The 57,671-nt window shown below is 62.7% G+C and carries 48 protein-coding genes, 1 tRNA gene and 1 pseudogene (2 of these 50 only partly in view); 20 read left to right on the top strand and 30 right to left on the bottom strand.

The window, feature by feature from the left end; all coding sequences use genetic code 11:
• A protein-coding gene (locus tag AC07U1_RS13435) for an alkaline phosphatase D family protein (protein WP_056347991.1) crosses the window boundary here: on the top strand, window positions 1-1,036 show its 3' portion. 530 nt of this gene lie to the left of the window's left edge; 1,036 of the gene's 1,566 nt are visible here — the last part of the coding sequence; the start codon falls outside the window, past its left edge; it ends in the stop codon at window positions 1,034-1,036.
• 6 nt (window positions 1,037-1,042) lie between these two features.
• On the opposite strand, the gene AC07U1_RS13430 is transcribed toward AC07U1_RS13435, so the two are convergent.
• Window positions 1,043-1,522: a hypothetical protein gene (locus AC07U1_RS13430; protein ID WP_495176152.1), complete on the bottom strand. Its 480-nt coding sequence runs from the start codon at window positions 1,520-1,522 to the stop codon at window positions 1,043-1,045.
• 69 nt (window positions 1,523-1,591) lie between these two features.
• Window positions 1,592-3,412 (bottom strand): DNA mismatch repair endonuclease MutL, encoded by a 1,821-nt coding sequence (mutL, locus tag AC07U1_RS13425; RefSeq protein ID WP_495176153.1) that lies wholly within the window; start codon window positions 3,410-3,412, stop codon window positions 1,592-1,594.
• A gap of 186 nt (window positions 3,413-3,598) precedes the next feature.
• Between mutL and AC07U1_RS13420 the strand changes: the two genes are divergently transcribed.
• From AC07U1_RS13420 to AC07U1_RS13395, 6 genes are all read left to right on the top strand, one after another.
• Window positions 3,599-4,645 carry a rod shape-determining protein gene (locus AC07U1_RS13420; protein ID WP_056347999.1) on the top strand — a complete coding sequence of 349 codons (1,047 nt, stop codon included), beginning with the start codon at window positions 3,599-3,601 and terminating at the stop codon, window positions 4,643-4,645.
• A 17-nt stretch (window positions 4,646-4,662) separates the two neighbouring features.
• Window positions 4,663-5,550: a rod shape-determining protein MreC gene (gene mreC / locus AC07U1_RS13415; RefSeq protein WP_187142213.1), complete on the top strand. Its 888-nt coding sequence runs from the start codon at window positions 4,663-4,665 to the stop codon at window positions 5,548-5,550.
• Entirely contained in the window at window positions 5,547-6,071 is a 525-nt protein-coding gene (locus AC07U1_RS13410) for a rod shape-determining protein MreD (RefSeq protein ID WP_187142214.1), read from the top strand. The genes mreC and AC07U1_RS13410 overlap by 4 nt, the downstream gene beginning before the upstream one ends.
• Before the next feature lie 54 nt (window positions 6,072-6,125).
• Complete coding sequence (gene mrdA / locus AC07U1_RS13405; RefSeq protein WP_495176154.1) at window positions 6,126-7,988, top strand: penicillin-binding protein 2; 1,863 nt, start codon at window positions 6,126-6,128, stop codon at window positions 7,986-7,988.
• Window positions 7,985-9,091: a rod shape-determining protein RodA gene (gene rodA, locus AC07U1_RS13400; protein WP_056348005.1), complete on the top strand. Its 1,107-nt coding sequence runs from the start codon at window positions 7,985-7,987 to the stop codon at window positions 9,089-9,091. Before mrdA ends, rodA begins: the two co-directional genes overlap by 4 nt.
• Before the next feature lie 123 nt (window positions 9,092-9,214).
• A tRNA-Lys gene (locus tag AC07U1_RS13395) sits at window positions 9,215-9,290 on the top strand.
• Window positions 9,291-9,451: 161 nt separating this feature from the next.
• On the opposite strand, the gene AC07U1_RS13390 is transcribed toward AC07U1_RS13395, so the two are convergent.
• The 11 genes and pseudogenes from AC07U1_RS13390 to AC07U1_RS13340 form a co-directional block, all read right to left on the bottom strand.
• Entirely contained in the window at window positions 9,452-10,669 is a 1,218-nt protein-coding gene (locus AC07U1_RS13390) for a tyrosine-type recombinase/integrase (RefSeq protein ID WP_495176155.1), read from the bottom strand.
• A 232-nt stretch (window positions 10,670-10,901) separates the two neighbouring features.
• Window positions 10,902-11,507: pseudogene (locus AC07U1_RS13385) on the bottom strand (tyrosine-type recombinase/integrase).
• Window positions 11,508-11,665: 158 nt separating this feature from the next.
• Window positions 11,666-12,898, bottom strand: coding sequence for an NAD(P)/FAD-dependent oxidoreductase (locus tag AC07U1_RS13380; RefSeq protein ID WP_495176156.1), 1,233 nt, complete (start codon window positions 12,896-12,898; stop codon window positions 11,666-11,668).
• Window positions 12,899-12,910: 12 nt separating this feature from the next.
• Window positions 12,911-15,058, bottom strand: coding sequence for a catalase (locus tag AC07U1_RS13375; RefSeq protein WP_495176157.1), 2,148 nt, complete (start codon window positions 15,056-15,058; stop codon window positions 12,911-12,913).
• 81 nt (window positions 15,059-15,139) lie between these two features.
• Window positions 15,140-16,102: an NAD(P)/FAD-dependent oxidoreductase gene (locus AC07U1_RS13370; protein ID WP_495176158.1), complete on the bottom strand. Its 963-nt coding sequence runs from the start codon at window positions 16,100-16,102 to the stop codon at window positions 15,140-15,142.
• The gene (locus AC07U1_RS13365) at window positions 16,099-17,397 is read right to left on the bottom strand and encodes a glycoside hydrolase family 130 protein (RefSeq protein WP_495176159.1); all 1,299 of its coding nucleotides are present in this window, start codon (window positions 17,395-17,397) and stop codon (window positions 16,099-16,101) included. The genes AC07U1_RS13370 and AC07U1_RS13365 overlap by 4 nt, the downstream gene beginning before the upstream one ends.
• Window positions 17,398-17,409: 12 nt before the next feature.
• A complete protein-coding gene (locus AC07U1_RS13360; RefSeq protein WP_495176160.1) occupies window positions 17,410-19,680 on the bottom strand; it encodes a glycosyltransferase family 4 protein in 2,271 nt (756 codons plus the stop codon).
• 155 nt (window positions 19,681-19,835) lie between these two features.
• Entirely contained in the window at window positions 19,836-20,582 is a 747-nt protein-coding gene (locus AC07U1_RS13355) for an HAD-IIB family hydrolase (RefSeq protein ID WP_495176161.1), read from the bottom strand.
• Window positions 20,579-20,845 (bottom strand): hypothetical protein, encoded by a 267-nt coding sequence (locus tag AC07U1_RS13350; protein ID WP_495176162.1) that lies wholly within the window; start codon window positions 20,843-20,845, stop codon window positions 20,579-20,581. The genes AC07U1_RS13355 and AC07U1_RS13350 overlap by 4 nt, the downstream gene beginning before the upstream one ends.
• Before the next feature lie 127 nt (window positions 20,846-20,972).
• Window positions 20,973-22,979, bottom strand: a complete 2,007-nt coding sequence (locus AC07U1_RS13345; RefSeq protein ID WP_495176163.1) for a response regulator — start codon at window positions 22,977-22,979, stop codon at window positions 20,973-20,975.
• A complete protein-coding gene (locus AC07U1_RS13340; RefSeq protein WP_495176164.1) occupies window positions 22,976-24,472 on the bottom strand; it encodes an ATPase domain-containing protein in 1,497 nt (498 codons plus the stop codon). The genes AC07U1_RS13345 and AC07U1_RS13340 overlap by 4 nt, the downstream gene beginning before the upstream one ends.
• Before the next feature lie 57 nt (window positions 24,473-24,529).
• Here AC07U1_RS13340 and AC07U1_RS13335 point away from each other — a divergent pair, with 57 nt between their 5' ends.
• Window positions 24,530-24,979: a hypothetical protein gene (locus AC07U1_RS13335; protein WP_495176165.1), complete on the top strand. Its 450-nt coding sequence runs from the start codon at window positions 24,530-24,532 to the stop codon at window positions 24,977-24,979.
• Window positions 24,980-25,493: 514 nt separating this feature from the next.
• On the opposite strand, the gene AC07U1_RS13330 is transcribed toward AC07U1_RS13335, so the two are convergent.
• Window positions 25,494-26,651, bottom strand: coding sequence for a thiolase family protein (locus AC07U1_RS13330; RefSeq protein ID WP_495176166.1), 1,158 nt, complete (start codon window positions 26,649-26,651; stop codon window positions 25,494-25,496).
• Window positions 26,652-26,757: 106 nt separating this feature from the next.
• Entirely contained in the window at window positions 26,758-28,197 is a 1,440-nt protein-coding gene (locus AC07U1_RS13325) for an efflux transporter outer membrane subunit (protein WP_495176167.1), read from the bottom strand.
• A gap of 94 nt (window positions 28,198-28,291) precedes the next feature.
• On the opposite strand from AC07U1_RS13325, the gene AC07U1_RS13320 reads away from it, so the two are divergent.
• The 5 genes from AC07U1_RS13320 (at window position 28,292) to AC07U1_RS13300 (ending at window position 33,831) form a co-directional block, all read left to right on the top strand.
• Window positions 28,292-28,912: a TetR/AcrR family transcriptional regulator gene (locus AC07U1_RS13320; RefSeq protein ID WP_495176168.1), complete on the top strand. Its 621-nt coding sequence runs from the start codon at window positions 28,292-28,294 to the stop codon at window positions 28,910-28,912.
• Window positions 28,913-28,979: 67 nt separating this feature from the next.
• Window positions 28,980-30,050 (top strand): efflux RND transporter periplasmic adaptor subunit, encoded by a 1,071-nt coding sequence (locus tag AC07U1_RS13315; RefSeq protein WP_495176169.1) that lies wholly within the window; start codon window positions 28,980-28,982, stop codon window positions 30,048-30,050.
• Window positions 30,047-33,217: an efflux RND transporter permease subunit gene (locus AC07U1_RS13310; protein ID WP_495176170.1), complete on the top strand. Its 3,171-nt coding sequence runs from the start codon at window positions 30,047-30,049 to the stop codon at window positions 33,215-33,217. Before AC07U1_RS13315 ends, AC07U1_RS13310 begins: the two co-directional genes overlap by 4 nt.
• Window positions 33,214-33,429: a hypothetical protein gene (locus tag AC07U1_RS13305; protein ID WP_495176171.1), complete on the top strand. Its 216-nt coding sequence runs from the start codon at window positions 33,214-33,216 to the stop codon at window positions 33,427-33,429. The genes AC07U1_RS13310 and AC07U1_RS13305 overlap by 4 nt, the downstream gene beginning before the upstream one ends.
• A 105-nt stretch (window positions 33,430-33,534) precedes the next feature.
• Entirely contained in the window at window positions 33,535-33,831 is a 297-nt protein-coding gene (locus AC07U1_RS13300; RefSeq protein ID WP_495176172.1) for a YciI family protein, read from the top strand.
• Between the two features lie 115 nt (window positions 33,832-33,946).
• Here AC07U1_RS13300 and AC07U1_RS13295 read toward each other — a convergent pair whose 3' ends face one another.
• From AC07U1_RS13295 to AC07U1_RS13280, 4 genes are all read right to left on the bottom strand, one after another.
• Window positions 33,947-34,822 carry a fatty acid desaturase gene (locus AC07U1_RS13295; RefSeq protein WP_495177453.1) on the bottom strand — a complete coding sequence of 292 codons (876 nt, stop codon included), beginning with the start codon at window positions 34,820-34,822 and terminating at the stop codon, window positions 33,947-33,949.
• On the bottom strand, window positions 34,819-35,040 hold the full coding sequence (locus tag AC07U1_RS13290) for a hypothetical protein (RefSeq protein WP_495176173.1): 222 nt from the start codon (window positions 35,038-35,040) through the stop codon (window positions 34,819-34,821). Before AC07U1_RS13290 ends, AC07U1_RS13295 begins: the two co-directional genes overlap by 4 nt.
• A complete protein-coding gene (locus tag AC07U1_RS13285; RefSeq protein ID WP_495176174.1) occupies window positions 35,037-35,714 on the bottom strand; it encodes a TetR/AcrR family transcriptional regulator in 678 nt (225 codons plus the stop codon). Before AC07U1_RS13285 ends, AC07U1_RS13290 begins: the two co-directional genes overlap by 4 nt.
• Window positions 35,715-35,988: 274 nt before the next feature.
• The gene (locus tag AC07U1_RS13280) at window positions 35,989-36,351 is read right to left on the bottom strand and encodes a winged helix-turn-helix transcriptional regulator (protein WP_495176175.1); all 363 of its coding nucleotides are present in this window, start codon (window positions 36,349-36,351) and stop codon (window positions 35,989-35,991) included.
• Window positions 36,352-36,480: 129 nt separating this feature from the next.
• On the opposite strand from AC07U1_RS13280, the gene AC07U1_RS13275 reads away from it, so the two are divergent.
• Window positions 36,481-36,870 (top strand): DoxX family protein, encoded by a 390-nt coding sequence (locus tag AC07U1_RS13275; RefSeq protein WP_495176176.1) that lies wholly within the window; start codon window positions 36,481-36,483, stop codon window positions 36,868-36,870.
• A gap of 43 nt (window positions 36,871-36,913) precedes the next feature.
• Entirely contained in the window at window positions 36,914-37,660 is a 747-nt protein-coding gene (locus AC07U1_RS13270) for an SDR family NAD(P)-dependent oxidoreductase (protein WP_495176177.1), read from the top strand.
• Window positions 37,661-37,852: 192 nt separating this feature from the next.
• Here AC07U1_RS13270 and AC07U1_RS13265 read toward each other — a convergent pair whose 3' ends face one another.
• Window positions 37,853-38,746 carry a LysR family transcriptional regulator gene (locus tag AC07U1_RS13265; protein ID WP_495176178.1) on the bottom strand — a complete coding sequence of 298 codons (894 nt, stop codon included), beginning with the start codon at window positions 38,744-38,746 and terminating at the stop codon, window positions 37,853-37,855.
• A 130-nt stretch (window positions 38,747-38,876) separates the two neighbouring features.
• Here AC07U1_RS13265 and AC07U1_RS13260 point away from each other — a divergent pair, with 130 nt between their 5' ends.
• From AC07U1_RS13260 to AC07U1_RS13250, 3 genes are all read left to right on the top strand, one after another.
• Entirely contained in the window at window positions 38,877-40,070 is a 1,194-nt protein-coding gene (locus AC07U1_RS13260; protein ID WP_495176179.1) for an MFS transporter, read from the top strand.
• 56 nt (window positions 40,071-40,126) lie between these two features.
• Window positions 40,127-41,212 (top strand): alpha/beta hydrolase, encoded by a 1,086-nt coding sequence (locus AC07U1_RS13255; protein WP_495176180.1) that lies wholly within the window; start codon window positions 40,127-40,129, stop codon window positions 41,210-41,212.
• A gap of 863 nt (window positions 41,213-42,075) precedes the next feature.
• Window positions 42,076-42,342 (top strand): excalibur calcium-binding domain-containing protein, encoded by a 267-nt coding sequence (locus AC07U1_RS13250; protein WP_495197713.1) that lies wholly within the window; start codon window positions 42,076-42,078, stop codon window positions 42,340-42,342.
• 95 nt (window positions 42,343-42,437) lie between these two features.
• Here AC07U1_RS13250 and AC07U1_RS13245 read toward each other — a convergent pair whose 3' ends face one another.
• The 7 genes from AC07U1_RS13245 to AC07U1_RS13215 all read right to left on the bottom strand — a co-directional run bounded on the left by AC07U1_RS13245 (window position 42,438) and on the right by AC07U1_RS13215 (window position 52,221).
• Entirely contained in the window at window positions 42,438-43,934 is a 1,497-nt protein-coding gene (locus AC07U1_RS13245; protein WP_495176182.1) for a glycoside hydrolase family 32 protein, read from the bottom strand.
• A 36-nt stretch (window positions 43,935-43,970) separates the two neighbouring features.
• The gene (locus tag AC07U1_RS13240) at window positions 43,971-45,083 is read right to left on the bottom strand and encodes an ABC transporter ATP-binding protein (protein WP_495176183.1); all 1,113 of its coding nucleotides are present in this window, start codon (window positions 45,081-45,083) and stop codon (window positions 43,971-43,973) included.
• A 9-nt stretch (window positions 45,084-45,092) separates the two neighbouring features.
• Complete coding sequence (locus tag AC07U1_RS13235) at window positions 45,093-45,980, bottom strand: carbohydrate ABC transporter permease (protein WP_495176184.1); 888 nt, start codon at window positions 45,978-45,980, stop codon at window positions 45,093-45,095.
• A complete protein-coding gene (locus AC07U1_RS13230) occupies window positions 45,977-47,062 on the bottom strand; it encodes a carbohydrate ABC transporter permease (protein ID WP_495176185.1) in 1,086 nt (361 codons plus the stop codon). Before AC07U1_RS13230 ends, AC07U1_RS13235 begins: the two co-directional genes overlap by 4 nt.
• Window positions 47,059-48,255 carry an extracellular solute-binding protein gene (locus tag AC07U1_RS13225; RefSeq protein ID WP_495176186.1) on the bottom strand — a complete coding sequence of 399 codons (1,197 nt, stop codon included), beginning with the start codon at window positions 48,253-48,255 and terminating at the stop codon, window positions 47,059-47,061. Before AC07U1_RS13225 ends, AC07U1_RS13230 begins: the two co-directional genes overlap by 4 nt.
• An 85-nt stretch (window positions 48,256-48,340) precedes the next feature.
• On the bottom strand, window positions 48,341-49,249 hold the full coding sequence (locus tag AC07U1_RS13220) for an ROK family protein (RefSeq protein ID WP_495176187.1): 909 nt from the start codon (window positions 49,247-49,249) through the stop codon (window positions 48,341-48,343).
• 131 nt (window positions 49,250-49,380) lie between these two features.
• A complete protein-coding gene (locus AC07U1_RS13215; RefSeq protein WP_495176188.1) occupies window positions 49,381-52,221 on the bottom strand; it encodes a TonB-dependent receptor in 2,841 nt (946 codons plus the stop codon).
• A gap of 218 nt (window positions 52,222-52,439) precedes the next feature.
• On the opposite strand from AC07U1_RS13215, the gene AC07U1_RS13210 reads away from it, so the two are divergent.
• Window positions 52,440-53,456, top strand: coding sequence for a LacI family DNA-binding transcriptional regulator (locus AC07U1_RS13210; RefSeq protein WP_495176189.1), 1,017 nt, complete (start codon window positions 52,440-52,442; stop codon window positions 53,454-53,456).
• Window positions 53,457-53,460: 4 nt separating this feature from the next.
• On the opposite strand, the gene AC07U1_RS13205 is transcribed toward AC07U1_RS13210, so the two are convergent.
• Window positions 53,461-56,052, bottom strand: coding sequence for a GH32 C-terminal domain-containing protein (locus tag AC07U1_RS13205; protein ID WP_495197712.1), 2,592 nt, complete (start codon window positions 56,050-56,052; stop codon window positions 53,461-53,463).
• Between AC07U1_RS13205 and AC07U1_RS13200 the strand changes: the two genes are divergently transcribed.
• Entirely contained in the window at window positions 55,978-56,292 is a 315-nt protein-coding gene (locus AC07U1_RS13200; RefSeq protein ID WP_495197711.1) for a PRC-barrel domain-containing protein, read from the top strand. The two genes, AC07U1_RS13205 and AC07U1_RS13200, sit on opposite strands and share 75 nt — an antisense overlap.
• A 306-nt stretch (window positions 56,293-56,598) precedes the next feature.
• Here AC07U1_RS13200 and AC07U1_RS13195 read toward each other — a convergent pair whose 3' ends face one another.
• On the bottom strand, window positions 56,599-57,276 hold the full coding sequence (locus AC07U1_RS13195) for a B3/B4 domain-containing protein (protein ID WP_495176192.1): 678 nt from the start codon (window positions 57,274-57,276) through the stop codon (window positions 56,599-56,601).
• A protein-coding gene (locus tag AC07U1_RS13190) for an EamA family transporter (RefSeq protein WP_495176193.1) crosses the window boundary here: on the bottom strand, window positions 57,273-57,671 show its 3' portion. The gene runs 609 nt beyond the window's last position; 399 of the gene's 1,008 nt are visible here — the last part of the coding sequence; the start codon falls outside the window, past its right edge; it ends in the stop codon at window positions 57,273-57,275. The genes AC07U1_RS13195 and AC07U1_RS13190 overlap by 4 nt, the downstream gene beginning before the upstream one ends.

The following is a 57,671-nucleotide window of genomic DNA, read 5'->3' as shown; positions in this document are numbered from 1 at the left end:
CATTTACGAATATAGCGAGGAATATCTGTTCAACACCGGGCTGCCGACGCGCCCGGTGCGCAAGCATGCGTTTCGCGCGCTGGTCGACCTCGAAGATTTCCGTACGGCCTATAGCCAGCAACTCGGCGACATCGATTTGCAGGCGGCGCGGTCGGTCCACGCCTTTCTGTCGAGTTTCGATGATCACGAGATCCGCAACGACTGGGTGTCGGACATCGACAATTGGAAGATGGGCCTACCCGGCAACGACCCCGATGCCGCGCCGCCCGAAGTCTTCATGCTGAAGAAACAGGCGGCGATGCAGGCGTGGTACGAGCATATGCCGGTGCGCAGGGCGTTGCTGCCGCGCGGCGGCATGGTCGCGATGAACCGCGAGTTCCGTTATGGTGACCTGATGGCGATGCAGTTGCTCGACACGCGGCAATATCGCAGCGACCAGCCGTGCGGCGACGGGTTCAAGCCCGCCTGCCCCGAGGTGAACGGCAAGGACGCGCAAGTGCTCGGCAAGGCGCAGGAAGAATGGCTCGGGCGCAACCTGGCAAAGGGCGGCGCGACGTGGAACGCGCTGGCACAGCAGATCACGATGATGTCGCTCGACCGGCGCCGCAAACCCGACGAGCCGGCGAAAATCCTCAACCTCGACAGCTGGGCGGGATATGAGCAGCCGCGCGAGCGGGTGTTGTCCCGCATGGCGGGGCTGAAGAACTGCGTCGTGCTGACCGGCGACGAACATCAGAATTTCTGCGGCGACCTGGTGCTCAAGGACAAGGTCGTCGGCGGCGAGTTCGTCGGCACATCGATCACCAGCGGCGGCGACGGCAGCGACAAGCGCCAGGGCACCGACGAATGGCTGGCGCTCAACCCCGAGTTGAAATTCGCCAATGACCAGCGCGGTTATATGGTCTGCGACGTCAATCGCGAGGCGTGGCAGACGCATTTCATGGTGGTCGACAAGGTGACGACGCCGGTCAACACGCTGTCGAAGCGTGCGACCGGCGTGGTCGAAAACGGCGTCGCCGGGATCAAGATGAGCTGAAACGCCTCAGGCGTCGCAGCTCCAGTCACCCTCGAAGCTGGTCGGGCTGCCAAACGGGCGGCTCGCCGCAAGCTTGGCCTTCGTGCCGCCTTCCGACGGTTCGACGGTCAGGCTGAGACCCGGGCCCGAAAGGTCCATGCCCTTCTTCAACTCGTCGAAGCCGCCCGGGCCCGCGATACGCTGAACGCGGCTGCCGACCTTGACCGCACCCTGTGCGGTCGCGTTCGCGTCGACGTCGGTCTTGACGACGAGCGCGGGCGCATCCTGCCCGTCGATCGTGAAACGGCACGCGCGTTCGCCCTGCAGCGCGAGCAATTCGCCCTTGCCGATCGCGGCCAGTTCGATCGGCTTTTCGCTGCCGGTGTCGGGCACATCGGCCTTTTCCGCAACCGGAGCCGGCGCGGCCGCCTTTTCCGCCTGGGGTTCGCCCGAACAGGCCGCGAGGAGGAGGGCAACGCCAAGCGGCGCAGCAATCGTCAATTTCATTGATGGATACTCCATGGAGGGGAGCTCGCCCCCTAGCCCCGATTTCGTCCCAAAGCCGAGCAAAAAATTCTATTTCCGCCCGAAAAGCCTTTCAACATCGTCCATCGCGAGCTTTACCCAGGTCGGGCGACCATGATTGCACTGGCCCGAATGCGGGGTGATTTCCATCTGGCGGAGCAGCGCATTCATCTCGGCGACGCCCAGCGTGCGGCCGGCGCGGACCGAGCCGTGGCAGGCCATCGTGGCAGCGACGAGTTCGAGCTTTTCGTTGAGTCCCAGCGCGGCGTCATAACCCGCGAGATCGTCGGCGATGTCGGTGACGAGCTTGATGCAATCTATATTGCCGAGCATCGCGGGAGTCGCGCGGACCATCACCGCGGCGGGGCCGAAGCGTTCGAGTTCGACGCCGAGCGCCGCAAGTTCGCCCGCCGCCGCCTCGAGCCGGTCGCAGGCGGGCTCGTCGAGTTCGACCACCTCGGGGAGGAGCAGCCCTTGCGAGGGCACCGCGCGGCCCGTCATGCCGCCGCGCAGCTGTTCGAGCACCAGCCGTTCGTGCGCGGCATGCTGGTCGACGATGACGAGCCCGTCCTCGGCCTCGGCGACGATATAGGTTTTGGCGATCTGACCGCGCGCAATGCCGAGCGGATGGGCTTCGGCTTCGGGCACGGGGGCGACGGCAACCTCGGCGCGGCCGGCGAGCGGCGCGGGCGCCGAAGCGAAGGGCACAAGCCGGTCATAAACGCGCGCGACATCGGCGGCGGGCGGCGCGATATCGGCGCCGAACAGATGCACCGCGGGTTCGGTGCGCGGCGCGGCGCCGAAAAGGAAGCCGGTCGTCGGCGCCGGTGCCACCGGCTCCTGCTGCCAGGCGGCGAGCGCCGCCTCTGCCGGGCACTGGACGCTGCGAAAGCCATGTTCGTCAAGCGCGCGGCGTAGCCCGCCGACGATCATGCCGCGCACCAGTTGCGGGTCGCGAAAGCGCACCTCGGTCTTGGCGGGGTGGACGTTCACGTCGACCTCGCTGGTCGGCACGTCGAGGAACAGCGCGACGACGGGATGGCGATCCCGCGCGAGCAGGTCGGCATAAGCGCCGCGTAGCGCCCCGACGAGCAGCCGGTCCTTCACCGGTCGGCCGTTGACGAAGAGATATTGGTGGTCGGAAATACCGCGATTGTAGGTCGGCAGGCTGATCACCCCGCCCAGATGCACGTCGCCGCGGTCGAGATCGACCCCGATGCTGTTGCCGGCCAGGTCGCGGCTGGTCAGCGCCGCAACGCGCGCCAGCCGGTCCTGTCCAGCCTGCACGTCGAGTACCCGGCGTCCGTCATGCTCCAGTGTGAAACCGACCTCCGGATTGGCCATGGCGAGGCGCTTCACCACGTCGAGGCACGCGGCATATTCGCTGCGCCCGCTGCGCAGGAATTTGCGGCGCGCGGGGACGCGCGCGAACAGGTCCTCGACCAGCACGCGGGTGCCCTTGGCCAGCGCCGCGGGCCCTTCGTCCACCACCGCACCATTGTCGACGACCCGCCGCCAGCCGTCGGCGCCGGGCGTCCGGCTTTCGAGCGTCAGCCGCGCGACGCTGGCGATCGACGGCAGCGCCTCGCCGCGAAACCCGAGCGTCGTGACCGCCTCGATCGCGTCGTCGGGGAGCTTCGAGGTGGCATGGCGTTCGAGCGCCAGCGCCATGTCGGCGGGGGTCATGCCCGACCCGTCGTCCTCGACCTCGATTCGCGCGATTCCGCCATCGGCGATTCGCACCGAAATTCGGCACGAACCCGCGTCGATGGCGTTTTCAACCAGTTCTTTTAGCGCCGCAGCCGGTCTTTCGACCACTTCACCGGCTGCGATCCGATTTACGAGGGTTTCGGGCAGGCGGCGTATTGACATAGTCCCTCTCCTAGCGCAGTCGGGCGCAAATCGCGACCCACCCGCACAGCCTTATCTTCCCGTCCAGCCAGCCCCACCAGGGACGGCCGGAATCTCCCTCAGATTTGGTCCTGTTGACGGACGGGAAAGCGCGCTGAATATTGGCGACGGGGCGGTCCGTCCGCATGAAGACAGGAATGACGATCGATGTCCTTTTTTTCGCGTTGGTTTAAGTTCAATTCCCAAGACATGGCGATCGACCTCGGCACTGCCAATACGGTGGTTTACGTCCGCGGCAAGGGCATCGTGCTCAACGAGCCTTCGGTCGTCGCGGTCGAGACGATCAACGGGGTCAAGCGCGTCAAGGCGGTCGGCGACGACGCCAAGCTGATGATGGGCAAGACCCCCGACAGCATCGAGGCGATCCGCCCGTTGCGCGACGGCGTCATCGCCGACATCGACGTCGCCGAACAGATGATCAAGCACTTCATAACCAAGGTGCATGGCGGCAAGCCCAATGCGTTCCGCAGCCCCGAAATCGTGATCTGCGTCCCCTCGGGCTCGACCAGCGTCGAACGCCGCGCGATCCGCGATGCCGCATCGAACGCCGGCGCGAGCGAAGTGTGGCTGATCGAAGAACCGATGGCCGCCGCGATCGGTGCCGACATGCCGGTGACCGAACCGATCGGTTCGATGGTCGTCGACATCGGCGGCGGCACCACCGAAGTCGCGGTGCTTTCGCTCCGCGGTCTCGCTTACACCACCTCGGTCCGCGCCGGCGGCGACAAGATGGACGAATCGATCGTCTCCTATGTCCGCCGCCACCATAATCTGCTCATCGGCGAAGCGACCGCCGAGCGGATCAAGAAGGATTTCGGCATCGCGCGGATTCCCGCGGATGGCGTCGGTCTGACCATCCACATCAAGGGCCGCGACCTCGTCAACGGGGTGCCCAAGGAAATCTCGATCAACCAGGCGCAGATCGCCGAAGCGCTGTCCGAACCGATCGGCACGATCGTCGAGGGCGTGCGCATCGCGCTCGAAAACACCGCGCCCGAACTCGCTGCCGACATCGTCGACCAAGGCATTGTCCTGACCGGCGGCGGCGCGCTGATCGCCGAGCTCGACGAACTGCTCAAGGACGCGACCGGCCTGCCGGTGACGGTGGCCGAGGATCCGCTGACCTGCGTCGCGATCGGCACCGGCCGCGCGATGGAAGACCCCGCCTTCCGCGGCGTGCTCCAGCAAGCCTGATAGGGTAAAGCTGCATCATGGTCCGCCCGGCACATCGACGTCCGGGGCAATCCCGCAAGGCCCAGACGAGCCTGTTCGTCGCCTATGTCATCGCGGTGACCGGGGCGGTGGCGGGCCTGTTGCTGGCAATCCTGTCGGTTGCCGATCCCGTGGGTTTCGCGGCGCTGCGCGTCGCGAGCCATGAGGTGACGGCGCCGGTCGCGCGCGGCAGCCGCTCGATCATCGGTTCGATCTCGGGCATCGACGACTGGGTGTCGGCCTATGTCGGCGCGGGGTCGCAGAACCGCCGCTTGCGCAAGGAACTCGCCGATACGCGGCGCCAGCTGGTCGCGACGAGCGCGCTACAGGAAGAAAATCGCCAGCTCAAGGCACTGCTCAAGCTGCAGGAAACCGACAAGGCCGCCTTTGCCAACGGCTATCTGCTCACCTCGACCTCGACAAGCAGCAAGCGCATCGCGCTGCTCAGCATCGGGCGCAACCTCGGCGTCGCGTCGGGGCAGCCGGTTCGCGGGGCCGATGGGCTGATCGGGCGGGTGCTGTCGAGCGGCCCCTCGGTTTCGCAGGTGCTGCTGCTCACCGACATCGACAATGTCGTGCCGATTCGTCGCGCTCGCGACGGGCTCCCCGCGCTCGCCAACGGCCGGGGCAACGGCGACCTCGATATCCGCACCCTCAACATCGCGAACAATCCGTTCAAACCCGGCGATATCCTCGTCACCTCGGGCACCGGAGGGTTGTATCCGCCTAATATTCCCGTCGCGATCGTCGTCCGGCGTACCGCTGACGGCGCTCTCGCTCGCCCGCTCGCAGACCCGGCCCAGGTCGACGCCGTATCCGTGCTGCGCGCCTACACCCCCGACAATATCGAGGCGCAGGCGGCCCCCGCCCCGGCGCCCGCGCCATGAACCGCACCGACACGCGCCGGCTGGGCGAGCCCGCCTCGCTGTGGCGGATGCGGATGGTGCCCGTGGCCAGCGTCATGATCGCCTCCGCGCTGCCGCTGATGCTGCCGATGGTCGCCAGTTCGCCGGTGCTGCCGCCGCTCGGGCTGCTGTTCTTCCTGTGCTGGCAATTGCTGCGCATCGAAATGTGGCCGGTGTGGATCGGCCTGCCGCTGGGCCTGTGGGACGATCTGTTCAGCGGCGCACCGATCGGCTCGGCGATCGCGCTGTGGACCTTTGCCAGCATCGCGATCCAGTATTTTTCGCAGCGTATCTATTGGCGCGGCTTCTTTCACGACTGGGCGATCGCCGCGCTGCTCGTCGCGATCATTCAGTCGCTCGCGGCGCTGATCGCGCATCCCGATGCGCACACCGGCAAGGTTCTCGGCCTCGTGGCCCCGCAGATCATCGTGTCGGCGCTGCTCGTCCCGCTGTTCATGCGGCTGACCGGCATGTTTGACAATTTCCGCCTGAAACGCCGATAGTTCCCACCCATGCCCCGGAAAAAAAGTCCACCGATCACCGAAGCCTGGAGGGGCATGACCTTCACGCGCCGCGCGTTGCTCGTCGGCGGTGGACAGATGGTCATCGGTGCCGCGCTCGCGGCGCGCATGGCCTATATATCGGTTGTCGAAAACGACCGCTATGTACTTGAATCCGAAAGCAACCGTGTCAATCTTACGCTAACCCCGCCGCGCCGCGGCTGGATCGTCGACCGGCATGGAAAGGCGCTCGCCAACAACCGCGTGTCCTTGCGCATCGACCTCATCCCCGACCGGCTGCACAACAAGGATATGGTGCTCGGCCAGCTTCGCACCCTGCTGCGGCTCGACGGCGATGCAATGGACCGGATCAACCGCGACCTCAAGGCGGCCTCGGGATTCCAGCCGGTGGCGGTCGCCGAGGATCTGTCCGAGGGGGATTATGCATCGATCCTCGTCCGCCTGCCCGAACTGTCCGGCGTCGCGCCGCAGCGCGGCTTTGCGCGCAACTATCCCACCGGCGCCGCAGTCGGCCATCTGATCGGCTATGTCGGCGCCCCGAATGCCGAGGAATATCAAAAGGACAAGGACCCGCTCTACATCACGCCGGGGTACAAGATCGGTAAGGACGGGCTCGAGAAATATTTCCAGCCGATGCTGAAGGGCACCCCGGGCGCGAAGCGCGTCGAGGTCACCGCGCGCGGCAAGGTCGTGCGCGACCTGACGACCACGTCGGACATCCAGGGCAAGACCGTCCACCTGACGATCGACGCCGACCTGCAGGAATATGTCGCGCGGCGGATGGGGCGCGAGTCGGGCGCTGCGATCGTTATCGACTGCCAAAACGGCGATATCCTCTCCTTCGTCTCGATGCCGAGCTTCGATCCGAACAGCTTTTCGGACGGGATCAGCAACAGCGAATATGCCTGGCTGCGTGCCGACGATCATCAGCCGTTGATCAACAAGGCGACGCGCGGCCTGTATCCGCCCGGGTCGACGCTGAAGCCGATGGCGGCGATCGCCGCGATCGAACATGGCGTCCACCCGAGCGAGCGTCACACCTGCATCGGCGGCTACCGCCTCGGCAACCGCTTCTTCCGCTGCCTCGGCACCCATGGCAGTCTCGACATGCCGTCGGCGATCATGAAAAGCTGCAACAGCTATTTCTACTGGCTCGCCGACCGGCTGGGCTATGACGCGATCGCGCCGACCGCGCGGCTGATGGGCCTCGGCGAGGAATTCCAGCTCGCGGGCAGCAGCCAGCGCTATGGCACGATCCCCGACAGCGCGTGGAAAATGAAGAAATACGACCAAAAGTGGTCGGCCTCGGACTCGCTGAACTCGGTTATCGGACAGGGCTATGTCAGCGTGAACCCGCTCCAGCTCGCCGTCATGGCATCGCGGATCGCGTCGGGGCGCCGGCTCTATCCGCGCCTGATCAACCGCGAATTCAAGAACGAGCCCCTGCCCTTTTCCCCCGAAGCGCTCGCCGTCGCCCGCCACGGCATGGACCTTGTCGTCAATGGCGCCGGAACCGCGGTGCGCAGCCGCCTGCCGCTCGACGGCATCACCATGGCCGGCAAGACCGGCACCGCGCAGGTGCGCGGACTGGGCACGGGGAACGGCAAAAGCGGGACATGGAAATTTCGCGACCACGGCCTGTTCATCGGCTTCGCGCCGGTCGTCAATCCACGTTACGCGACCGCCGTCGTGATCGAACATGGCATGGGCGGCGCGCGCGCCGCAGCGCCGATAGCGAAGGATTTCATGACCTTCCTGTTCGATCGCGAAAAGGCGATGGAGGCGCTCGACACCTTCGAGGCCGGCTGGGGCGGCACGATCAAGGAGCGGATGGACCGCGACTATGCGGCATGGAAATCGGGCGCATCGAGCGACCCCGAGCCCGGAGTTCCGCAATGATCCCGGTCCCGCCAGCCATACAGCGGATTCCGTGGAAGCTGATCGCGATACTGGCCGGCATCACCGGTTTCGGCCTGCTCGTCCTCTATTCGGCGGCGGGCGGCAACTGGTCGCCCTGGGCGTTGCAGCAGGGGGTGCGTTTTGTCGTCTTCCTGAGCGTCGCGCTCATCATCGGGCGCTTTCCGATCCGGATCTTCGAGGATTTCGCCTATATCGGCTATATCGGCGTGCTGGTGCTTCTGGTCGCGGTGGAATTGCTCGGCTTCGTCGGCGGGGGCAGCCAGCGCTGGCTCAACCTCGGATTCATGAACCTGCAGCCCTCGGAACTGATGAAGGTTGCGATCGTGCTGGCGCTCGCGCGTTTTTATGCCCAGCTGCCGCCGGGCAACACGCGCACCTGGACCGCGCTGTGGCCGGCGCTCGTCCTGATCGGCCTGCCGGCGGCGCTCGTGATGCTCCAGCCCGACCTCGGCACCGCGCTCGCCATCTGCGCCGGCGGCGTCATCGTGATGTTCGTCGGCGGCCTGCCCTTCTGGTGGTTCGGCAGCGCCGCCGCCGCGGGCGCCGCCGCCCTGCCCGTGCTCTTCTCGATGCTCCACGACTATCAGCAGAAACGCGTGCTGATCTTCCTCGATCCCGAAAGCGACCCGCTCGGCGCCGGCTATCATATCAGCCAGTCGAAGATCGCGATCGGGTCGGGCGGCATCGGCGGCAAGGGCTTCCTCAACGGCTCGCAAAGTCACCTCGACTATCTGCCCGAGGGGCATACCGATTTCATCTTCGCGACGATGGCCGAGGAATGGGGGCTGATCGGCGGGCTCGCGCTGCTGCTCGGCTTCTTCCTGCTGCTGCGCTGGTCGACCCGCGTCGCGCTCAAGGCGCGGACGCGCTTCGGGCAGCTGACCGCGACGGGCCTCACGATGACGATCTTCTTCTATATCGCGATCAACCTGGCGATGGTGATGGGGCTAGCGCCCGTCGTCGGCATTCCGCTGCCGCTCTTTTCCTATGGCGGCTCGTCGATGCTGACGATCATGACCTGCGTCGGCATCGTCCTGGCGATCGAGAATGACAGCAAAAAGCAGAGCAGCCGCCTCAGCTGACGAAAATTGTCGAGAAAAATGCGCAGGAGGCATTGCCATCCCCGCAAGGCCATGATAGCGGGCCGCTCGCTTCGCAGCAAAGGGTCCTTCCCAACGCTCCAAAGCGCGCCGGAAAACGGCAGTGGACGCATAGCTCAGTTGGTAGAGCAGCTGACTCTTAATCAGCGGGTCCTAGGTTCGAGCCCTAGTGCGTCCACCATTTATTTCAAAGACTTAGCGGCCAATCTTGAGCGATTTATCAACCGCTGCAGATGCCGTGTAAGCACCGGGTAAGCACGCAATGGGCGGCGCCCGTCCAATTTATCAAAACATTATCGGTGGCTTACGACAATTCTCGCGGACTAATTGCGGGCCGAAATGTCACGACGCGGTCAGCTTTTTGATGTGCCTTCCCCATCGCTTCATCGCTTGGCGCTTCTCCTCCTGATACGGGTAGCATTGGTAGACACCAACAATGCCGCTCTTCGTCCCGGAGAGATGATTGAGAACGGACTCGATGATTTCCGTCCTGATCTGCAAAGCTTGCATTCCCGTCGCGACGGTTCGGCGAATGTCGTGAATCCGCCAAGGCGCCAAAACGGCGTCCTCCTTCGCCGACCTCATTTTTCTAAAAATCATCGCGTCCCATTTCTCTTTAACTTTCGAGAATGCACTCAGGTGCGTCCCGTAGCTCGACAGGAACACCAAGCCATGTGACGGCCAATCTTTCCCACAGGCAACCGCATCGAGCAGCGCGATTGCCTGCTTGCTCAGCGGGATAAGATGAGGACGGCCATTCTTGGACCTTTCGGCCGGCAAGTCCCATCGACTGCCTTCACGTCGCAATTCCGACCAGTCCAACCCGATCACTTCGCCGCGCCGCTGTCCGGTCAAAATCATCAACCGGAATGCCGGACCATATTGCCCCGCAAGCTGGAAACTTGTTTTCCAAGCGCAGCGCAATTCTTCGGTCGAGAGGTAGCGATTACGGGGTTTCGGCGGCGGAGGGGCGTTCACTCCTTGAACCGGCGAATGCTTGAGATCGTCCCGGCTCATTGCCCATTTGAACATTTTACGCAGCGTCGCGTGCATCGCCCGCGCAACCGACGGCCGGTTTTCCAAGCGTCGATAGATTGCTGCAAGGTCTGACCGCCGAACGTCCGAAATTCGTTTGGTTCCGATAGTCGGCACCGCATGGCGGACCAGCATCGAGCGGATGCGCGTCCAGTCCTTCCAACGCCGCTTGAGATACTCTTCGGTGAAAAGTTCGACGTACCGATCAAATCGAAGCTCCACCTGCTTCCGGCGGCGTTCGCGCCGCTTTTCGACCGGATCCTTGCCCTTCGCGACCTGCTGCGCGAGGCAGAGCGCCTTGCTCCGCGCGCTTTGGGCTGTCCAAGGTGCTCGATGGCGGCCAATTGTAAAGCGCCGCGAGATCGAGCTCCTTCCCCCCAACCGATACTGATAGATGTAGGACGTTGCGCCGCCTTGCGTCACGCGGACGCCAAATCCAGGAAGCGCCTTATCCCAAAGAAAAGTGTTACCGCGCTGCGGGGCGAGATGATCGACTTCGATAGTTGTTACGCTTCCGACGGGCATGCCTCGTCCTCCTCTCCTCGGTCAGGGAAACTTCCCGGACCCGCAAGCAACGCATGGCCATCTCTGAATGTTGGCTTCTGGCCGTTGATCGCCCCTCTTGGTGTAAACGAGATACCCTACCACGGCCGTCCTGGCCGGTTGGAGACTGTCAGCTTTTGGAGATCAAATAGAGAGATCGGACGTTCTAAGACGCGCCAGAGCGCTAGCTATCTAGGATATCGAAATTTGATCGCTAGACTTCGATGCCTTCCGCCAAAGTCAACGTGTCTTCAACGTCGACGCCGAGGTATCGCACGGTATTTTCAATTTTGGTGTGACCGAGCAGAATTTGCACGGCACGTAGGTTGCCGGTTGCCTTGTAAATGATCGACGCCTTTGTCCTCCGCAAGGAATGCGTCCCATAATCTTCACTTCGCAGGCCAACCGCGGTGACCTATTCGTCGACGAGACTTGCATATTGGCGCGTGCTCATATGAGCGGAGTGGTCGACCCGGCTGGGGAACGCAAAATCCTCGATTGATCCACCGCGCCGCTCGAGCCATGCCAACAGGCTCTCGCGAGCATCCGACATGATTTCGAATTGAACTGGTCGATTGGTCTTCTGCTGGATCACCATCGCCCGGGTTCTCAGCTCACCGCAAGCCATAAGGTCGCCAATCTTTATCTTCACTGGATCGCAGCCTCTAAGTTTGCTGTCGATCGCAAGATCGAAAAGCGCCCTGTCTCGAAACCGATGCTCCCGATCTAAGTGAAAGCGAATTGCCCAAATCTGCCGTGGTTTTAGCGGCCGCTTTGCACCAACCTTTCAACCGGCATTCCACGCCGATCGTGGAGGCAAATAGTCGAATTGTTACCTACCCATTATCGTTCTCCTGTGGCCAAAATGGCCAAAAAGGGAAACGCTCGGGTCAAGCCGATTGGCCGGTTGCGGAAGGTCACCTTGCGGGCCGACAAATCGGAAAGCGGACATATTTCGAAGGAAGGATGTCTCTGCAGTCAAAATTTGCGATGAAAGCTGACCAGGTCGGCGTCCGGATCGCCATAACCGCATATTAGCCCGCGCAACATCTGGGCCGCCATCATCGAAAAGGTGATGCCGTTGCCGCCATATCCCATCGCGGCATAGCAGTTCGGCATGCCGGGAATTCGACCGATAGTTGGTGTCCCGACCGGGCTGTCGCCGAAACTTCCGGCCCAGCTATACGCGGGTGCCGCGTCCACTCCTGGCAACAGCGCAGCAAGCTTTTGCGACAGCGTCGCTGTCTTGTCGGGGAGCTTCGCATCGCGGAGAGCCGCGTCGCCGATTTCCTCATCCTCGCCGCCGCAGATGATTTCTCCGCGCGGGGTTGTTCGGATGTAGAGATAGGGATCGGCGGCTTCCCAGATCATCGCGCCGGTCGGCCAGATGGCGCGGGGTTGTGGGCGGGTCGCGATCGACCAGCTCGAGATGATCTTGTTTCCCTTGCGCGGAATTCCCTTCATCATCTCATAGCCAGTCGCCATGACGACATGGCGGGCGCGAATGCTTGGCCCGCGCGCCGAGACCAATGTTACACCTTCGCCCGTCGGCGCGATGTCGCAGATATCGACGGGCGAGTAGAGCCGGGCGCCCCGCGCCAGCGCAACGTTGAGATAGCCTGCGGTGAGGCGGCGCGGATCGGCGGAATAATTGCCGAAGCCGATCAGCGCGTGGCGTCCCTTGATCCCATATCGCTCCTGCACCGCAGCGGGCTTGAGCAGTTCGACTTCGAAGCCAGCGCGCCGGCGCGCGTCGGCTTCGCGCGCAAGCCCGCCAGCGCCGAGGACATTGCCGTCGAGATAGATCGAACCGCGCGTCGCGCCATCGACGGCCAGGCCCAGTCGTTCGGTTCGTTCGCGTAGCGCGTCGACCGACTGGCGGGATCGCCGCCATATGCGTTCGGCCTTTTCGCGACCGATCCGCTCGGCCATCAAGGTCAGCGGCGTATCGAGTTCATATTGCAGCATCGCGGTCGACGCGGCGGTCGATCCCTCTGCCGGTCCCCGGCGATCGACGATAACGATCTTGAGTCCCGCGTCCGACAACGCCTCAGCGATCAGCGCGCCCGACACGCCGGCCCCCACGACGACCGCATCGCACGCAATGTCGTGCGTCAGCGGCTGCGCAGCGATCGCGGGACGACGCCGTGCCGACCAGATCGACTGGCCGGTCCGGAGATCGCGATGATGGGTCGCCGATGCGCGGCTCATCAGGACAGACGATCAGGCAAGATCGCGCACCTCGGCTTCGCGTGCCCAATGACGCCGGGTGCCAACGCTTTCGAACTTGTCGATCGCAACGACGCCGCCGTCCTTTTCGACCCCCGCCTTGTCGAGGAGCAACTGCGTCGCTTCGTCATGCGCGATCGTCTTGCAATGCCCATAGGCATCCATGAACCACTGAACCGCGGCGCCCTGCCTCGACAGCGCCTTAGCCTGTTCGTCGGTCAGGATCGACGCAACGGCGTCGAACAATACCGAGGGCGAGCCCGCAAGCTGGCCGTCGGCCTTGAGCGTACCGCCCTTGACCTTGATCCCGCCGACCTTGGGCGCGACGAGGAAGGCGGTGCCACCAGCGCCCTCGATGTCGCCCTTCAGCTTGTCAATCGCCGCCTTGTCCGATCCTTCGGCGAACAGGATTGCCACTTTGCGGCCCTCTATCGTGTCGTCGGCATTCTTCTGGATCGACAGCGCGTCGGAGGTCTTGAGATCGATTGGCGCACGCGCGGCCTTTTCTTTCGCCGGCAGGTCGATCGCGAGCCCCGCGGCGACGCGCTTGGCTAGGTCCTCGTCAATATTGCGAAGCTGGCCGACGACGCGCGCGCGAACATGATCGAGCGCAACCTTCGACAGCTCGAACACCAGCGCGGAAGCGATATGCGCCTGCTCATTCTCCGTTTGCGACAAGTAAAACAGCCGCGCCTGGCTGAAATGATCGGCGAAGAGTTCGGCGCGGACGCGCAGCTTCTGCGCCGGATCGTTCCGCTCGTCATTGTCGGCAAAGGTCTTGAAGCCCGTTTCGGCGCTCGCGCGCGGACCGCCATTCTCGCCGGCTTCGGCAAGGCTGTTGGGTTCGTAATTGGCGCGCCCCGTTGGCACGAGCGTCTGCATCATCCCGTCGCGCTGGAAATTGTGGAACGGACACTTCGGCGCATTGATCGGGATCTGGTGGAAATTGGTCGTCCCCAGCCGCGACTTCTGCGTATCGAGATAGGAAAAAAGCCGGCCCTGCAGCAGCGGATCGTTGCTGAAATCGATGCCCGGAATGATGTTCGACGGCAGGAAGGCGACCTGTTCGGTCTCGGCGAAGAAATTGTCGACGTTTCGGTTGAGCGTCATGCGGCCGACGATCTCGACCGGGACATCCTCTTCGGGGATCAGCTTGGTCGCGTCGAGCACGTCATAAGGCTGCTTCTTAGCGAAGACTTCGTCGAACACCTGCACGCCGAGGTCCCACGCCGGGAAATCGCCCGAATCTATCGCCTCGAACAGGTCGCGGCGGTGGAAATCGGGATCGGCACCCGCGATCTTGACCGCCTCGTCCCATGTCGTCGACTGGATGCCGAGCACGGGTTTCCAGTGAAATTTGACGAACTTGCCCTCGCCCCTTTCGTTGACGAAGCGAAAGGTGTGGACGCCGAACCCCTCGATCATGCGCAGGCTGCGCGGGATCGTACGGTCGGACATCGCCCACATGATCATGTGCATCGCCTCGGGCATCAGCCCGATGAAGTCCCAGAAGGTGTCGTGGGCGCTCGCCGCCTGCGGATAGCCGCGGTCGGCCTCCATCTTCACGCTGTGGACGAGGTCGGGGAATTTCATCGCGTCCTGGATGAAGAAGACGGGGATATTGTTGCCGACGAGGTCCCAATTGCCGCTGTCGGTGTAGAGCTTCACCGCGAAGCCGCGCACGTCGCGCGGGGTGTCGACCGAGCCCGCGCCGCCCGCGACGGTCGAGAAGCGGACGAAGACCGGGCAGGTCGCGCCCTCCTTCTGCAGGATCGAGGCCTTGGTCAGCCCAGGGATCGCCTTCGTGCACTCGAACACGCCATGCGCGCCCGAACCGCGGGCGTGGACGATGCGCTCAGGGATGCGCTCGTGGTCGAAGTGGAAGATTTTCTCGCGGAGGACGAAATCCTCGAGCAGCGTCGGCCCGCGCTCGCCAGCGCGGAGCGAATTCTGGTTGTCCGAAATGCGATGGCCGAAATTGTCGGTGAGATAGCCGGCCGGATCGGCGACCTCGGTTCCGACGTCCTGGTGCAGTTCGTCGCCATTGCCCCGGCTGTCGGTCGGCTTGATCCGGCGCTCTCCCGGCTGATGGTCGCGAAGGGCGTGGTCGGTCGCGGGGGACGGCGCGGGCTTCTTGGCCATGATCGGTTCCTTGGGTTTTGAGGGGATTGTATCTTCAACCCCCCGCTGGCCCTTAGGTTTCGCGCGCGCCCGCATTCTGTCTTATTTCTGGTCCACCATCACATGTCCGTCCTGTTCGCGGAGCCAGTTGTGGAGACGCGTCGCCGCCATCGCGCCCTGCCCGGTCGCGACGCTGATCTGGTCGAGGCCTTCAAGGACGTCGCCCGCCGCATAAACGCCGGGAAGCAGTCCGTCCGAAAAAGCGCTGAACGGAATACAGCCATTGGGATCGGCCAGCGGCCCCAGCATGGCGGCAAGCTCGCTGCGCGGGGTCGATCCGAACGCCGGGTAGAGCGTGTCGAACCGGCGCGGCAGGGCTTCGCCCTCGATCGCAACGAACATCGCTTCCTCGGTTGCTTCAAGGCGAAGAACCCGGCCTTCGAGAACCTCGACGCCGCTCGCCGCTAGTTCGCCGCGCTGTGCATCGGTCAGCGCAACCCGCCATTTCGGGATGAGCGTAACGTCGCGCGAATATTGCCGCAGGAACATCGCCTCGGCGGCACCGTGGAGGTCGGAACCGAGGACCGCGATCCGCTCGTCGCTATGCTCGAAGCCGTCGCAGATCGGGCAATAGCGGAGCACACCGTTTCGAACCGCTGCCTGATGATCGCCGCTGTCCAGCTTCGCTAGATTGGTATCGACCCCGGTTGCGAGGATCAGCCCGCGCGCCTCGACAACCGCGCCGCTATCGAGGCGAGCGCGAAACAGCGCGCGGTCTTCGTCCCGAGCGATCTCGACAACGCGGTCCTCGACGATCTCGGCGCCGTAGCGCGCCGCATGGTCGCTCATGCGCGCGATGAGGTCGGCCCCGACGATCCCATCCGGAAATCCGGGGATATTGCGCGAACGCGGAACCCAAAGCGCGCGCGAACGTACGTCATGGACGATGCGCACCTTTCTTCGGTAGCGCGCGAGATACATGCCGGCGGTCAGTCCGGCAGGCCCTGCGCCGACGATCAATATATCGATCGGCGACCTTTGGCCGGCCGAAAGCGACGTCATCATGTGGCCCGCGCCGAATAATCCATGGCCGCGAGGATTTCCGTAATCGCAACGAACGCAAAACAGACCGAGCTGTCGGCCACGCCATAGGGCAGGAAAATATCGTCACCGACCCGGATCGCGCCGCAGGTGTAGACGACATTGGGGACATAGCCTTCGCGGTCCTCGTCGGCGGCAGACAGGATCGGATTGGGCGTCCGGCCAATCACCTTCGACGGATCGGCCTTGTCGAGCAGCACCGCGCCGATCGCATATTTGCGCATCGCGCCGACGCCGTGGGTCAGCACCAGCCAGCCCTCGTCGAGCTCGATCGGCGCACCGCAATTGCCGATCTGGATCAGTTCCCAAGGGAAGCGCGGTTCGAGCAACAACTCGCCGCCGTCCCATTCATCGACCTTGTCGGAGCGCAGCAGATAAAGATTCTTGCCGTCCTGCCGGCCAATCATCAAAAACTGCCCGTCGATCTTGCGGGGGAACAGAGCCATGCCCTTGTTCCGCCCCGCGGAGCCCTTGATCGGAGTCAGCGTGAAATCCTTGAAGTCGCGTGTCCGTAGCAGCTCCGACTGGATATCGCGGCCGCTATAAGCCGTGTAGGTCCCGATCCACTCGCGCTTGCCGCTGTCGCGCTCGAACTCGAGTAGCCTCAGATCCTCGAGCCCGTTGCGCTGCGCCTCGGTGATCGGGAAAATCACCGTCCCGGACAGGGTGCTGTCCTTCTGGCGATAGAGCGAGACGACATCGTCCGGCTTGTCCTCGCGGTGCGGGCCGAGCATCGCCGCGGTGGCGAAGCCCGGTTGCGGCAGCAAGGTCAGCTCGCGATCGTGGGTGATGATGCCTTCGCGAAAGGCGATCGTCGAAATATGCCCCTCGCCGACCGCGCGTAGCGAGAGCAGGATGCGGATGCCGCCTTCCTGCAAGCCGCTTTGATCGGGATGACGTACAACGCTGGGGTTCATCAGCGCCGCCGCGGCATAGCTATATTCGTGGCAGAAATAGGCGCCAATGAGCAGCCGGGTTTCGCGTTTGAGCGCCAGGCCTTCGAGCCCGAGCTTGGGTTCGATCTCATCGAAACGATCCTCGAACACTTTCTCGATCTGCCAGTGCCGATCGGCGAAATCGCGCAGCACCACGCCGAGTTCGGCCCGCACCGTCCGCGGATTGAGCGCGACGATCTCGCGCGCCAGCCGCTGCACGCGCTCGAGATCGGGGCCCGACGCCTGCCAGGCCAGGTGGAAGGGCCGCACGACGACGCGTGTCGGGTCGGCGTGCAGCCGCAATTCATGCTGGACCAAGTGCAAATGATTGTCCTTTCAGCCGACCTTCCGGATGAAATCCCGAATGGCATAGGTCGCATGCTGATAGGCGAGAACAGACTCCGCGCCCTCATTCAGATTGAGCCCGCGCGGATTTATGCCGTCCTTGCTGGTCCCGGTCAGCGGATCGCCGACGATTACGCCGCGATCATTGGCTCCGGTAAACCACTCGTACGCGCGCCGTGCATGCGCCAGCCAGATGTCGTCGCCAGTCACATCATAGGCGGCCGATGCCGCATCGATCGCGGCCCACACCTCTAGCGGCTGCTGGTCGAATGGCCGCGGCAACTCATAGGCACCGCCAAAGCTGTCCGACCCGACGGGGCGATAGTGACCATAAGGCGAAATCTGCGCATCGTTGATCCACCGCAGCGTATCCACTCCGCACGCGATGACGTCCGCGCGCTCCAATCGCACGCCCGCGCGCAACATGGCCTCGGACAGGCGGCCATTGTCATAGGCGAGCACCGGCTCGAACCATCGCCAGTCCGGTCGCGCCGCGCTTTCGTACAGCGCGATCAGCCGGTCGGCGCCGTTGCGCAATATGCGGTCCGCCAGATCATGCTCGGGTCGCGCCGCGAGCACGAAATCGGCGCCGAGCATCGCAAAGGCAATCGCGCGCGGCGACTGGAACTCCAGCGCGGATGCCGCAGTGCGCTCGAACAGTTCATGCGCCCATTGCCGCAGGCCGGGATCGCGTGCGTCGCAAGCCGTCGCGCCGAGCGCCCAAAGCGTTCGCCCGCAGCTGTCCTCGGACCCCACATCCTCAAGCCAGTTGCGTGCGAAGCCCATGAAGTTGCGAAACTCGCCGCGATCGGGGTTCCAGGCATGCTGCACGAATGCGGCAAAGACCGAAGTCAACTGCCCGCACCTGCCGAGCGCGTCTTCGTCGAGACGGTGCATCAGCATCAGCGCCCGCGCATTGTCGTCGACGCAATAGCCGTGCGCGCGATCGGGGATCATGTGAACGCTATGCTGGAGGATGCCGGTATCGTCGCAAATGCGCAAGAACCCGTCGATGCCGATATGCTCGGCTATGGGCGCGGCTTTCGGCACGACGCGGCTTTCCGCGATCAGCGCGCAGGTCCGCTCGGCGAACACCGGCCAGATCATGTCGCGACTGCGATCATAGGCGCGACGCTGCAGCGTGAGCAGCCGGTCGGCATCGCCCAGCAGATAGCTGATCTCGTTCGCGATCGCTTCGCTGTCGTTGAAGGGGACGAGCACGCCATGATCGCCGGCGAGCAACTCGACCGCATGCACATAGGGTGTGGAGATCACGGCCTTGCCCAGCGCCATCGCATAGGAGAGCGTGCCCGACGTCGACTGTTGCGCACCTGTATAAGGCGTCACATAGATGTCCGCTGCCTCGATAAGATCGAGCAGATCGTCGGTATCCATGAACGCATCGATCCAGCGGACATGCACATCGACCCCGAGCGAAACCGCGAGCGCCTGGAGCCGGTCGCGATAGGCCTCGCCCTCATGTGCGAGCAGATTGGGATGCGTGGCTCCCGCGATGCAGTAGAGGAAGTCGGGGTGATCCTCGACGATCGTGGGCAATGCCTCGATGACCGCCTCGATCCCCTTGCCTGGCGACAGGAGGCCGAAGGTCAGCGCGACCTGCTTGCCCGCAAAGCCGAACTGCGGCTTGAACTGCGACGCACGCCCGAACGGGCGGTCGGGGACGCCATGCGCGATCAGCGCGATCTGATCTTCATCGGCATTGTAGACGCTGCGTAGCAGGTCGCGCGAGCGTTCGGACATGACGACGAGCTTGGTCGCGCGCGCGATCAACCGCTCCATGACGCGGCGCTGGTCGGCGTCGGGTTCGGCGAGCACCGTGTGAAGCGTGACGATCAGCGGCGCCGAAACCCGGTCCACCAGTTCGAACACCATATCCCCTGCCAGCCCGCCGAAGAGGCCGAATTCGTGCTGCAGCCAGACGATGTCGGCGCAGCTCGCCTCGATCTGTTTTGCCGCATCGATAAAGCTGTCGGCATCACCCTCTGTGATCGCAGCACGAACCACCGGATCGAATATGGTCGGGACCGCTCCGGGTGCCATCGCGTAGACATCGACAGCGATCTCCGGCGCGGCCGCCTGCAGCGAGGAGTAGATGTCGGCGGTGAAGGTCGCGATGCCACAGCGCCGCGGAAGGAAACCGCCGATCAGTGCGAGCCGAAGGGTCGACGCGACGGCGGGACGGAGCGATTGACAAGCCTCAAGGCCTTCGTCGAACGACGTGCGATCGGGGGCTTCGTACACAGGTTTTACCTTCCAAAATGAAGCGACAGAAGGCCTCACCCAAATGCGTTGATTGGTTTTGGGACGCGCGGCGAAGTGCCACGGCGCGTCCGGAAATAGAACAAATCAGCGGGGCTTTGGTTCCGCCGGACACCTGCTCGGCGCCGAAACCCCTGTCATTTCAGGCAAGCGACAATGGATGCGATGACCGCCAGCGTTTCGCGCGGATCGCGCACGCAAATAGTGTCTAGCCCGAGAGTCTTTGCGGGATAATCATTGCCGCCGGGAAAAATCGCGTCGCCGATGAACATCATCGCGTCGAGCGGTATTTCACTCTCGTCGCGAAGCCTGGTCAGCCCATAGGCCTTGTCGACCCCTTCGCGGGTGATATCGATCGACGTCGCGCCGCCCATGTTGATCGACAGGCCCGGAAGACGCTGGCGAAGGTCATGCTGGATGATCTTGCGCTTCGCAAAGTCCGGATCCCATTTTTCCTTGGCGTCGATCGGCGCCTGCTGGCCGAGCGCCGAGAAGGTGATCTGGCTGCCGCGGTCTTCGATGCGCTCGCCCCAGACGGCTTCGGGAACGAAGCCCGTGGCTTCGAGCGCGGCATCGAAAGCCTCGAATATCCGCTGTTTCTCATCGTCGGCAAAGAGTTCCGCATAGACCGCCTGCCAGGCATCCGAACGAAAAGTGTATAGCTTCGTGCCGGTCGTGGGCATGAGCCACAATCGCGACCGGTCGGTGCGAGCCGGAAGGCGCGAGGCGATCTGCTTGTCGAACTGCGGCCAATCACCGCCGGAGATTATCGCGACGTCAACGACCGCCAGAAGGTCGGCGAGCGCCGCTCCCATCGGTTCGTCGAGGGGCTGCTTGCTCTCGGCGAGCGTGCCGTCGAGATCGAAGGCGATAAGATTTTTCAAGCAAGAATGGCCCGTTGCACCGTGGGCAACATGTCGCCGACATACCGGTCGCATTCGACGCGGCCGGACAGCCCCGCGTCCCGCGGTGATCCCCCGGCCATGATCAAATTGCCCGTCAAACCGCGAATGTCGCGATAGTCGTTGATGCGCTTGGCATAATAGAGCGGCAGATCGAAATTCGCCGTCGCATGCCCGCGACGCTCCGCCTGGCTGACGGACATCAGGGCGATCTGATGGTGATAGAGAAGTTCGTTAAGGTCCATAGTCGCTCCGTTGGCGGGGAGCACAATGGTCTCTCAGTTGCCGGCGCGCAGGTCAGCACAGCAATGATGATCATATGGGGCCTTGTGCCCGCATTGCAATCTCGGCCCGTCGTATTTCACATTGCCGTCAGCTCGCAAGCATCTCTTCTGCCATCGCATCGTGGATAGCGCGCGCCATCTCGGCCGCGCGAAACGGCTTGGGCAAGCGAAGGATATCGCTCGCCGTGTCTTCGGCCAGATCGGCAAACCCCGTGATCATGAGAACCGGAATATCGGCGCGGACCTTGCGCGCCTCGCGCGCCAGTTCGAGGCCGCTCATGGAAGGCATCAGATAGTCGGTCACGACGATATCAAAAGGCTGCGACCGTATCTGGCCGAGCGCCTGCGCTCCGGAAATGGCCTGCGTCACGACGTGCCCCATTTCCTCGAGCATCGCCGCGGTTCCCTCGCGAACAACATCTTCATCGTCCACCAGCACGATACGCAGGGGGCCGGTTTCCAGAAGCGGCGTCTCGACCGGCGAGACGTGCGACAAGGCTTCGGAGGATGCGGCAGGCAGAAGTATTTCGGCCACGGTACCGTAGCCAGGCTGGCTCCTGAGCGTCAGGCGTCCACCCGACTGCGCAGCAAGACCATGAACCATCGAGAGGCCGAGGCCCGTCCCCTTCCCCACCCCTTTGGTCGAGTAGAAGGGCTCCACCGCGCGTGCGAGCGTCACGGCATCCATGCCCGCTCCATTGTCGGCCACTGCGATGCGAACATAGACTCCCTCGGGAACCCCTCCGTCCTCGCTATCCGTCTCATATCGATCGACCGACATCGCAAGCCGCCCGCCTCCCGGCATCGCATCCCGCGCGTTGACGGCGAGGTTGAGGATCGCGAGTTCGAGCTGGTGGGGGTCGACCATCGCGGCCGGGACATCGGCGGCAAGCTCGACCGACAGCTCGATGGTCGGCCCGATCGAACGCTGGACAAGCTCCTCCATCCCTTCGATCAGCTCTTTTACATCGACCGGAAGCGTCTCGAGATTCTGGCGCCGTGCGAATGCGAGAAGACGCGCGACCAGGGTCCGCGCGCGCTCGGACGACTGGAGCGCCCCATCGAGAAGCTTCTGGAGGCGTTCGTCCGAAATTTTTGTCCGAAGTATGTCGAGACTGCCGACGATGGGCGTGAGGAGATTGTTGAAATCATGCGCGACGCCGCCGGTCAGCTGACCGAGCGTCTCAAGCTTCTGGGCTTCGTGGAGCTGCGCCATCACCTCGGCATGTTCGCGGGTTCGTTCCTCGACGCGCTGCTCGAGTTCGACAGCAAAGTTGCGGAGCGCCTCTTCGGCGGCCTTCCGATCGGTGATCTCCTGGCTCACGCCGATCATACCGAGCGCGCGCCCCCTCGCGTCGAACTCGGGCTTCCCGCGAACCTGCACCCAATGCACCGACCCGTCCGGCCAGACGCAACGATATTCGATGTCATAATCTGCGCCTGTCTTCAGCGAGCGCTGAACTTCGGCCTGCATTGTTATCCGATCGTCGTCGTGCACGCTGGCGACAAGCGCATCATAGGGGAATGGGTCGTCGCCCGCCCTGCCATAGTGGCTCTTGCAATCGGGCGATGCATCCAGCCGCATCGAAGCAACGTCGAAGGTCCATTCGCCCAGCCGGCCGGCAGACAGTGCGATACGCAGCTGTTGTTCGCCTTCCCGGATCGCCTGCAGGCGCGCGCGCGCTTCATATTGGCGGCGGCGTCCGCGGAGCGCGGCCTTCGCGATGCTGATAAGGGTCGTGGGATGAAAGGGCCGCTCGATGAAGGTAACGTTTCCCAAAAGCTCGAGATAGCGCCCGGCGGCTGGATTGCGCTCGATACTGCCGCCGCGCTCGGTGAGCAGGATGAACGGGAAGTCCGACCATTCGCCCTGCGCCCGGATGAAGCCGTCGAGCGACCGCAGGTCGGCGCCGCGGAGGGCCTCGTCGGTGATGAGGGCGAACCCCGCGCCTTGCTGCAGGATCTCGACAAAATCCTGCAGCCCCTTGGCGATTCCGCTTTCGATTCCGGCCTCGCGCAGCATCGAGGCGGCAATATCGGCGTCCCTTCCTCGCGGCGCGAGAATGATCGCCCGCTCTGAAAAGGTCTTGTTCATCCGACGGGAAGTGCCTGCGGCGTTTCCATCAGGTCGGCGGAACCGATGATCTCGGGGACCCCGCGGAGCACACCCTGGAACCCGGTCAGGGGGTCGCCAAGCGAAATGCCGTTCGAGCCGATGCGATATTCGCGGATCGTATGTTCGTGCGCGCCGGTACGCTTTTTCATGATCGAAATCGCACGGCGGACGCGCCCGGCCGCCTCGAAATAGCGGAGCAGGACAACGGTATCGGCAAGATAGGTCACATCGACCGGGGCTTTCATGTCGCCCACCAGCCCGTGCTGCGCGACAGTCAGGAACGTCATTGCGCCCTGCCGGTTCAGATATTGCAGCAGCTCATGCATGTGGAGAATGAGCGCCGTCTCTTCAGGCATGGCGGCTTGGAAGCCATTCAGGCTGTCGATCACAACCGTCTTCGCTTCATATTGCTCGACACAATTGCGCACGCGCTGCGAGAATTCACCCGGCGACAGCTCGGCGGCGTCGACCTGCTCGATGATGAGATTACCGCTGTCGACCATCTTCTGGATGTCGATCCCCATGCCTTTGGCGCGCGCGAACAGGAGGCCGAGTTCCTCATCGAAGATAAACATGGCCGCCTTACCGCCGCGGCGGATCGCACTCTCTACGAAGGTGAGCGCGAAGAGGGACTTGCCAGTGCCCGACGGTCCCAGGATCAGCGCGCTCGATCCGGTATCGAATCCGCCGCCGAGCAGCGCGTTGAGCTCCGCATTTTCGGTCGTAACCACATCGCGTACGAAGTCGGTCTTGTGCTCGAGCGACACGAGGCGCGGGAAAGCCCGTACGCCGCCTTTCTCGATGATGAAGTCATGATAGCCGCCGCGAAAGCGCTGGCCACGATATTTGAGTACCCGCAGGCGGCGACGTTCGGCCCCATATTCGGGCGACATTTCCTGAAGCCGGATCACGCCGTGCGCGACGCTGTGCACGGTCTTGTCGGCGCTCTCGGACGTCAGGTCATCGAGCATCAGCACCGTCGCGTCATGTCGCGCGAAATAATGTTTGAGCGACAAGATCTGGCGGCGGTAGCGCAGCGAACTTTGCGCCAAGAGCCGGATTTCGGAGAGGCTGTCGAGCACGACGCGGTCGGGCTTCACCTCTTCATATTTCTCCAATATTCGCTTCGTCGTTTCACCCAGTTCAAGGTCGGACGAATACAGCAGGCTCTGTTGCTGCTCATCGTTGAGCAGCGCCTCGGGCGGCACGAGTTCGAATATGTGGAAATTGCCCGGAAGGTCCCAGCCGTGCGATTTGGCGGTTTCGCGCAGTTCTTCCTCGGTCTCCGAAAGCGTAATGTAGAGGCAGCGTTCGCCCTTCGCAGCTCCTGCCAGAAGAAACTGGTTGGCGATCGTCGTCTTTCCGGTTCCCGGATCGCCTTCCATGAGGAATATGCGTCCGCGTGCCAAGCCACCGGCAATGATATCGTCGAGGCCCGAGACACCCGTTTCCGCCTTGATCGTCCGGTCCAAACCGCTCTCCTCTTTCATCCCGTTCCGCTCCGCCCATCCTCACTTGCTTCGTCGAAAATGATCGACAGCACGAAGCGGTTCCCAATTCGGTTGATGGTGGGGCTAATGGTCAAGCGCGACAAGCGCGCCGCGAAGGCTCTGGAGGGTGAAGGGTTTCGCCAGGACAGGCCGGTTTCGCCACGCGCTCCCAAGCGCTGCCGTGAATCCGCCTGTGGCCACGAGGAACGGGATATTCGCGTTGGCGAGAGCAGCGGCGATCGGATCGCCACTGTCACCGCCCGCGAGATGCACATCCACGATTGCGGCATCGATCCCGCCTTCCGAAATTCTCGCCAGGGCTGGAGCTACGCCATCAACGACGGCAACGGGCTCTCGTCCCATCATGAGAAGATATTCTTCGAGAAGCATACCGATGATCGCGTCGTCTTCTACGATCAATATGCGCTGCAATATCGGCATGTTGTCTCCAGAAAAATCCGGCGCACAGCGTCGCCGAAGAAGCTCTAGAACCTGCCAGCGATCCAAAATGTTCCGGTGATGTCAATCGTGATTGGCCGATTTCGGACTGTCAGCTTTCAGGCGGCAAACCTACAGAAGCGGACGTTCTAAACCGGTGGGCGAGGCTGGCAGCTCGCGCCCCTTTTCGGCCATCGCTTTGGCCCGGCAGGATCGTTAAAAGTCGGCGCTCAAGATGACTTGAGTCAGCAGGAGCGACGATGATCGAGCACTCGACACGTGGCACCGCCAAGCCTGCGACTCCACAACACACTGGACGCCAACTTTTCCCAATTGCCAGCGCATGGGAGCCAATTTCAGGATGTTCGAACCCGATTTGTGGCGCGATTTGCCGCGTCGTCTTGTTGATGGCGCGTCTTACTGAAAGCATTTGAGCCATGTCACTCACGGTCTTCGGTAAAAGGCGCGGTTTCCGCGTCGTATGGCTACTGGAGGAAATGGGGGGTGGCTTGTCGCCATCCTGCGTAGCCCGGCAATCTGATCTCGGTGATAGGGGCACCTGCAATCAGACCGCCTCGATAATCGTGGCAATGCCCTGGCCGCCGCCGATACATTGCGTCGCCAAGGCATAGCGCCCGCCATTGCGTTTCAGGATCTGCGCCGCTTTCGCAGTAATCCGCGCCCCGGTTGCGCCGAGCGGATGACCGAGCGAGATCGCGCCGCCGTCGATGTTGACCCGTTCACGCTGGATGCCCAGTTCGTCGCGGCAAGCGACGGCCTGGCTTGCGAACGCTTCGTTGATCTCCACGACGTCGATCTCGTCGATCGACAGGCCGGCCCGAGCGAGCGCCTTTTGCGTCGCGGGTACGGGCCCGATTCCCATATAGGCGGGGTCGACGCCTGCAACGGCCGTCGAACGAATCCGGCCCAAGACGTCGAGGCCAAGCTTGTCAGCCAGCCGTTCAGAGGTGACAAGAACGGCAACCGCCCCATCGGTCAGGGGCGATGCGGTCCCCGCGGTGACCGTCCCGTCCTCGAAGAACGCCGGACGCAGGGCCGCGAGGCCCGCAAGTGTCGTTTGCGGACGCAGGCAGCCATCCGTATCTATTGCGCCTTCGGGGGTTACGACCGGTACGATTTCGTCGATCAACCTGCCTTCAGCCTGCGCTCGTGCCGCCTTTTGCTGAGATTCGAGCGCGAACTGCTCTTGGCGTTCGCGCTCGACGCCATAGCGCTTCGCGACATTCTCCGCTGTCTGCCCCATCGGCACATAGGCCTCCACGGCAATTTCGGCCATCTGGTTCTGGCTATTGCGAAACCGGTGATTGGGAGAGAAACTGAGTCCGCCTTGGGGCACGCGCGACATGCTTTCGACCCCGGCGGCGATGAAAGCATCCCCCGCGCCGATCGCGATCTGTCCCGCCGCGACGTGAATTGCGTACATAGACGATCCGCAAAACCGGTTTATCGTTGCTGCCCCAACCTCGAGGGGGAGCCCCGCCAGTAGCGACGCGATGCGCGCGACATTGTCGCCTTGCTCACCCTCGGGATAGGCACAGCCCATCAGCACATCCTCGACGCGCGCGGGATCGAGGCCGGTCTTGTCGATGAGCCCGCGCAACGCGACCGCCGCCAGATTGTCCGGCCGCATCCGCACGAGCGGCCCCTTGCTCGCGAAAGAAAAAGGTGTTCGGGCAAACCCCGCGATAACGGCATGTTCCATGGGAGATTATCCTTTGGTCAAACCTCAAACCCGATGATGTGTCGTTGCAAGGCACGCGGGTGGCCATCACGCCAACCGATCAGCGATCGGAGCCCGCGCGCCCGATTTATCTGCCTGACGCCGCCGGTTCCCACCCGCCGCCAAGCGCCCGAAAGGAAGCAACCGCCGCGCGCGCGGTCGCTGCGCGCGCCTGGATCTGCGCATCGCGCACCTCAAGAAGACCTCGGTCGGTGTCGAGCACGTCGAGCAGATTGGTGACGCCGCCCCTATAGCCCGCAAAAGACGATTGCCGCGCCGCGGCCTGTGCCTTTTCCGCCTCCGCCAGCAAGTCGCCGCGTGTGCGCTGCTTGACCAGGCTCGACAGGCTGTTTTCGACATCCTCCGACGCGCGGAGCACCGTCAGGCGGTAGGCCGACAGCGCTTCGGCATTCCGGCCCTCAGCCGCCGCGATCTCGGCATCGACGCGGCCAAAATCGAACAGGCGCCAGCGCAGTCCCAAGATTCCGCTTGCCTGCACCGAATCTCCTCCGAACAATCCGCCGACGCCCATCGTCGCGGTGCCGAGCAGTCCGCTCAGCGAGAATTTCGGAAAATATTCGGCCATGGCGGCGCCGATCCGCGCGTTCGTGGCCGCCAGCGTCCGTTCGGCCGCGATGATGTCGGGTCGCCGCCGGATCATCGCCGCCGGGCCTCCGGCACTCGATATCGCCGGAGGCGACGGTATCGGCGCTGCCGCAGCAAGCTCGCCGTGCGTCGCGCCGGGCTGCAACCCCAGCAGGATGTCGAGTGCGTTCATCGCCTTGTCGCGCTGCTCTTCGAGCTCCGGAACCGCTGCCGCGACCTGCGCCAGAGCGCCCTCAGCCTGCCGCAACTTATACTCCGCCGCCACGCCCTTGCGAAACCGCAGATCGACGAGATCGACGAGCTGCTTTTGAACCGCCTGCCTTTCGCGCGCGACCTCGATCCGCGCCTGCAGCCCGCGGATGGCGACATAGGTGTCGGCGGTCTGCGCCGCGACGCTCAGCCGCGCTGCGACCGCCGCCGCAGCCGAGGCTTGCCAATCGGCGCGCGCCGCGTCGCGCGCGGCATCCCTGCCCCCGAACAGGTCGATTTCCCAGCTCGCGCCGATGCCGAGGTCATAGGCTTGCGCTTCGCGCTCGAACCCGGGCAAGGCGCTCGCAATCCGGCCCTGCGGCGATTCGAGCGATTGGTAGTTTTCAGACGCCGATCCGCTGAGCTGACCGCTCGGCAGCAGCGCGGCATTGGCGCCGCGGAGGCCAGCGCGCGCCTGGGCAACGCGTGCACTGGCCTGCTGGAGATCGAGGTTCTGGGCTAGCGCCTGCTCGACGAGGCGCGCCAGCAGCGGGTCGTCGAAGGTTCGCCACCAGCTGACCAGATCGGCATGCGCCGCGTCGCCCGCTGCGCCATCGAGTGCAGCCCCGCCGAGAAAAGCCGGCGGCGCCTCGATCGCAGGCGCGACATAGGTCGGTCCGACCGCGCAACCCGAGAGGAGCGCCGGAATGAGATACAGGAAAGACTTTCGCATGATCGCGCTTCACCGTTCGACTGGAACAACATGTGACTAATGACGATATTGGTTACAATTTGTCAACCCCGCACGGCTTCGCTATAGGAAGAGGATGAGCAATGCCCCCTTCACCAGCAGCGCGCCCGCCCGCGGCCCGGCCGACCATGTCGTGCGCGAACAGATCATCGACGCGGCGAACGAACATTTCGCCCATTATGGCTATGCCAAGACGACCGTGTCCGACCTCGCGCGCAAGATCGGCTTCTCGAAAGCCTATATCTACCGCTTCTTCGAATCGAAGCAGGCGATCGGCGAGGCTATCTGCGCCAAATGCCTCGACGGCCTGTATGAACAGGTCCGGCTCGCGGTGGCCGAAGGACAGGACGCGACCGATAAACTGCGGCGTTTTGCGAAAACCGTGACGGCGGTCGGCGTCGAGCTCTTCTTCCAGGATCGGCGAATCTACGAGATCGCCGCCAATGCCTCGACCGAAAAATGGCCTGCGACTCGCGCCTATGGTGAGCAGCTCCGCCTGCTGATCGAGGAGATTGTCCGCGAGGGACGCGAGAGCGGCGAGTTCGAGCGAAAGACCCCGCTCGACGAGACATGCCGGTCGATTTCCTACGCTTTCCTGCCCTTCACCGATCCCGTTTGCCTCGAACGCAGCCTCGACCTCCTGCCCGATGCGCAGGTCGAGGTCACGAGCCTCGTGCTGCGAAGCCTTGCTCCCTGAGAAAGTGACTAGTTGACAATATGGTCACACGTTGACATGTGGATTCGACCTTTCAGGGAGAATTTGCGTGTCGAGACAGATTTGCGCCCGATTGTCGGGCGCTTTGATCATCGCATCCATGCTGGCCGGCTGCGGCGAGGCGCCGGACGATCCGCGCGCCAAACCGCCGCTGGTACGCACCGCAGAGGCCGGCGTCGCGGGCGGGAGCGAACGTGAGTTCTCGGGCGTAGTCGGCGCGCGCGTCCAGAGCGACCTCGGCTTTCGAATCGACGGCAAGATTACCGCGCGGCTCGTAGATGCGGGTCAATCGGTCCGCCGCGGCCAGCCGCTGATGCGCATCGATCCCGCCGCGTACCGACTCGCGGCGGACGCTGCCGCTGGCACCGTCGACGCGGCGCGTGCCCGCGCGATCCAGACGAGCGCCGACGAGAATCGTTACCGCGACCTTGTCGGGGCGGGCGCGGTGTCGGCCTCGGCTTACGACCAGGCGAAGGCCGCGGCGCGCGCCGCGCGCGCCGACCTCGCCTCGGCGGAGGCGCAGCTGCGCGCCCGCCGCAACGACGCCGGCTACACGCTGCTCGTCGCCGATGCCGACGGGGTCGTCGCCGAGACGCTGGGCGAGCCCGGCCAGGTGGTCGCCGCGGGCCAGACCGTCATTCGACTGGCGCGGTCGGGGCCACGCGAAGCTGTGGTCCAGCTTCCTGAAACGCTGCGCCCCTCGTTGGGCACCGTCGCGCAAGCGACAACCTACAGCGGGCTGAGCGGAACCGCGAGCCTGCGCGAGCTCAGCGCGGCTGCCGACCCCGCGACGCGCACCTTCGCCGCAAAATTCACGCTCGCGGGCGCCCCGGCCAGCGCACCGCTCGGATCGACAGTCACTGTCCGCCTTGGAGCCCCTGACCAAACCGGCCGTATTTCGGTCCCGCTCGCGGCGATCGATGATCGCGGCCGCGGTCCCGGCGTCTGGGTCGTGCAGGGCGGCAAGGTCCGCTTCCGCCCCGTCAAGATCGCCGGGCTCGGCGACGAGACGGCTACGCTTGCGGGCGGCCTGCGCACCGGCGAGCGGTTCGCGGCGCTCGGCGTTCATCTGCTTCGCGAGGGCCAGGCCGTGCGCATCCAGACTGGAGCCACCCGGTGACCGAAACGCCCGAGTCCGAAAGCCGCTTCAACCTCTCCGCCCTCGCGGTGCGCGAGCAGTCGATCACCCTCTTTTTCATCATAGCGATCATCCTCGCCGGAACCGTCGCGTTTCTGAAACTCGGCCGCGCCGAAGATCCCAGCTTCACGATCAAGATCATGACCGTGGTAACGGCATGGCCCGGCGCGACGGCGGAGGAGATGCAGGACCAGGTCGCGGAGCCGCTCGAGAAAAGACTGCAGGAGCTGCGCTGGTACGACCGCAGCGAAACCTTTACGCGGCCCGGCCTCGCCTTCACGACCTTGACGCTGCGCGACAATGCCCCGCCGTCCGAAGTCCAGTCCGAATTCTATCAGGCGCGAAAGAAGATTGCCGACGAAGCGCCCAAATTGCCGCGCGGCGTCGCGGGTCCGTTCGTCAACGACGAATATGGCGATGTCACTTTCGCGCTCTATGCGCTGAAAGCGAAGGGCGAACCCCAGCGACACCTCGCGCGCGAAGCGGAGCAGCTACGCCAACGGCTGCTCCACGTTCCGGGCGTCAAGAAGATCAACATCGTCGGCGAGCAGCCCGAGCGCATCTATGTCGAATTCTCGCCCGAACGGCTGGCGACGCTCGGCATCGCGCCGCGCGCGATTTTCGCGGCGCTTGCACAGCAGAATATGATCACGCCGGCAGGCGCGATCGAGGCGAACGGCCCGCAGGTCCAGGTCCGGATCGACGGCGCGTTCGACGACCTCGAAAAGATCGGCAGCCTGCCCATCATCGCACAAGGCAAGACATTCCGCCTTTCCGATATTGCGGCGGTGCGCCGCGGTTATGAGGATCCCGCGACCTTCCTGATCCGCAGCGAAGGCGAGCCCGCGCTCCTGCTCGGGGTGGTGATGCGCGAAGGCTGGAACGGGCTCGATCTCGGCAAATCACTCAAGACGGAAGTTGCGAGCATATCCTCCGAGCTGCCGCTCGGCATGTCGCTAACCCCGGTCACCGACCAGGCGGTGAACATCTCCTCGGCGGTCGACCAGTTCATGAAGACCTTTCTCGAGGCCCTGGCGATCGTGATGGTCGTCAGCCTGATCGCACTCGGCTGGCGCGTCGGCATCGTCGTTGCCGCCGCCGTTCCGCTGACCCTCGCCATCGTTCTCGTCATCATGTGGGCGACCGATCGCGTTCTCGATCGCATCACGCTGGGCTCGCTGATCCTCGCGCTCGGCCTCCTCGTCGACGATGCGATCATCGCGATCGAAATCATGGTCGTGCGGATGGAAGAGGGATACGACCGGATCAAGGCGTCCGCCTATGCGTGGAGCCACACCGCGGCGCCGATGCTCGCAGGCACGCTGGTGACGGTCATCGGACTGATGCCGGTGGGGTTCGCGCGGTCGACCGCTGGCGAATATGCCGGCAATATCTTCTGGGTCGTGGGCTTTGCGCTCCTTGCATCCTGGGTCGTCGCAGTCGCGTTCACCCCCTATATGGGCGTGAAGCTGCTTCCGGCGATCAAGAAGGTCGAGGGCGGGCATGACGCGATCTACCAGACCCCGCGCTATCAGAAGGCGCGCTCGATCGTTCGCTGGGCGGTCGAGCGCAACCGGCTGGTGACCGCCGCGACGCTGGCGGCGTTTCTGGTCGCCGGCGCCGGCATGATATTCGTGAAGAAGCAGTTCTTCCCCGCCTCCGACCGTCCCGAGGTGCTCGTCGAGATCCAGCTGCCCAAGGGCACCGCGATCGAGCGGACCGACGCGACGACGAAGACGGTCGAGGCCTGGCTGCGCAAACAGCCCGAAGCGAAGGTCATCACCGCCTATGTCGGCCAGGGAGCGCCACGCTTCTTCATGTCGCTGTCGCCCGAGCTTCCCGATCCGTCCTTTGCCAAGATCGTCGTGCGCACCGGTTCGGAAGACGAGCGCGATGCCCTGAAGGTCCGTCTGCGCGGCGCCGTCGCCGAAGGGCTCGCGCCCGCGGCTCAGGTCCGAGCCGCGCAGCTCGTGTTCGGCCCCTATTCTCCCTACCCGGTCGCGTTTCGCGTTGCCGGCCCGGACCCCGCCAAACTTCGTGCAATCGCCGACCAGGTGAAGGATATCCTCGCCAGGGACCCGATGATGCGGACGGTCAATGCCGATTGGGGCGAACGCGTGCCGGTTCTTCATCTCAAGCTCGACCAGGACCGGCTGCGCGCGCTGGGTCTCACCTCGGCCGACGTCGGCGAACAGCTGCAGTTCCTCCTGTCAGGGGTCGCCGTCTCCGAGGTGCGCGAGGATATTCGCGGCGTCGAGGTCGTCGCTCGCTCGCAGGGCTCGGCGCGGCTCGACCCCGCCCGCGTCGCCGATTTCACGCTTGCCGGCGCGAATGGCGAGCGCATATCGCTTGGTCAGGTCGGAAAACTCGAAGTCCGGATGGACGAGCCAATCCTGCATCGCCGCGACCGCGTTCCGACGATCACCGTTCGCGGCGATATCGCCGATGGCTTGCAGCCCCCCGACGTCTCGCAGGCGATGTACGCGAAGCTCCAGCCGATCATCGACACGCTGCCGCCGGGCTATCGCATCGACATGGCGGGTTCGATCGAGGAAGCGGGCAAGGCGAATGCGGCGCTCGCTCCGATCTTCCCGATCATGATCCTCCTGATGATGGTGGTGATCATCCTGCAGGTTCGCCAATTCTCGGCGATGGCAATCGTGTTGCTGACGGCGCCCTTGGGACTGGTCGGGGTCGTGCCGACGTTGCTGGTCACTGGCCAGCCCTTCGGGTTCAACGCGATCCTCGGTCTGATCGCGCTCGCCGGCATCCTGATGCGCAACACGCTGATCCTGATCGGGCAGATCCAGGACAATCAGAAGCTCGGGCTCTCCCCCTTCGATGCGGTCGTCGAAGCCACCGTCCAGCGATCGCGCCCCGTCGTGCTGACCGCGCTCGCTGCCGTTCTTGCCTTCGTGCCGCTGACCACTTCGGTGTTCTGGGGATCGATGGCCTATACGCTGATCGGCGGCACGCTTGTGGGCACGATCCTGACGCTCGTCTTCCTGCCGGCGCTTTATACACTCTGGTACAGGATCGGCTCGGATGGACATGCCCGGCCCGCGACAGCGCGTACCGCCACTCGCTTCCCCCTGTTGGCGCGTTTCGGCGCGATGCGCAGGATCATCTCAAGGAGGTTCACGCGATGAGTATCCGGAAAAGGCTTGGCGCCGCGTGGCAGCGATTTGCTGCGGTTGCCCATGCCATGGATTATGACCAGCCTGCCGAAACGGCTTCGCTTGTCGCTGGGCTCGATGCACGTGTCCGTCAGCAAGCTGCGGATCTCGCCGCCCTATCGGCACGAGTGGACGCGCTCGCGGCGCAGATCGCGCAATCCTCCCAGCGCGACGCCCCGCCGTAGGGCAACCTAAGGAGGCGACCGCCGCGTGGGAGCAAAAAAAGCGGATGCGCGTCTCGGAGGGCGCTTCGACGACCCGGCACCGCCAATCGATGAAAGGATGACCCGATGAAATATTATCTATGCAAATATCTGCCGCCCCGCTCCGACTTCCTCGCCACCATGACCGACGACGAGAAAATGTGGATGGGACAGCATGGCGCCCATCTCGACGAGCTGCTCGCCAAAGGACAGATCGTCGCCCACGGCCCGGTGATGGACCCCAATGGCGGCTATGGCGTCTCGCTCTACCGGATTGAGGACGACCAGGATATCGAGGCGCTCACGGCGCAGGACCCCATCGTGAAGAACGGTGTCGGCCATTACGAGCATTTCAGGATGTTGCACCTCCACGCGCGCGACTGACGTCAAAACCTTCGGAAACAGCCAGGGATCGCGTTTCGCGTGCCACTTGTGGGCTATCGATCGCCGATGGGAATCCTCGGATTTGTGACCAGTGGCGCCGCGGCGGTCCGTCCGATCAAAGCTCGTGGATATTGCAGCCGCGCGCCTCGAGGATCGGACGCATTTCCCAATAGGCGGCGGGCGTCCGGGTCAGCGGAATATAGGGATGAAGGTGATGGACGATGTGGAACTGCATCCCCATCGACCCGATGTTTCCCAATCGCGAGCGGAAACTGCGGGTATCGCGGTAACGGCCGGTTTCCTTCGCCGGGTGGTGCGGCGCCCACGAGAGGTATAGCGCCACATAAACCAGGCCGATCTGCAGCGGCAGCCACCAGAGGAAGAAGGCTTCCAGCGCAAGGCCGGACCAGGCGAGCGCGAACAGAATGGCGAAGTATGTCATCTTGAACCCGATGCTCTGCAGCATCAGATCCTTGCGGTTGCCCCGTGCGAGGCATGCCGCATAGTCCCGGCTGCGCTGGCCATCGGGCTGACTTTCGCGGATGATCTTGCGGACCGCATGCCAAGCGCAGTCGGCGTGGGTCGTATGATCGGGATCGAGTGCAGGGTCGTTGGCGTGCTTGTGATGCTCGAGATGGGTGAAGCGTAACACGGCGAAAGGACTGACGATCATCCACGACGTGGCATGTCCGACCAGTTCATTGAGCCAGCGCCATCTGGTCCCGGGCCGCGCGATGATGTCGTGCTGCGCCTCATGCGTCGGCAGATACACCAGCATGATGCTGACCGTTGCGATGGGGAAAGCGGCCCAGAGCGGCAGGTAGCCCAGGATCACCAGCGGCCAGAGCGATAGCCAGAGCGCCATGTTTCCAAAGGCCCAAAGCAGGATTTCCCAAGGGAACTGCCCGCTGTGACGGCGCGCTATCTCTCGCTCCAGCTTCATCAACTCGGGCTTCGAGAGAGTGCCGACATCGAGAGGCGAAGCGGTCATATCCAACGTCCCCTTATTTGCGCAACGAGCCCCCAGCCGCCGCCGGCAAGGAGTGCAACAACCAAGGGCGTGGTTCCGAGCGGCCGCTCCCAACCCAGGCTTTCGATGCCCTGTGCGATCACGGGGACGAGAAAGCCGAATGCGAATATCAGTGGCATGAAATCCAGAAGACGCAGCAAGCCGCGCGCCTCTTTTGCCGAGTTCGCACGGACTTTCATGCGGCCCGCCTTTCGACCACGGCCCGGCTGAGGGCAGCAAGGCGGTCCAGAAGATCCTGCCGGAACGAATCGCTCGCGTCGGCGGCCAACGCGAGGATGAAGCCTCGCTTGATCCGATAGCGTGACATCGCAAGGCTGATGGTACCGAAAGCCCATTCTCGCGTCGGCCCGAGATAGGCGTAAAACATCTGTTCGGTAATATCGCGGGTGCTGACATTGCCGCGCAGCAAGCCTTGGGCGTGGGCCGCTTCACAGGCCGGCAGCGCGATCGTCATGGCAGCCTCGCCCAGCGCTGGATGCGGACCGACGTCTCCCCACAGGCCATAGCCACCGGCAATGCGATCCTGGCAGAAACTGAGCGCGCGGTGATAAGTCTCGTCGCTTTCGACCATGTCGACCGCTTCGTCGGCGATCGCCTCAACCCATTCGAGACAGGATTCGAACTCGAGCAGCGAGAGCCGCTGCTGGACATGCTCGGCGCCGGCCTTGGCAAGCGCGCGAACGATATCGTCCTTGCCGCCGATGAGATTATAGAGCGTGGGGGCGGAAACGTCGGCAACCTGCGCTAACCCTCGCGTGGTCAGCGCATCAAAACCCTTCTCCGCAATAATCGACCGGGCCGCATCGAGGATCCGGTCGCGTCGCTCGTTCATGTTGCGCATTCGCGTGGACATGGTCGCTCTCCCCGAACGAGGAGTAAGGCATGTCAATTTCTTTATCAATGATAAAGTTTTCTCCGTCCCCGGGGGTCGGCAATCGCACGACGCCCGGCGGTTGTCCTCCATGACATCGCCGGCAAGTCAGAAGCCTTACTCTCGACGTGCGGCTTAGCGCCGGACCCGTCGGAACTGGCCGTTTGCAGCCTGAATGATTGGCAGTAAAAATCGGGAAAAGCGGACGACACTATTTGACGATATGACCATGATACCGCGAACAAGTGTGGAGGCTCTAGGTTCGCCTGACTTTACGTCCGCTTCCCTCTTTTGGAGGCAGCGTTGAGCCGTACTGCGTCCACCAAGCGGTCAGCGCCTCCATTGTGGGGCCGAGTGCACGCGCTTTGTCTGTAATCTCATACTCGACCCGCGGGGGCACTTCCGCAAAGACCGTTCGCGTAACAAGACCATCGGCTTCCAGTTCACGAAGCTGCGCGGTCAGCATATGCTGGGTAATGCTAGGAATTGCCTTCCGGAGTTCACCAAAACGGTGCAGGCGCTGGCTCAGCAGCCACATGATTTCCAGCTTCCACTTGCCCGACAGCAGGGCGAACGCGCGGCGCATTTCCTCGTGCATATTGACCGTCTCGCTGGCCATAGTCTGCCTTTCCATACTTAGTGGATGATTTTCATCCTACTTGCGGGAATTCATCTTAGCAGACATTTGCTGTGCGTACAGCGGACCCGCGCAATTCGCCTCACGCCATGACCCAAACAGGACAAGGCCATGACCACGACTTTTATCTACTGGATCAGCACGGCACTGCTGTCGTTGCTCTATCTCGCATCGGCCTTCGCCTATGTGACGAAGGGGGACTGGGTCCGGCAGGCTCTCAGAGATCTTGGTTATCCGACGTATCTCGTCCCGTTCATGGTTGTCATAAAGCTCGCGGGCATTGCCGCCATCTTGTCCCGGATCAACGTGGCGGTGAGCGATCTTGCCTATGCAGGCATCCTTTTTCACCTGATCCTGTCGGCCATGGCGCATTTGGGGGTGCAGAAGCCCAAGGGTGCCGTCCCCGCTGCCGTCGGTCTGCTGCTTCTGGCGGCCTCCTTCGCCACACAGAACGCGGCCCGCGACACCCGGTCACCTCACGCACATTTTGCGACGATTTAAGCAATCGCTTCTTCATCAACGACATTCTTGAAAGGACTGAGATATGAAACGCCTTGAAGGCAAAATCGCCATCGTAACGGGCGCCGGCCGGGGCATCGGACGTGCCACGGCCAAGCTGTTCGCGGCGGAGGGCGCAAAAGTCGCGATCCTTTCGCTGACACCGGCCAATGTCGACGCCGTCGTTGCGGACATCGAAGCCGACGGGGGGACCGCGCTTGGCGTCCCATGCGATATCAGCGACGCAGATCAGGTCAGCACCGCAGTCGATCATATTGCGGCGACCTTCGGCGGCATCGACATCCTGGTGAACAACGCCTTCGACCCATCGGTCGTTTCTTCGTCCGTGATCGATCTTTCGGTGGAGCAGCTGCAGCGAAATTTCGATATGGGGCCGATCGCCTATTTGCGTCTGATGCAGGCTTGCTACCCTCACCTGAAACTTAGCGGCGAGGGCCGCGTCATCAACTTCGGTTCGGCGGCGGGAATTACGGCTCTCTTGCCTTACGCGCCGTACGGAATGGCGAAAGAGGCGGTCCGCGCGCTGACCAGAATGGCGGCTCGCGAGTGGGGACCTGACAAGATCACAGTCAACAATATGCTTCCCGTTGCGAACACATGGGGCGCGGCCGATACCGATCTACCGCCTGCGCCCAATGCGCTCGACCGCTTCGGGTCGGCGGAAGACGACATCGCGCCTGTCGTGCTGTTTCTGGCAAGCAAGGATGCACAGTTTATAACGGGTTACAGTCTGACGCCGGATGGCGGCATGATCATGGACAGTGCCCGATAGACGGACCTTGGCGATTTGTGGCCCTCGAAGACGGTCAGACCCTGAGAAGCTGACATCAGGCGGTGCGGCATTCAGGATCGAAGCTGATCGCTAATCTGACCGCCAGTGGCCTCAGAAAACCGACGTTGATCGAGAACCATGTCAGAGGGTTTCTTGGCTATTTCAAACTTGGTTAGTTCGCACGCGACCAAATTACCCCCGAAATCGGAGCGCCTCGACGATGATCTTGAAGGCAGGAAGATTCTGACGGCGGCTCGGATAATAAAGGAAATAGCCATCGAAGAAGGGCGACCAATCGTCGAGCACCCGCATCAGCGAACCGGAAGCGATATGCCGCTCCACGATGTTTTCGGGGACATAGGCGATGCCGTAGCCGCTCACCGCGGCATCGATCATCGCGTAGCTATTGTTGAAGGTCAGTTGCCCGTTCACCCGGACGCGCAACGCCTGTCCGTCTTTCTCGAATTCCCAGGCATAAAGGCTCCCGGCGGTCTCATGGCGCATGTTGATGCAGATATGCCGGACCAGATCCTGCGGATGCCCTGGCAAGCCCTGCGCTTCGAGATAGGCAGGTGACGCGATGGCCACCAGGCGCCAGTCCGGACCGATGCGAACTGCGATCATGTCCTTCGCAACGCTCTCCCCCAACCGCACGCCGGCGTCGAAGCCTTCTTCGACGATGTTGCGGAATGTGCTGTCCAAAATCAGTTCCACGCTGATGTCGGGGTAGGCGCTCAGAACCGGTTTGAGTTTTGGCCATACGACAGATTCCAGTGCGTGGTCGGACAGAGTCAGCCGGATAGAGCCCGACGGTTTGTCACGAAACGCCGTCAACGCGGCAATCTCCTCCTCGATTTCGCTGATACGCGGCGCGATCGTTTGGAGCAGCCGTTCGCCTGCGATGGTTGTCGCGACATTACGCGTCGTCCGCGTCAGCAGCCTTATTCCCATGCGCTCTTCAAGCTGCCTGATCGCGTGGCTGAGCGTCGACTGCGACACACCGAGCTTTGCCGCCGCCTTGGTAAAGCTCCGCTCCTCGGCGACCGCCTGAAACCAGGTCAGTTGGTTCAAGTCGGTCTTGGCCATGAAGCCCCCTTTTTCACGCGCAGCCGATTATTCGTCTGCGTCGATAAGTTCATGCCGATTTCTAGGCCTAATCGCATGATCGCTCAAGCATTAGATGCCCCCCGCACGTTGATGCAGGAGCCGACGAACAATGATTGCGACCACATCCGATCCACGTAGCGAGCCGATCGCCGCCTGGGGCGCGGTGCTTTCCATGGCGCTCTGCGTCGCGATGCTGATCGCCTCGGAATTCATGCCGGTGAGCCTGCTCACGCCGATGGCCGAAGGCCTGGGCGCGACGACCGGGCAGACCGGACAGGCCATTTCGATCAGCGGCCTCTTCGCGGTGGCGGCCAGCATGTTGATCACCACCGCTGCGGGGACGCTGAACCGGAAGTCGGTCCTCGTTGCGATGACCGCCCTGATGTTGCTCTCACTGGTTCTGGTGGCAGCGGCGCCGAATTTTGCCATGCTCATGGTCGGCCGCGCGTTGCTCGGCATCTGCATCGGCGGATTCTGGGCGCTGGCTACCGCGGTCATCATGCGGCTCGTTCCCGAACGCGACGTGCCGCGGGCGCTCGCCTTAATGTATGGCGGCCAGGCCATCGCGGCTGCCTTCGCCGCGCCCATCGGCAGCTATCTGGGCGAGATGTTCGGCTGGCGCGCGGTCTTCTGGGCGCTGACGCCGATCGTCGCCGGCAATCTCGTCTGGCATATGGTGGCGCTGCCCTCGCTCCCCGCGCGCCAGCGCCAGGACTTCCAGACCATGTTCGGCCTGTTGAAGCGCCCCTATTTCCTGCGCGGCCTCATCGCGGCGATGCTGACGTGGGGATCGGCCTTCACCATGTTCACCTACCTGCGCCCGTTTCTGGAACAGGTAACGGGCGTGGGGGTGACGACGCTCTCGGCCCTGTTGCTCATACTGGGTTCTGCCGGGTTCGTCGGTACATGGGCCGCAGGCCGTTTCGTGAGCGGCAATGTGGCGCCGCTGCTACGCGTGCCCGCGCTGCTGATGGGCGGCTGCACGCTGGGGCTGCTGCTGCTTGGCAGCTCGGCAGTCGCGGCCGGCCTCTTCCTGGCGCTCTGGGGCGCCATGAATACCGCCATGTCGGTCATCTGGATGACGTGGATGTCGCAGAACGCAGCCGACGCGCCCGAGGCCGCCGGTAGCCTGATGGTTGCAGCGATCCAGGCCTCGATCCTGCTGGGCGCGGTCGTCGGCGGGCTGCTTCTGGATAGCCTGACAATCGCCGCAACCTTCATCGGCAGCGTCGTTCTTGCCGGTCTGGCCATCGGCCAGATCGGCAATGGGCAGCGGCTGCTGAAGGCCGAGCGCCCGCAGTGACCGATCATTCAAATCAAAAGCGCAATCCCGAGCCAAGAAGGAAACTGGAAACGCAAATGAAAACACCTGACACAGACTTGTCGACGAACGCCGTTCACCGGCGCGACCTTCTGAAGCTGAGCGGCGCAGGCGTCGCCGCGCTTGGCGCGACCTCGATGTTCAACACCCCCAACGCAAAGGCTCAAACTATGTCAAACGAATGGGACAAGCTGTTCCCGCGCAGTCCGAAGGTCAATCACGAGAAGGTCATGTTCAAGAACCGCTATGGCATCACCCTGTCGGCCGACCTGTATCTGCCCAAAAATGCCCGCGGGAAATTGGCAGCGATCGTCGTTGCCGGGCCGTTCGGCGCCGTGAAGGAGCAGTCGTCAGGCCTCTATGCGCAGATCATGGCGGAAAGCGGATTTGTCACACTGACCTTCGATCCGTCCTACACGGGGGAAAGCGGGGGCGAACCTCGCAATATCGCGTCGCCCGACATCAATACGGAGGATTTCAGTGCCGCGGTGGACTACATGGGCCTGCGGCCCGAGGTCGATCGTGAGCGGATCGGGGTGATCGGCATTTGCGGCTTTGGCGGCATGGTGTTGAACGCGGTCGCGGCAGACAAGCGGATCAAGGCCGTCGTGGCCAGCACGATGTATGACATGACCCGCGTCATGTCGAAAGGCTACAACGACAGCGTGACCCCGCAGCAGCGCGCCCAGACCCTGGAGCAGCTCGGCCAACAGCGCTGGGCGGACGCCGAGAACAGCCATCCTGCCTATGGCCCGGTCTCTCTCGAGCTCAAGGGCGGCGAAGCGCAGTTCGTGGTGGAATATGCCGATTATTACAAGACGCCGCGCGGCTTCCACCCGCGCGCCATCAATTCGAACGCGTCCTGGAGCTTGACGACCCCGCTTTCGTTCATGAACATGCCGATCCTGACCTACATCGCAGACATCGCGCCGCGGCCGATCCTGTTCATCCATGGCGAAAAGGCCCATTCGCGCTACTTTAGCGAAACGGCCTTCGCGGCGGCGGCGGAGCCGAAGGAACTGATGATCATCCCGGGCGCCAATCACACCGATCTCTACGACAAGGTGGACGTGATCCCGTTCGACAGATTGACCAGCTTCTTCAATCAGCACCTGGCTGCATAAGGGACGGAAGGGAGCCTGCGCCTGCGGGACAGGCTCCCTCAGCGTTCGATCGAGCGAGACTCCGCGACGGCCCCTTCCCGCTGCGGGAGTTGCGCCGTACCTTGGAAAACGCCCCCACCTTTCACTCGAAGAAAAATAGGCAGGCGGAAAGGTTGGCTCGGCCAGAACATCGAGCTCAGTCTCCATGGAATTGCCATCCCGGGTCAGTCATTCCCTTTGCAAGCCCGTCCAGTGTTCGCCATTGGCCGATAGTGGTCAGGCAGCTTTTAGAGGGCAATTGGGAGAAGCGGACGTTCGAGAAGTCCCGCATGGCTGTGTCGGGAAGCGACCGGGAGCGGACACTCCACCCAATCTAAACCGTTCGCATCGAGCGAAGTCGAGATGCCCATCGGGCTGGGCGTTTCGTCGATGGGTGTCTCGACTTCGCTCGATACGAACGGAGAAAGGGCGGAACTCAAAGCGACCGGTTGCAGACCTCCCCATCATCGTCACCCCGGACTTGATCCGGGGTCCCGCTATTTCGTGAAGCGTGCCGGTGCCTTCAAAAAGCGGGATCCCGGGTCAAGCCCGGGATGACGAGAGCGAAGAAACGATCGGAAACTAACGACGGTAATGTGTACCCCGGCGAAGGCCGGGGTCCAGGGCGGCAATCCGCATAACTCGGCTTTCTAAAGCCCTGAGCCCCGGCCTTCGCCGGGGTACAACCTAGTAGCAAACGCCCGCTTCCCACCCCAAACCAGTCATTTACGATTCTTCGATACCGTGGCGAGCTGAGACAGCCCAGACGCTATCATGAACCTCCGCGGCACTACCGCAGTCGCCACTATTACCGTCGCCGCAGCTCGTCGACGGGCGGCACATTGATGGGGTTGGGGTTGCTAGCGGTCATCGTGGGCGGCGGCTTGGCTTTTTCTACGCCCGAGCAGAAGGTCGCAGCATTTTCGGCGGCAGAACGCTTCGCGACCGATCTGGGTGTTGTAAGGGAGCGCGCGCCGCAAGATGGTGGTTATTGGCGTGGCTGCGATGATGCCCGGGCGGCGGGCACCGCACCGATTTATCGAGGCGAGCCCGGATACCGGGAAGGCATGGATGGGGACAATGACGGGATCGCTTGCGAGCCTTATCGCTGAATATCCTACGCCCCCGAATGGCCGATTGCGGACCGTCAGCTATTAACGGCCATTCGAGAGAAGCGGACGGTCGCGAAGGGCTGGTTCGGTGACGCTCAGATCGCGACGGACTTCGAAATCGTCCACAGCTCCCGTGAAACGAGCCGGACGCCACCTTCCGTACCGGAACAGGTTATCGTCATCTCTTCGATAGGGAAGAGGCAGGCCGAGTAGACGCGGCGTCCCCCGTCGACGAAAATTTCAACCAGCGACCCATCGAACAACATCTGAATATCGGAGCCTCCCGCATGAGGTAGAGGGGTCACGATCTTGCGGCCGTAATCGGCGGACAAAACATTCGCCGCCTGGTGCCGCTCGAAGGTAATCTGGCCGCCAGCCGAGTCCAGCAGAACGGTAAGAAGCGTAGTTTGTCCGTCGGCAAGGACAATGGCGACCGCCCCGCCCTCGTCATAGTCAAGGCGTGCGGTCCATTCAAATGCTGGCGCCGGCGGGAGGAGCTCGAATCGGTCCCCGGCGAGCAGCTTGCACGGCGCTATAGTCGTGCTTGATCCGCGCAGACTGTCCAGCGCGGCGACGGGCCGCTGCCCCAACCGCAGCTTGCGATCTTCTTCGAACAGAAACAGCTGGCGGGGAAGCGATTGCGCGCCAACCCAGGGATGCGTCGGATAATGCCTGCCGCTCTGGTGGTTCGACATCCAGCCGATCCATACGGGCGATGCCTGTTCTGAAGGGAGATCCGACCAGCTGATCGCCGCGTAGAAATCGGGTCCGAAGTCGACAAGGTCGCCGCGAGGAGATCCACGTTCCTCATCGATCTGGAACCGAAATCCGTCGAAATCACCAACGAAATACTGGGCGCCAGACCCACCGGCGACAAAATCCTTGTCGACATCGACCTTGAGCACCCAGCGCATCTCACCGCCCCTCCCCTCGACGGGGACCGGGATCAGGTCAGGGCATTCCCATTGCCCGGCAGTCGAACCCGCGGGGCCGAATTCGCTCGCGAGTTCCCACTCGAGCAAATTGGCCGAGCGGTAGATTTGCAGGCGATGCCGCTGCGCCAGCGCAACGACCATGATCCAGGCCTCGCTGGCCGCATGATAAAAGACATTGGGGTCGCGGAAATGCTCGATGTCCAGGTCGATAAGCGGATTTCCGTCGTAATGCATCCAGCTGCGGCCGCGGTCGTGGCTAAAGGCCAGATGTTGGCTCTGGTTGAGCCGCGCCTCGTCGAACGCCGTGTAGAATGCGAGCAAGGGGGGCGCCTCGCCATCGCCCAGGCCAGTCACATTGTCCCAGTCGACCAATGCACAACCCGAGAATATCATGAACTCGCGTTCGGGCATTGCGATCGGCAGTTCGGTCCAATGCACGAGGTCGGTGCTGACAGCGTGCCCCCAACTCATATGGCCCCACTGGATCCCGTGCGGGTTGTACTGGAAGAACAGATGATATTCGCCCTCGAAATAGACAAGGCCATTGGGATCATTCATCCAGTTTTTGCGCGGCGTGAAATGAAATTGCGGCCGGAAGGGTTCGTCGCCGACATTCGCAGAGGGTTGGCTGGTCAAAGGGAGGGCTGTTTCGTACATGATTTTCCGCTCAGATGAGGTTCGGGACGGGCCCGGTTATTGCCGAATATTTGCGACGGCCTGGCCGTCGGCCGCGAACAGATGGCAGTGTTGAGGATCGAAGGTCAGGCCAAGACGGGTTCCCGGCGCGATGGCCTCATGATCATGGGGAAGCCGCACCGCGACCGTGTCTTCGGCCCCTTCCACGTCGAGAAAGGCAAAGGTGTCAGCCCCTAGGCGCTCAAGCATGATGACATTGCCGAAGACCAACGCCTGATCGGGAGGGCAAATCCGGCCATGCTCGGGGCGAATGCCTAGCGTCAGCAGCGCGTCTTCAAGCTGCTCGGGAGCTGTGAAGGGCAGCCGCAGATCTTTGGACGCCTCGCCACGGCCGATACGGACCGAAATTCCGGTGCCGTCCGATGCGGCAAGCCGCGCTTCGAGGAAGCCCATGGTCGGCGTCCCAATGAAGCCTGCCACGAAGCGATTGGAAGGACGCTCATAAAGCTCCATCGGCGTTCCGACCTGGCGGATCACACCGCCTTCCAGCACGACGATGCGGTCGGCCAGCGTCATCGCCTCGACCTGATCATGGGTCACATAGACGACGGTATTCTTGAGCCGCTGGTGCAACCTTCCGATTTCCATTCGCATCTGACCGCGCAGCGCCGCGTCGAGGTTGGACAGCGGTTCGTCGAAGAGAAAGGCGTTGGGCTTGCGCACGATGGCCCGGCCGATCGCCACCCGCTGACGCTGCCCCCCGGAAAGCTGGCTCGGCTTGTGATGGCGCAAAGCCGTCAGCTGCAGCACGCGCAGCGCTTCCTCCACCCGCGCCTCGCGCTCGGCGCGCGGCTTCTTGGCCAGTTTGAGGCCGAACCCGATATTCTGCTCGACGGTCATATGGGGGTAAAGCGCGTACGACTGGAACACCATGCCGATGCGCCGTTTCGCCGGATCCCAGTCATTGACCAGCTGATCGTCGAAATAGAGCTCGCCCGAGCTAATATCCTCCAGGCCTGCGATCATCCGCAGCAGCGTCGACTTGCCGCAACCCGACGGGCCGACCAACACGAGGAATTCGGACGGCGCGACCGTGAGGCTGACGCCCTTGATAATCTCGGTGCCGCCATATTCCTTGCGGATATCTCTGAGTTCCAATGTTGCTGGCATGATGCTCCCTCAGCCCTTGACGCCGCTGCCGACCACGCTGCGGACGAACCAGCGCTGGAAGAAGATGAAGGCGAGCAGGATCGGAACGGTGATCACCGACGCATAGGCCATGACCTCACCCCACTCGACCCGACGCGCGGCGAAAAATTGTTGCATCCCGATCATCAACGGACGGGCTTCCTCGCCCGGAACGGCGATGACCGGCCAGAGATACTGGTTCCACATCGCCAGGCCCTGCAGGATCGTCACGGTCGCGAAGACCGGTATCGACGAGGGTATGATGACGTGGCGATAGACCTGGAAGGGGGTCGCCCCGTCGATATAGGCCGCCTCGTCGAAGTCCTTCGGAATGTCGCGGAAGAACTGGTAAAACAGGAAGATCGAGAAGGCGTTGGCGATGAACGGAATGATCTGGACATAGATGGTGTCGAGCCACGACCGCGTGAGGGCAATACCCTCGCTGAAATCGAGACCCGGAAGCTTGGTCACGAGCAGCATCATCGGCACGCTGATCGCCTCCAGCGGCACGGCCAGAAGCACCACCAGAACGACGAGGGCAGCTTGCTTTCCGCGCCACTCCAGACGCGCGAGGGCATAGGCGGCAAGGCTGTTGACGAAAAGTCCTAGCGCAACCGTCACCACAGTGATGAGCACCGAATTGAGCAGGAAGTGACCGATATTGCCCCGCTGAAACACGGCACTGTAATTGGCCAAGGTCAGATCGCCGACCGGCAGCACCGCGCGCATGGATTCGACATCGGCAAAAATCGCGTCATTCCCTTTGAGCGACGAAGCCAGCATGAACAGGAACGGGAAGATGAACAGCGCCGACAGCAGCGCCAGCAGCGCATAAAGGGCGAAACGGACAGGCAGGTTCTTGCGCTGGGCGGGAGTCATGGGTTTAGTCCCGCGCGGCGGCGCTGGACCGCCTGTTGCAACAGGATCAGGATTGTGATGATCCCGAAATAGACGATCGAAATCGTCGAGCCGTACGCGATATTTTCCTCGCGCACGCCGCGTTGGATCGCCTGGAACATCACGGTGGAGGTCGCATTCTGCGGCCCACCCTGGGTCATAACATCGACCTGTGTGAACAGCCCGAGCGCGGCGATCATGGTCACGATCAAAACGAATGTGATGGTCTGGCGCAGGCCGGGAACGGTGATATTCCAGAACCGCTGCCATGCATTGGCGCCGTCGATCTTCGCCGCATCGTAGAGTTCCTGCGAAATCCCCTGAAGACCGGCGAGAAGAATCAGCATCTGGAATCCCGCTCCCTGCCACGCCGACATGATCGCGAGCGCCGGCATTGCGGTGTGCGCATTGCCCAGCCAGTCGACCGGCTGAAACGCCCCGAAGCTGACAGCGGACAGGATCGTGTTGAACAGGCCCAGATCCTTGTCGAACAAGAAGGCCCAGACAACCGAGACAATCACCATCGACATCACGACCGGCGAGAAGAAAATCCCTCGAAACACCGTCTGCCCCTTGAGACCAGCGTTGACCAGCAAAGCCATGAGCAGCGCGGCGGAGCATTGGAGAGGCACCACCATCAGGGCGAAGAGGAACGTGTTGACCAGCGACCGCAGGAACTCGGGATCCTTGGCGAGGATCGAAACCCGTTTGTCGCCCCAGCGATATTCGGTCATCGGGCGGTAGCCGGTAAAGGCCGGATCGGTGCGGGTGATCGACCGCGCCCGGGCGTAGAGAGGCTCGCCGTCGCTGTCGGTCACGATATGTCCGGCCGCATCGCGTTCGGGCGACTGCACCAGATAGCTCACGGAGAGCAGCCGCTGGTAGTTCTCGGTCCCGACGAATTCTCCGGGATCGGGCGACACGAGCCGCTGGTTGGTGAAAGTCAGCGCCAGCGACATCAGCACCGGGATGAGCACGAACATCGCGAGACCGATGAAGGCCGGCGCGCCAAACCATATCGCGGCCCGCCCCGTGCCGCCGCCGCGGGCAACGGCGCCGCTCACGGTTTACCGCTTTGCTGCGAACGTGCCGGTCCGCTGTCATTGTCGGCCAAGGCCGTATCGATCTCATCGACCGCGTCGTCGAGCGAATCCTGCACGTCCTTGCCATCCATGATATTCCGCATCCCCTTGTAGAAGGCGTTGGAAATCTCCGTGAACGCGGGCGTTGCCGGCCGCTGGCGGGCAAAGCGTTCGAGCATTTCGAAGAAGATGCGGTTGCTGCCGCCGGGCCGATAATCCTTCGACAAGACTGCCCCCTCGGCGGTCGCGGGCACGAGGCCGATCGCATCGGACATCGCCGCGACCTCACGCGGCTGCATGAGAAAGCTTATGAACGCCCCTGCCCCGTCGGGATGCGGGCAAGCCTTGCTGATCGCCCATTGCCAGCTGCCTCCGCCGATCGTCACACCGTGCCCGAAGTCGGGCGGCGGAAGGATCAGCAGATCGTCCTTGGCATAGTCGCGATAGGTCGGGGTCCACCAATTGCCGGTGTAGGCGAGAGCGGCCCGGCCCTTGACGAAGGCACTCTGGTCGGGCTCCATGCGATTGACCAGACCTCGAGAGAAAAGCGACTGGAACCAGTAGCCGAAGCGCTGCCCGTCCGATCCGTTGAGCACGCCTTCCGCGGTATCCATGGACGGGTGCTTGATCAGGTCGCCGCCGAAACTCTGCAGCATCGGACTATAGCCGTAGGTCCACCAATCGGCCTTCGTGTCGCTGTTCGAGAGATCGAGCGGATAGCGGTACTTCCCTGTCGCTTTCAGCTTGACGAGCAGCGCGTCGAACTCTTCGAGTGACCAGGGCCGATCCATCGTCGGCACGCGCGTGCCTGTGCCCTCGAGCGTCGTGCGTTTGGTGAAGATTGCCAGCGCGGCATCGAACTGGCCCACCGAATAGACCCGATTTTCGAAGCGTCCGATTGCCGCCGGACCCACGGAGTCGAGCAAGGCTTCGGGCACATGCCCCGCCAGCGGCTGCAGATGTCCCGCCCAGGCAAAGCGCGCCACTTGCGGATTGTCGACCGTCATGATGCACGGCATCCGGCCGGACAGCGAGGCAGATACGACCGATTGCGAATAGGCACCCTGTGGCAGCGACTGCGCACGGACGTGCCATTTGGTCTGCGATGCGTTGAACCGGTCGATCGCGGCTTTGGTGGCTGCTTCCTCGTCAAGGCCCGCAAGATTCTTCCACAAGGTCAGCTCGGTGCGCCCGTCCGCGACCGGCGCATCGCCGCATGCCGCAAGGCAAAGCGCGAATGCGCAAACAAGGAGCCTTGCTCTATTCGGCATGTTCTATGGCATGCGCGAGTTGCAGGGCGCCGACCAGACCGGGCGACGGGTCCACCAGCTGCGGCCGGACAATATAGGTTTCCGCATTGCGGCTGAACTGATCGAGCGCATATCCGCGCGTCAGTTCCTCGAAATGCACGCGGATACGGTTGTAGAGCGTCGAGCGTTCGAGGACGCCGCCGCCGATGATGATCCGCTCGGGCCGCAGGCTATAGGTGAGATTGACGCAGATCGCCGCGATATAATGCGCCTCGATTTCCCAGGCAGGATGATCGATGTCGAGATCCTCGGCGCTTTTCTGCCACCGCGCCTTCATCGCCGGTCCGCTGGCCATGCCTTCCGCGCAATCGCCATGATAGGGGCAAATGCCTTGGAAATCGTCGCCATGGGCACGGCTGAGACGGACATGTCCGACCTCGGGATGGCCGGTCCCCTGACTGGTCTTGCCGCCCTCCACAACTCCGACGCCGATGCCGGTGCCGACCGTCATGTAGCAGTAACGCGACAGGCCTTTCGCGGCGCCTGCCGCGCCTTCGGCGAGGGCCGCACAATTGACGTCGGTATCGATGGCCGTCGGGACGGCAAGCATCGCCTGGATGGCGCCGAGGAGGTCGAAATCGGCCCAGCCCTGCTTGGGCGTCGTGGTGAGCAGGCCATAGGCGGGCGATGTGCGGTCGAGGTCGATCGGGCCAAAGCTTGCAATGCCCGCTGCGCGCGGGTGGCCAAATGCTTCAGCCTGCGCGGCGTAGAAGGCGTCGATATCGGCGAGCGTTTCCTCCGGACCGCGGGTCGCAATTCGTGTCTGCGCGAGGATTCTGCCATCGGCCGCCATCAGCGCGCAAAGGATCTTGGTGCCCCCGGCTTCGATCGCTGCATAGATCTTGTTCGACTTCGACACGCGTTCCGTACCTGATTCTGTTTATCGACTGCGTCTGGATATCGGTATTGGTCCGACGGACTATACCGCTGATAGCGGCTGCGCGCAGCGATGGAGATTTCTTGCTCGATCCCTCCATCGCTGCGCGGCAATCAGAAGCGGTAATTGACCATCATGCGGAATGTGCGCCCGAACAAAGGCCTGGCAACGCCGCGATTGCTCGTTCCATTCGGCGCCTTGAGATCGAAGAACAAGGGATCGCCCTCGGTGAACGACAGCTGGTTCGTCAGGTTCGCAGCATGGACCTGGAGCGAGAGCCGATCGGTCACGTCCCACAAGGCGCCGGCATCGACGATGTAGTAGGACGGATAGACGGTCACGTTCAGATCCTGCGAGTTGGAATAGCGCGATGAACGATGTTCGTAGCTGCCGTAGAGCTTGACCGGCAAACCGGTCAGCGGCTTGAGATCCCAGCGCGGGCGGATGAATATCGTGGACACCGCCTGCCGGCCTTCGCGCCGGCCATCCTGGCTGACCGTCGCGAATGCGTAGGTGTTGGGGCCGGTCTGGTTGACGATCGTGAAGCTGGAGCCATTGACCTTCGGATCCTGCAACGTGACGTTCGCGGAAATGTCGAAGCCGGGGATGAAGGGCGGCCGCACGACAAGCTCCAGTTCCGCCCCGTAGTTTGTCGTGCCGTAGGAATAGGCCTCGCTGACGATCGGGCACGCCGTGATCGACGTTCCAAGCCCTGAATTGCACGACGGGTCGGCAATATCGGCATATTGGTTGATCAGCGTCCGCGGGGTGAATTTGTTATAGAAGCCGGTCGCGCTGGCATCGACATAACGTGAGCGGAAGCGGATGCCGCCCTCATATTGCGTGATCTTCTCGACCGGATCGCCTTGCGGGGCCGACTGGGCAAAGGCCACGCCGTCGTTAAAGCTCGGCAAACGGAAGGACTTCGCTGCGAGGGCATAGACCGCCAGATTGTCTTTCAGCGAATAGTTCGCGCCGATCGCCCAACCGGTCCCGGTGTAGCTTTCGTTCAGATATTGCGGGGGTCCAAGGGTCTGGATGGCCGCAAGCGCCCGATTGCCGCTCGCTGCGCCGCCCGGAAACTGAGCAACCGGAACATTGCGGTTCTGGAACTTTATGTTGAGCTTTTCGCGCTCCCAGCGGAACCCCGCGTCGATCCGCAGCTTACCGTCGAGCGTTTCCCAATGGTCCTGGATATAGCCGGCAAAGTTCTCGGCATCGCCGGTCGCCGCGTTGCCGTAGATGCTGGGAAGATAGCTGCCGTTGAGCGACAGGGGCGCGACCTTGTTGCCATTGGCGTCGACCAGGAAGATGTCCACCAGCTCCGAGGGCGAGGCGAGCGTCGATATCGTCAGGCTGGCCTGGAAATCATAGCTGTCGCTGTTGGTGCTGTGATAGCCGCCGAAGGTCAGGTTATGACGGCCGAGGAACTGGAATTCCTTCTGGATCCTCAGATTCTGGGTTGCACTCTCGAGTTTCGAGCGAACGATCCACGGAATCTGGAAGCTCAGATTGCTGCCCGCAGCAATGGGCTGCCCGTCGCTGACATTGAAGGCGGCCAGCCTGCCGCCAGGCCCAGCGATCGTCTGGTTCTGGCCATAAAGCGCCCGGATCTCGTTGAAGTTGGCAAAGCCGGCATTGAGGATCGGGTTCTTGTAATTGTTATTGAAGTCGGCGGGATTGGCCGCGTTGAAATAGGCCGCGAGGACATTCCGGTTATAGAATGGGGCATTGTTCGGATTGCCTTCGGAGGCCTGCCAGTTCGCGTCGAATGCGGGCTGGAGAAAATCGTTGATGTAGCGGTCGTTCAGGAAGTTTCCGGCGGTCGCGGCGTCGTTGCCGGCGAAGAGGGCATTGAAGCCAGATGTCCCGTCGACGTAATTGGCATCGAAACTGAAGCGCCAGCCGGAATCGAGTTCCTTCGAGAATTTGACGGCAAGGGTCGTGAACTTCGGATGGATGCCGTCAGCGAGATCGGCAACGCGCGTCTGTCCGTTGCCGTCGACCTGCGTGACGTAGCGGTTTGCGGGCGAAAGCAACGTCCCGTCGCTAAAGCCGATGCCGATCGGTTCGACCGTCTTGGGGTCGATATAGATCGGGTCATCGGCGGTGCCGGGCTGCGAGAAGCCAGGAACCTGGAAGGGGATATTGTTGTAGACCGCAGTGCGATCGTTCAGGAATGTCGCATAGAAGCCGAGATTGGTGGACCCGTCATCGCTCTGATAGGTCAGGTTTCCGCGAATCTGGCCGCCCTTGTCGGCGGTGTAGCCCGTATCGCGCAGGCCGCCTGAGGTCCGGTAAAATCCTCCGATCGCGAAATGGAGATTCTTGCTGATCGGGCCTGCGAAGAACAGGTCGTTGCGAATGAAGTCATAGTCCGCAAGTTCGAGCTTGTAGGCGCCTTCGAATTCGTCGCCGCCGGTTTTCGTGATATAGTTCACCACGCCGCCCAGGCCGTTCGAATAGATGATCCCGCCGGGTCCGCCCTTGATCGCCTCGACGCGATCGGTCATCAAATCATTGCTGAAGAAGACATCGCTGTTGGCGAACGGGACGTCCGAATCCTGGTAGACCGGCATGCCGTCGACCAGCTGCGGGGCGTAGCGATAGCCGCTGCTCGGCAGCCCGCGCACCGTGACATTGTTGCTGCGCTCGCCCGCGGTGCTGCCTTCGGCAAAGAAGCCGGGAATGTTGTTGAGAAGGTCGGCGGTGCTGATCGGCGCCAGCTGCTGGATCTGCTTCTGGTCGAGCGTGTCGATCGTGAAGGTTGTATCGACCTTGCGCGTCTTGTTCACCACGCCGGTGACGATGATCTCACCGTCTTTCACCGCCGCATCCGGCGCGTCCGCCGCCTTGGCCTCGCCTGCCGTCTGCGCGAATGTCGCCGTGCTCATCGACATGGCGAGAATGGATGCGCCGCACAAAGTGATCGAGCGAATGAAAGGGTTGTTCATCTGGTCCTCCCCGAGGCCGATGCACGGCCTTTTTCGTTGGTTTCGACCGACTCGCTGATCGGCTGGCGGGCAATAAGCATAAAATTGTCGACGTCGTCAATTTCTTTTGTCGACGTCGACAACCGGATGGCCAGCAAGACGGGCGCATGATAGTGAATTGCATAATAGCTCCCGTAAAAAGAGAGCGAGAGCGAACGCAAAATCGGGGAGCGACCTTCTTGCAAACAATCAAAGACGTGGCGGCGCGTGCAGGAGTTTCAGACCGGACCGTATCGCGCGTCGTCAACGGCGAGCCCAATATCAGCAAGAAGACCCGTGTCCGTGTCGAAGAGGCCATTGCCGAGCTGAACTATATTCCCAATCTCGCGGCGCGCATGGTCCGCACCAACCGGTCGGGCGTGCTCGGCGTGATTACCGACGTCGTCTCCACCACGCCCAATTCGGTCGATCTCATTCGCGGCATCCAGGACCGCATATCGACCTCGGGACAAAGCATCCTGATCGCCAACACCTCGGGCACGCTCGAGGAAGAAAACAAGGTCTGGCGGACCTTCAGGGAACATCGGATCGATGGCGTTCTCTATGCCACCATGTACCACCGCGGCATCGATTTCGATCCCGAAGCGCATGCGATCCCGACGGTCCTCGTCAATTGCTTCGCGGAGGGCCGCGACGATGTGCCGGCGGTGCTGCCCGACGATTATGGCGGCGAGGAGGGCGCGACCGCCTATCTTATTGCGGCGGGCCATAGCCGGATCGGCTATATCACGCTCAACCCGGCAATCATTGCCGCCCGGCTGCGGCGGCAGGCCTTCGAGGATGTGATGCGCAGGCGTGACCTTGCGGTCCATGCGACATGGGTCACGTCGGGATATGAAGGGCCTGAAGGCGGCGAAAGCATCTGCGCCTATGAGGTCGTCCGGGAAATTCTGTCAGCGCCCCTCGGCGAACGGCCCACGGCGCTGCTTTCGGGCGATGACGAAATCGCGATGCAGTCGATCTTTGCCGCGATGTCCTTGGGGCTCAAAGTGCCGGACGACATCGCGATCGTCGGCTTCGACGATTTCCAGATGATCTCGACCCGCACTATTCCCAGGCTCACCACGGTTGCATTGCCCTATTATGAGATTGGCTTGCGCGCCGCCGACAAATTGCTCGCCATGCTGGCTGGTGAAGCCGATGATGAGGTCGTCGAGCGACTGCCCTGCCCGCTCGTTCGGCGCGAGAGCGCCTGAGGGTTCATTTTCCCGTTGCTTCGCCAGTCTGCAAATTGAGTGCCCATGCCTGGATATCGGCTTTAGCCGGACCATCCGACATCAAGCCCAAAGTGCCGCTTTCCGGACTTGCCGGATAGACCCGAAAAGAAAAGGCGGCGGCGTCATTGACGAACACATCGACGACCGAATGGTCGACAAAGATATGGAAGTTTCGGGGCTCACCAAAAGCCTCCACGTCGTAATCGCCGGTCAGCAGCAGCGGTCCTTCGCTATCCTTGCCGGTCGAAGATTTGCTTTTGTCGAGAACGATCTGACGCGTGTCGCGATCATAATAAATCCGCGTGATCTCCGATCCGTCGGTCGCGGCGTTGATGGTGACGCCATATTTGCCGCTCGACGGCACGTCTGTGAAGTCGGCCAGCAACTCATAGGCGCTACCCAGGTCTGCAATCTTGCGGTCTCCCGTCACCGCCAATGCCTTGCCTTCGGCACGAACATTCTGACGCAGGCCCTGGAGCGCGGGAAGCGGGGCCTGGCCCAGCGTCTTGCCGTCGGGCATGAGACGATAGACGCGCGGCAACCCGAAACTGTGCGCCCAGCCGGCCTTCAACTGCGCCTCGGTCGTTCGCCGTTCGTCGACAATGCCGATACCGACGAGCTCTCCCGACGCTAGGCGGCTGACCGTCGGGCTCAAATGACCGGGAATGAGATCGAGCATCTTCGGTTTGACGTCGTCGGGCTCGAATTTTTTCCCGTCCCAGCGCCCGATCCAATAGACTCCGCGCGTCGCCTTCTTGCCATATTTGCTGACGCTTCCGCCGATCGGATTGGCGATCAGGAGATATTTGTCTCCCGCTAGCTTTTCGAACACCGGCATTTCCCAGATGTCCGACCCGATATCCATGGCGTTGAACGGCGCAAAGCCGCCCTGCTTTTTCCAGCATTTGGTATCCGACAGGACCCCGTCGCAGCGATAATAGGCGAGCCCCCCGCCTTGCCCGACGAGCGCGGCACCGACGATCATGTGCCAGGCGCCATTGCCCTTCCACAAATAAGGATCGCGGAAATCGCGCAGTCCGGTGCGATCGAGCGCCGGCCCAAGCTTGCTCCAGCCGCGAAGATATTCGTCGTCGCTGACCGCGACCGATACCCCCGGATTATAGATGTCCGGCGAATGATTGACGCTCGTGTAGAAAGCATAGGCCTTGCCGTCGTCGCCGGTCACCACATCGCCCGACCAGATACCCTTCATGTCGAAACCGAAATTGTCGTTCTGCAGTTCCGGGCGCAGCGCATCCTGCAAGTTTACCCAGTGGATCAGATCCTTGCTGACCATATGGCCCCAGACCATTTGCGTCTTGTAGGGGCCGTTTGGCGTGCGCTGATAGAAGAGGTGCCACAGATCGCCGCGGCGGACCAGGCCATGGGGCTCGTTGGTCCAGTTCGCCGGCGGCATGGCGTGGTAACGGGGGCGCTGCCGGTCATCGGCAAAGCGGGATGGCGGAACAGCCAGCGATGTTGTCGCGACCGGCGGTTCTACTTCGACCGTCGCCATCTGGCTTGCCGACATCGGCCGATCAAAAATTTCGACATTGTCGAAAGCTCCGTTCACGCCGTTGACGTTGAAGACGAGCATCGGTGCGTCGCGCCAGCTTTTGGCTATGTCGAAACTGCCCGGCGCTGGCTTGAAGGCCGCCGGACCGCCTTTCGCATTCTGGCCGACAGGCGTGCCATCCAAATAGAGCGTCGCTGTGCCGCTGGTCGGGTCATAAGAGGCGGCAACCTGCACCCAGGCGTAAAGCGGAAACGGCTTGGCCGCCCGGACCTCCCGAACGCCGCGCGCGGTCGACACGCGCAGGCCCCAACGGCCATAAGTGTCGATGAAGATGTCGAACCCCGCATTGCGGGTCGCCTGTTGCATAATCGATGCAGGGATCTGCTGATCGGTCGGCGCCTCGATCGCCGAGGGATAGCTCTCGAGCGCGACCCAGCCCCTGACGGTGAAACCGGTGGTCGGCGCGAGGGTCAAGGGTACGGCCACCGAGCTGGAGAAGCCGTCGCTGCGCCAAGCCTGGCCGGTGACGCCCGGCACAAAATCGGGCGCAGGAAATTGGGTCGTGATCCGGGCGCCTGATGCAGCGATCGCCGCGCTCCCTTCGAATTCGAGGCGAACGAGGGGCTGGTCCTCATCAGCCTCGGCCGAGGCGGGCACCGAGCCCAAAAGCGCCACGGCCACGCCGAAAAGCATACGGCGGCCTCGCAGTGCCAGGTTGTCGTTTCCTGATTGCTTCATATGCAGTTCGTGCGCGTCAACACGCCCCTCTCTTGCGGATAAGCTGTCTCCCGCGATGGGGGTATGAACCAGTTGCTCGCGCGTCAATGAAAATTTGTCGACGTCGACATATTTCGACCGCTTCCTGGCGGTTGCCAGCGGAACCCGCATGTCGCTCGCCGGTTGTGAGATCGACACAAAGGAGAAACCATGGCTGACGTTGACGAACCGACCCAGTTGCTGTGCCAATCGAACAAGGCCGACGCGATGGCCGTCAAGACGCGTGATGGTGACAAGCTGGGCAGTATCCACGCCTTCATGATCAACAAGCGTAGCGGTCAAGCAGTCTATGCGATTCTCACGATCGGCGGATTCCTCGGTATGGGGAAGGCTTATTATCCGCTGCCCTTCCGCCTTCTGTCGTTCGAACCCACAAGCGATTCCTACGTTGTTACGATCGATCGCCGGGTGCTCGAAGGTGGACCGAGTTGGGCCGCCAACGCACCGCTGTTCGACCAGGCTTATGCCGATCGCGTCGCGGGCTATTATGAGGTGGCCAAGGAAGATCTGACGCTCGCTTGATCGCGCCTACTCCCAGCCACATCAAAAAAGCCGACCCGCTAGGGCTGCCTGACTTGAATGGAGCGCTCCATTTGGGTTGCGAGGCGCGGCATATGGGAGCTGCTCACAATCGCCGGAGGAATCAGCTTGCCGTAACGGAATCTTGCCGCGTGCTGCGGGCAGGTAACACATTGTATCCTGCGCAACATTCCGGCATGTCGGCACGCCAGTGAACACCCTATGGCTCGTTTGGTAGCCTGAGCGAGGATGGCCGGTTGGAGACTGGCAGCTTTGCGGCAGGAGAAATCGAGAGCTGACAGGTAGGGCTCAGGATAGATATTCTCGCTGGACGCTGCATCCCGGCATGATCCGTTCCAACCCGCTTGCTAGCATGTGGCCCGCATCAGCCAGAGCGCCTTCCGGCATTTTTTCGAGCGCTTCCAGAACAAACCACATGTTGGTGCAGCCCGGCTCCAGTCGAGTTCGTATTCCTTGGCGCCAGTTCCAGCGACGACAGGTCACGCCGAGATCATCGCGCCAGATAATTTCACCTACGGCGGGATAGTCGGTGACCTGCTCGCCATTGGACATCGTCTCGAACTCTTCGCTGCCATCGGCAATCGTCAGCCGGGGCGGCCCGACGTAGGCCGCAAGGTTTTCGCCACCGACGGGCACCGCGAAGCGCAAGCTGACCGCATTGTAGAGATCGACCAAGGGATTGATGGAGGGGATCTCGCCATCTTTCAGCACGCGCTTTCTGAGGGCCGCCGCGGAATTCGGCGTTCGACCCGGCTTGGCTCCAAACCGCTCATAGACGCGATCCCAACTTGCAAGATGGGCATCGGCCCAGTCCGGGCCGCCGGTTCGCACGAGACGACAGGCATCACGCAGAACCGAGGCGTCTTGCACGCCAGTCGCGCCGTCGCTCTCTACGGTGAGGCTGATGGCGCGAAAGCCGGGAGCGAGGAATCGGACTGCGGTGTCGATGGTTGGTGCGGCGGTCATTTCGCAGGCTCGCTCCCGAAGGGCGGTTCTGCGGGCGAGTAGCTTTTGGCACTCAAAGCGGCGCCGACCGATGAACAAACGATCAATGCTATCGCAAACCATTGCATCGGCGACAGCAACTCGCCGAGTATAAGCATGCCCATCAACGCCCCGACCGCGGGCTCGGCACTGAGCAATGTGCCGAATGTGTTCGACGGCAAGCGCTGAAGGGCCATCATTTCCAGACCATAGGGGATGGCACTCGAAAGAATGCCGACGCCAAGGCCGAGCGCCAGAATCTCGGGCTTGAGCAAGGCTGTACCCGCATGAGCGATGCCCACAGGTGCCGCGATTACGGCGGCAACGATCATCCCGCCCGCTGCGGCCGCGGCCCCATGTTGCCCCCCTGCCCGCTT

This window comes from Sphingopyxis sp. GW821-FHT02C12 (genome assembly GCF_059421785.1).
Note: the sequence above shows the minus strand (reverse complement) of the source record. Positions and strands in the feature narration are given on the sequence as shown.

Coding starts and splice junctions, on each gene's coding strand:
- AC07U1_RS13350 (WP_495176162.1), bottom strand. CDS start 20,845: ATGGACCTTAACGAACTTCTCTATCACCATCAGATCGCCCTGATGTCC.
- AC07U1_RS13235 (WP_495176184.1), bottom strand. CDS start 45,980: ATGACTCCCGCCCAGCGCAAGAACCTGCCTGTCCGTTTCGCCCTTTAT.
- AC07U1_RS13260 (WP_495176179.1), top strand. CDS start 38,877: ATGATTGCGACCACATCCGATCCACGTAGCGAGCCGATCGCCGCCTGG.
- AC07U1_RS13250 (WP_495197713.1), top strand. CDS start 42,076: ATGGGGTTGGGGTTGCTAGCGGTCATCGTGGGCGGCGGCTTGGCTTTT.
- AC07U1_RS13270 (WP_495176177.1), top strand. CDS start 36,914: ATGAAACGCCTTGAAGGCAAAATCGCCATCGTAACGGGCGCCGGCCGG.
- mutL (WP_495176153.1), bottom strand. CDS start 3,412: ATGTCAATACGCCGCCTGCCCGAAACCCTCGTAAATCGGATCGCAGCC.
- AC07U1_RS13245 (WP_495176182.1), bottom strand. CDS start 43,934: ATGTACGAAACAGCCCTCCCTTTGACCAGCCAACCCTCTGCGAATGTC.
- AC07U1_RS13295 (WP_495177453.1), bottom strand. CDS start 34,822: ATGACCGCTTCGCCTCTCGATGTCGGCACTCTCTCGAAGCCCGAGTTG.
- AC07U1_RS13240 (WP_495176183.1), bottom strand. CDS start 45,083: ATGCCAGCAACATTGGAACTCAGAGATATCCGCAAGGAATATGGCGGC.
- AC07U1_RS13410 (WP_187142214.1), top strand. CDS start 5,547: ATGAACCGCACCGACACGCGCCGGCTGGGCGAGCCCGCCTCGCTGTGG.
- AC07U1_RS13290 (WP_495176173.1), bottom strand. CDS start 35,040: ATGAAAGTCCGTGCGAACTCGGCAAAAGAGGCGCGCGGCTTGCTGCGT.
- AC07U1_RS13335 (WP_495176165.1), top strand. CDS start 24,530: ATGATCGACAGCACGAAGCGGTTCCCAATTCGGTTGATGGTGGGGCTA.
- AC07U1_RS13330 (WP_495176166.1), bottom strand. CDS start 26,651: ATGGAACATGCCGTTATCGCGGGGTTTGCCCGAACACCTTTTTCTTTC.
- AC07U1_RS13300 (WP_495176172.1), top strand. CDS start 33,535: ATGAAATATTATCTATGCAAATATCTGCCGCCCCGCTCCGACTTCCTC.
- AC07U1_RS13320 (WP_495176168.1), top strand. CDS start 28,292: ATGAGCAATGCCCCCTTCACCAGCAGCGCGCCCGCCCGCGGCCCGGCC.
- AC07U1_RS13275 (WP_495176176.1), top strand. CDS start 36,481: ATGACCACGACTTTTATCTACTGGATCAGCACGGCACTGCTGTCGTTG.
- AC07U1_RS13200 (WP_495197711.1), top strand. CDS start 55,978: ATGGCCGTCAAGACGCGTGATGGTGACAAGCTGGGCAGTATCCACGCC.
- AC07U1_RS13255 (WP_495176180.1), top strand. CDS start 40,127: ATGAAAACACCTGACACAGACTTGTCGACGAACGCCGTTCACCGGCGC.
- mrdA (WP_495176154.1), top strand. CDS start 6,126: ATGACCTTCACGCGCCGCGCGTTGCTCGTCGGCGGTGGACAGATGGTC.
- AC07U1_RS13195 (WP_495176192.1), bottom strand. CDS start 57,276: ATGACCGCCGCACCAACCATCGACACCGCAGTCCGATTCCTCGCTCCC.
- AC07U1_RS13280 (WP_495176175.1), bottom strand. CDS start 36,351: ATGGCCAGCGAGACGGTCAATATGCACGAGGAAATGCGCCGCGCGTTC.
- mreC (WP_187142213.1), top strand. CDS start 4,663: ATGGTCCGCCCGGCACATCGACGTCCGGGGCAATCCCGCAAGGCCCAG.
- rodA (WP_056348005.1), top strand. CDS start 7,985: ATGATCCCGGTCCCGCCAGCCATACAGCGGATTCCGTGGAAGCTGATC.
- AC07U1_RS13370 (WP_495176158.1), bottom strand. CDS start 16,102: ATGATGACGTCGCTTTCGGCCGGCCAAAGGTCGCCGATCGATATATTG.
- AC07U1_RS13345 (WP_495176163.1), bottom strand. CDS start 22,979: ATGAACAAGACCTTTTCAGAGCGGGCGATCATTCTCGCGCCGCGAGGA.
- AC07U1_RS13305 (WP_495176171.1), top strand. CDS start 33,214: ATGAGTATCCGGAAAAGGCTTGGCGCCGCGTGGCAGCGATTTGCTGCG.
- AC07U1_RS13285 (WP_495176174.1), bottom strand. CDS start 35,714: ATGTCCACGCGAATGCGCAACATGAACGAGCGACGCGACCGGATCCTC.
- AC07U1_RS13390 (WP_495176155.1), bottom strand. CDS start 10,669: ATGCCCGTCGGAAGCGTAACAACTATCGAAGTCGATCATCTCGCCCCG.
- AC07U1_RS13430 (WP_495176152.1), bottom strand. CDS start 1,522: ATGAAATTGACGATTGCTGCGCCGCTTGGCGTTGCCCTCCTCCTCGCG.
- AC07U1_RS13420 (WP_056347999.1), top strand. CDS start 3,599: ATGTCCTTTTTTTCGCGTTGGTTTAAGTTCAATTCCCAAGACATGGCG.
- AC07U1_RS13375 (WP_495176157.1), bottom strand. CDS start 15,058: ATGGCCAAGAAGCCCGCGCCGTCCCCCGCGACCGACCACGCCCTTCGC.
- AC07U1_RS13215 (WP_495176188.1), bottom strand. CDS start 52,221: ATGAACAACCCTTTCATTCGCTCGATCACTTTGTGCGGCGCATCCATT.
- AC07U1_RS13325 (WP_495176167.1), bottom strand. CDS start 28,197: ATGCGAAAGTCTTTCCTGTATCTCATTCCGGCGCTCCTCTCGGGTTGC.
- AC07U1_RS13380 (WP_495176156.1), bottom strand. CDS start 12,898: ATGAGCCGCGCATCGGCGACCCATCATCGCGATCTCCGGACCGGCCAG.
- AC07U1_RS13265 (WP_495176178.1), bottom strand. CDS start 38,746: ATGGCCAAGACCGACTTGAACCAACTGACCTGGTTTCAGGCGGTCGCC.